This window comes from Streptomyces sp. NBC_01089, assembly GCF_045162975.1.
Lineage (GTDB): Bacteria > Actinomycetota > Actinomycetes > Streptomycetales > Streptomycetaceae > Streptomyces.
In genome coordinates this window covers 8,227,572-8,277,755 of the sequence record NZ_CP108660.1, presented here as the reverse complement: position 1 = coordinate 8,277,755, position 50,184 = coordinate 8,227,572, and the positions used below count along the sequence as shown (strand labels likewise).

Sequence of the window (50,184 nt, the reverse complement as noted above, 5' to 3'; positions counted from 1 at the left end):
TACGCGAAGACGACGCGCCGACGCTACGCGTCGGATGAAAGCCCGCTCCGCGGGCTGCCGGCCACTCCGTGGCCGGAGTGCTTCCACTCCGTGGAGTACGTGGCGGGTCGGTGGGCAGCCGATCGCTCCGCGATCTGTCCCCACCTCGGCTCTGTATCCATCTGCAACTTGGCTAATAGTTAAGGTGGTTGAGTAGGCGTCCGCTCCGCGTCCGCCTACAAGCTGGCTAGTGTCACGGGGCAGTGGCGGGCCGTGCGGCTCCCCCTCTGGGCACGAGTCATTCGCGGTTGCTCCAGTATACCGGTGCACGAGGATGCTGCCGCTGTTAAGGAAGCAGAAAAACTATGGGATCTCCGAGAGATCAGTGTCTCCTTCTTTGGTCGTCGTTGCGGGCCAGTCCTCGAGGAGGATGTCGCGCATCAACTGGCTGTATTTCTCGGGTAGTTGACCAGCGTTCTGCTTGGTGCGTGTCTTACAGAGCCATGGGCCGATCATGATGCGTTGGCCGTCGACCTCGATCCACTCCCGGGCACCGGGTACACGGCCGTGCCGTTCCATGAAGGCGCGCAGCAATGTCGTCGTCTGTTCGAAGGTACGGCGTGTTCTCCCGCTGGGTCGGGGCTCGTCGGATGTCATCTTGTGTACCGGCAGCTGGATTTGATCGGGGGTCAGGCCGAGGCGGGTGAAGCTGTCGCGTTGGCCGTCAGAGAGTTTGTTCCAGGTGGTGAGGTGTCGGTGCAGCCAGCTGCCGGCCTTCACGCCGTCGACCACAGTGTCGCGGCGCAGCGTGGCGGGGTGATGTCCGGCTTCGATGTGTCGGCGCAGCAGGTGGTATTTGCGGTGCCAGTCGGGTCCGTGAGGGAGCGTCCAGTCGGCGTCGAGGCTGGTGAGTTGGGCTTCGCGGTCCGGGTGCAGGCGGTGTTTGCGGGCCAGAGCGCGCTGGTCAACGAGGAATTGGCCGCCGGGTTCAGTGGCGGGGATGGCGAGGTGGCCGTAGGTGGTGTGGAACGCCTCGACGGTCGCCATGTGGCCTGCCCAGGCGGCCTCGTGGGCGTCCCAGATCATGCCCAGATCCTCAAGCTCGCTTACCCAGTCAGCCGTAAGGGTGCCTTGGTCGTGGGCGGTGCGCTGGCCGTCGATGAAGGAGCCGAGGCGGTAGCCGTAGGTGTCGGTGTAGTCGACCGGGACCTTCAGGTGGCCGTGTTCGGCGTGGTAGCGGATGGCCGCTGCCAGGCCGGCACGGCGAGGCGCGGAGAGCACCGCGCCGGCCGATGGCCAGGCCAGCAGGTCCATGGCGCGGACGATCGTGCCAGGGTCGAGGGTGAAGTCGAAACGGAACCGACGGTCGAGGAGGCGGTGGGTGGTGTCGTCCAGACGGTGCGCGGTGGTCTTGCGCGGGGCGCGGGCGGCAATGGTCTGGTCGTGGTGGCGCAGTGCGGCGGTGATCAGCCAGAGGGCCTCAAAGGGGGTGTCCAGGAGGTCGGTGGGGTCGGAGTCGGGTGGGATGTAGGCGGGGATGACCAGGCTCGCGGTCTTCACGTCGACCGTGGGGGGCTTGCGCAGAGCGCGACCCAGGGCTTGAACGATCCGGCGCACGCTTTCGGTGCGAGAGGCGAAGACGATGGCGTCGACGGCCGGCAGGTCGATGCCCTCGGACAGGACCTGGGCGTTGGTGATCACAGCGCGATCGGCGCTCGCGAAGCGGTCGAGGAGTTTCGTGCGCTGGTCGGGGGTGTGGTTGCCGTTGATCGACGAGAGGGACAGAGTGCCAGCCCAGGAAGGGCGCTGCTCGGGCGGGAGGGTGCGCAGGGTGTGGGGGAACTGGCGGGCGAAGCCCGCGGCGTCGGCGACCTGCTGGAAGTACACGATCACATGCTTGAGGTCGTGCTCGGTCATCGCTTTGAGGACCGCCAGGTGCAGGGCGGTGGTCCGGCGTGCGGTCGGGGCGAAACCGGTGTGCGCGTGGTCGGGGTCGGTCAGGACCGTGCGCAGGTCGGTGCCGGTGATGGTGGGGATGAGGATCTGGTAGTCAGCAAGGACGCCGTCCTCGATCGCCTGGGCGTGGGTGTAGGTGTGCAGGCGGGGGCCGAACACCTTCGGGTCATCCATGGAGGCGATCAGGGATGGGGACTCCCAGGCCGGGACGGTCGACGCGGTCCGCTTGGGGCGCGGGCGGGCATCCGGGGCCTCGGCCAGGCGCGGTGCCTCCCACTCATAGGGCGTGGCGGTCAGGTACAGGCGGCGATCGGTGCGGATCCGGGACTGGTCGTGGACCATGGTCCATTCCTTGTCCCAGGAGCCCGCGGTGCGGTGCGCCTCATCCACGATCGCAAGATCGAAGACCGGAGCTGGGAAGACGGAGTGCTGGATCTCCTCGATCCGCCGAAGCGAGTCGAGGGTCACGAACACGGTCGCCGGCTCGCTCTTCTTGGCCCGCTGGGCCAGCCAGTACGCCAGGTACTCCCCCGAACCCGTGGACACCACTTCTGCCTCGGCCAGCACGGGGTGCTTGTTCGCATTCAGCGACGACACCGCCACCAACGCCTCGGTGCGGCCGTCCGCGCGGGCCGCCGCCGCCCACTGGCCGATCAGATCCCGGCTGGGTACCACCACCAGCAGAAACCGGGTCTCGAGAGCTTCCGCTGTCCGCAGAGCGATCAGCGTCTTGCCCGTTCCGCACGCCGACACCATGTGCCCGCGGCTCCCGGGCTTCCTCAGGCCGCGTACCCCACGGTCCACCGCCGCCCGCTGATCCGGGCGCAGCGCACGGCGGACGGGACAGGCGGGAGCAGAGCTGTCGGCCCGAGGCAGGGGGCTGTCCAGTACAGCGGGGCGGGGGTCGATGGCCATCAGGTGGTTCCTCGGGAGCATCTGCTGAAGGTTCGCAAGGGGCGGGGGTGGACGGGGGTCACTGGTAGAGGAAGTCCGCTCCCCACACCTGGAGTCCGTCGGCCAGAGCAACAGCGTTGTCCGCCGCTTCCCGGAGCTGTGCGGCTGTGCACGCGTCGTATATGGCGTTGGTCGCCCTTTGAGTTGCGGTACTCCGCGGCGAGCCGACGGAAGGTGACCGAGGGACAGAAAACGGAATCCGCCGCCGCGCGCTCATCCACGAGCTCAGCAGGAAGCCCGCAGTACGTCTCCGACGTGATGTAGCACGCCCAGTCGACCAGTTTGCGCGTCGACCACACATCGGCCGCGACGCGGTCGAGGAGCAGCGGACGGCAGCGGGGGGCAGGGCATTCGTCCACCGTCGCGTAGAATAGCTGGTCCAACAGAGCGGTGTCGGCCCTGGTCTTGAGGTCCGGGTGCAGTTCGGACAGCGGCACGAACTCCCGTTGCCGACGACGGACCGTGGCCGCAGTGTGTACATGGTCCACGCCGCTCACGGTCTTTCCCACAGTCCCCTCCGGAAGGCTCATTCCCCGGCATTACGGTTCCATCGTCGCGCGCCCTGGGTGCACAGCGGCCGCAAAACGGCGAACACGCGGCACAGCGGTAGATCTTCTAGTAGGGCAGGGACAAGGCCCGTTGGTCCACCACACCGAGAGCCCGGAGACCGGTTCGGCCGTGCAGGTTGGTTTTCGGGCGTGGTGCAGCGCGTGGGGTTCAGGCGGCGAAGCCGACGTTGGTGACGTACTCGTACTGGCCCCACTGCGAGCCGAGGTCGACGATCTGCTCGATCCAGGCCTCGTCCATGGCCCTGTCATCGCCAGTGGACCAGGCGTCGATGATGGCCTCCCAGTGGCGGACGTTGAGAATGCGGAATTCCACGACCCGCTGCTGGGAAGGACGCACGCCGGACTGATTGAGCGGGTGGATCTCGACGCGGGTACCGCGGCCGGTGCGGTTGAGGCGGGCCAGGAGATAGCGGGCGACATTGTGACGGCGGACCGTGCGGTAGGCGGCTTCGATCCGGGCGAGGTTCTGCGGGGTGGGATTGCGGGTGCCGGCCAGCCATGCCTTCAGGGTGCGGTCGGTGACGGTCAGGCCCGCGTCGTAGGCGGCAGCGCGGGCGCGGGGGGTGCGGGTGAGGTAGTGCAGACGGGCCATAAGGCCGCGCCGGGTGGTGGCGGGCGAAGCGATGAAGTCGGCGAGGGCGTCGAGCTGGCGGGCGACGGCCTCGTAGCCCTTGATGCCTTGGGCGCCGTACTTGCCGAAATCGATGGTGCGCTCGGGCACTTGAGGTCCCCTCCCTCTGTCAGTTCTCGTCGGTGTGTCCGGCCGCGGCCGGGTCTGTGGGTGATGTGCCGACGGCGTACACGTCCTTGACCTTCACCTCGGAAACTCCACGGCCTTCCGGGAAGACACGCCGCCAGTCACCGACGACGTGGAGTTCGTCGGTGCCCATCACACGGACGACCGCCAGGCCGGCGTCGTGCGCCTTAAGGGCTTTGGCCCAGAGATTGGCGAAGGCCTGCGAGCGGATCAGGTGCATCCAGTCCGGACGGTACAGCTCCCGGTTGTAATTCGACTCCCCCATCGTGGACACGAACTTCGAGTACATCGCCTTCACATACTCCAGCATCACCTCATCGTCGGCGGCGATCGCGGTGTCGCGGGCGTCCTTGAGCGTGATGCGGAACCTCTCCAGCAGGCTCTCCGTCGCACCCGAGGTGAACGACTCGTGGATCTGAGGCACTTCGCACAGGGCGTACTTGGGGCCGGACAGACGCAGCAGCAGCCGGAGGGTGGGCTCGGTGACCCAGAGCGGGCCGGGCTCGTCGCGGTTGCCGATCGGGTTGGGCAGATACGCGCCATGCTCCCATGCGGGCGGGGTGATCAGGTGAACGCCGGCGCGGCGGCGGTCGTGCACATTGCCTGTGGTGTGCTCCAGCTGGCCGAGCGGCAGGTGTGTCTTGAGCGCGGACAGATAGGCGCCGTTGATGTCCAAGGCCGTCACCTCGTGCCGGCCTGCGGGCAGTTCGGGGCGGGCCCACTTGGGACGGGCCTCCCAGACCTGGTCGGCACCGCGCCCGGACTGCTTGCGCAGGATGTCCGGGATCCACGGGTGAGCAACGATCGCGTAGCGGCCGCCCCTGCGGCAGTCGTCCAGCAGAGCCATCGCATCCGGGATCGCCCGCTTGACCAGGACTGCGGTCGCCGCCTCCACATCGCCCTCGTGCGCCTCGAGCGCCTCGACCACGGCCGCCGCGATCGGGGCGGACGACGGGTCGGTGTCGGACGCGGCCCGCACACGCCGGCCGGCGGGCGCGGCCTGTACGGGTTTCGTCGTGCGGCTCTGCGGCCGCTGGGCGGGTGGGAACTCTGGGGTGGCGCACTGGGTGGGGTCGAGGTGCTGAGGGAAACCGGCGACCTGGTGACGAGCAGGCTGCCCGCACAGGACACACGGCTCGGGCGCGGCCAGAGCTTCGACGTCGTCCGTGTCGTCCCCTGCGGTCGAGGCATCGCCGGGTGCCAGGGACGTTGCGCTCTCGTCCAGTGCGGGCTGGGGCGCAATGGCTTCCTCTGCGGGCGGTGGGGCGGGGGGTGCGAGTTTCGTGGCCAGGCCGTCCAAGAGGTAGGCGTACTTCGCCCTGAGCTCCCCCGAAGGGTCACGGCCGGTCTCCCACCCCGTGACCGTGGACGGGCTCACGCCGAGAGTCCGGGCCACCTGGGCCTTCGACAGGCCGGCCCGCTCACGCAGGTCACGGCGTACCTGCGCCTCGGGCAGCGCGGGTTGAGGAGTGAGGGAAGCGAGCAGCGAGTCGATCGCGTCGAAGTCGCTCATCGATGCGCCGCTCTCAGATGTAGGTGACGGGGTTACGGGACAGGTGCGGGCTCGGAGTGGGGCGGCCCACCCGCGCATCGTCGCGCAGCAGGTCGCCCTCGAGGGCGTAGCGGTCACCGTGCTTGGAGATCCCGGTGATCCTCGCGACGGCAAGCACCGTGCCGCCGGTGCTGATGATCTGCACCTCGTCCTGGGACAGGGCCCGGTCGGCGTTGAACTTCCAGATACCGCGCCCAGCCAGCCAGGCCTCATCTTCAGACATCCCGGGACGCCAACCGATCATGGTGCGTCCCAGACCGTCGTCCGTGTCGGCGGGCCGTTCGGCTCCCAGCTGGATCTGCAGCACCCCCGTTCACCCTCCCGCAAAAGAAACACTTCAACTTGTTGCGAAGTTACCAGCAACGGGGATAACTTTGCAACAAGTTAAAGAGTTATCCGCAACTGCCGGCCTGGCCTCTCGTGTCGCCGCGCGGGAGCCTTCTGCGCGATCGGGTCCGTGTGCCAGAAGCCTCATAGCCGGTGGCCCCCTAGGTTCTGTCGTCAAATGTCACGCCCACATCAAGAGTGAGGCGAGGGTGACGGCTGCTTCGTAAGACTCAGTGGTCTTGTCGTACCTGGTGGCGATCCCGCGCCACTGCTTCAACCGGTTGAAGCACCGTTCCACGACGTTGCGGTGTTTGTATGCCTCGCGGTCGAAGGCCGGCGGGCGGCCTCCCCGGCTGCCCCGCCGGGCTCGGTTGCGGATCTGGTCGGCCCGTTCGGGAATCGTGTGCGGGATGCGGCGGCGGCGGAGCCAGGTGCGGATCGCCTTCGAGCTGTAGCCCTTGTCGCCCAGGACGTGATCGGGCCGGACGCGAGGCCGACCCGACCCGATCCGGGGCACCCTGATCGCTTCCATCACGGCGGTGAACCGGGTGCAGTCGTTGGTGTTGCGGCCCGTCACCACGAAGGCGAGGGGACGGCCCCGGCCGTCGCAGGCGAGGTGAATCTTGCTGGTCAGACCGCCTCTGGACCGGCCGAGAGCTGGGTTCCGGAGCCCCCTTTTCGAGCCCCGGCCGCGTGCTGGTGGGCACGGACGACGGTCGAGTCGACCGAGACGAGCCACTCGACGTCAGCAGCCGCATCGGCTTTCGCCTGGGCGGCTCGGAGCATCCGGTCGAACGTTCCGTCCACCGCCCACCTGCGGAAACGGGTATGCAGCGTGGCCCACGGCCCGTAACGCTCGGGCACATCCCGCCAGGCGACACCGGTGCGGAACTTCCACACGATCCCGTTCAGGACCCTGCGGTCATCCAGCCGCTTCCGCCCCCGCAACGACTCGGGCAGCAACGGCCGGACGAACTCCCACTCGACATCAGACAGTTCATGACGACGTATCACGCCACCATGATCCACCAGGCAAGATCATTTGAAGACACTGCCTAGCGCCCTGGAAGTCCGAGTGCTTCGACCCATATGGCACGACCACAGCACCGGCCACCATTTTCGCCCCCTACGTCGCCGTTCCTCCCTCGCCTTGTAGGGGCGTTGCTGGCGTGGCTCTGGCGGGAAGGGCCTCGCCGCATACGAGATCGCCGAGTTCGGTGTCCAATGGTTCGGCGCCTCCTGGGCGTTGGGAGACGGTCTGCGGAGTGCTGCCGCGGACGGCGACCGCGATCCCTGCCACGGCCATGGGAAACGCCACGAACACCGCGGCGGTGCGCATGCCTGCGTGTGCCGAGAGAATCATGGCGATCAGGGGTGGCCCGAAGGCTCCGCCTGACTTGCCGACCGCCGCTGTCCATCCGCCGGCGGTGCCGCGGATGGGCAGCGGGTAGATCTCGGCCGTGTAGGGACCGACAAGTGCGATGACGCCGGCAGTTCCGGCGAACAGCAGCATCACGGTGGTGAGGAGAACCGGTCGGCTGCCGTCCATGCCTACGGCGGCAAGCACCAGCAAGGCCGTGCAGGTGAGGGCCGCGTAGACGACCATGGTGCCCCTGGCCGACCAGCGCACGTAGAGCCATGCCGCGACCGCGCAGGTGGGGACGGCCAGCAAGGAGGAGATGAACAGCAGGGTGGTGGCGGACATGCCGTCGGTGCCGGAGGACGCGAGCTGGCTGGGCAGGAAGGTGATGAAGCCCCAGTAGACGAGGCCCCAGGCGAGGGCGTAGGCACTGACGACCAGGGTCTTGACTGTCTGGGGGTGCTTGAACAGGGCGGAGGCGGGAACGCGTTCGGGCCGTGACTGCCGGTCGGTGAAGGCAGCGGATTCCGGGATCCACCGGTTGAACGCGATCAGGACCAGGACCAGCGGAAGCTGGGCGAACCACAGCACGCGCCAGCCGGCCAGCGGAATGAGGATCGCCGCCAGCCCGGAGGCGGCCATATAGCCGCCGGTGGTGGTGAGTCCGGCCTGCAGCACCATGATCCCCGCGCGCCGGCCCGGCGGCAGGCTCTCCGTCATCAATGCGTAGACGACGGGCAGCATGCCTCCAGCCGCCATGCCCATCAGGGCACACATGACGAGGTTGCCGCAGAAGCTCGGCATGGCGCCGCACACCGTCGTACCGAGGAAGAGCAGCGACGCGATGAGGATGGTGGCCCTTCGGCCGATACGGTCCGCCGCGCGCCCCCACACGAGTGACCCGAGCACGGTGCCGGTCAGGGCCACCGTGGGCAACCACGAGATCCCGGTGGTGCTGAGGTGGTACTCGGCGCGCATGCCGGGCGAGATGAACGCCAATGTCGCGGGCTTCATCTGATCCACCAGCAGAGCGAAGGTGAGGCTGGCGATGAGGCGGTGACGGCTCACCGTGGGTGTCTGAGGTGGGCCGGACACGACCGCGGGACGGGTTCCGCCTGGCTGCACCACCGCGCAGGCCGAGATGGCCACGCCCACGACGATGACGATCATCGCCGCCCACATCGCTGGCGACATCCGCATCATCGACATGTCGAAGCCCGTAGAGGCGGAGTCGGCATACATCCACAGATGCTCGATGACACCGGCGCAGGTCAGGAGCACGCCGGTCCAGAACAGCACAGGACGGGGTATCAGGGCGTCTGCTCGTGCGTGCATGGTCAGCTCCTGGTCGGCCTGCGGAGGTGCCGCCGTGGCCCGGCGGGCCTGGTCTCGTGGCGCGGGCGTGGCGTTCAGGGCGGGCTCGGGGGCCGCCCTGAACGCCACGCCCGCGCCTACCCGGCCTTCCCGGCCGCCGTCCTGTGCTTCTGCTCGTAACGTTTCGCATCGTCGTCACGTGGGGCGGCGTGTCACCTGCGAGCGACGCGCGCGCCTTCGATCGTGCCGGTGAGGAAGGCTTCGAGCGGCTTGATGTGGACATCCGATCGTCGCCATTCGTTCTCCAGGTCGTCCGGGAGGTGGAGCGTCTCGGCGAGCTCGCCGTGGCGGTAGTGCCGGATCACCGGGTGGAGGAAGGCGTCGATGTAACCGTCTCCCAGCACCGAGGCCGAGAGACCTGGCTTGAACGGATCCATGAGTTCGTGGTCCGGCCCGTACTCCAGGCTGACGGAGAAGGTGTTCTCCGCCTCGCCGAACGCGGAGTCGTGAAGGTGTCCGACGGGCACTTCCTGGTAGTGCCTGACCGGCCCCTCGCTCGGCACCACCAGCAGATCGGCCAGCACACCGAACTGCTGGAACAGCCCGGACGACCGGTTGATCCGCTCAATCAGGGCGGCCGTCAACTCACCTGGTTCCGGCGGCAGTTCGTCGTGCGGCCAGACCCCGTTGTGGTACCGCTGCTCCAGGATGCGACACAGCGCGCGTGCGCCGTAGCGGAATCCGTGGATGAAGCCGTTGGTTCCCTTCTTGAAGTCCATCTGCTGGGTGAGGGTCCCTGCGAAATACAGACCCGGCACATTGGTCGACTCATAGGCCTCAGTGAGTTCGGGAAAACGGTCGTTGACGGCGAGCCGCGGACGGCACCCCTCCTCGAAGACGGAGGTGTCGAAGCGAAATCCCGTGCACACGATCACCCGGTCGTAGCGATGCTCCATCGTCGCCCGGGTGAACTTGAACCGGACGCGGTATCCGCCTTCTTCTTCCTTCTCGATTCCGATGACCCGCGCGTCCACGATGGCATTCTGGATCTTCAGCTGAGCAGTGTCGATGAAATTGCTGTTGACCGCCCGGAGATGTCCCACGAAATGACTCTGCCAAGCCAGATGCAGCGGGTTGGGACCGGCCACGTGGACGACGGCGGCCGTCTCTAGCAGATTGTCGGCGGTCTCCAGTGCCGAGTTCGCCTTGCCTATGATCAGCACCCGCTGATTGATGAAATCCTTGGGGTCGACAGAAACTGTCGCGTACGGCTCTGCCGCTTCGACACCGGGGATGTCTGGAACGTTGGGCCGACTCACGCCGGTGGCGATGACGACTCGGCGCGCTTGATACGTGTCCCCGCTGCTGTCCGAGGCCTCGAATCCGCTCGCCGTGCGGGCGATCCTGGTGATGCGTCGATTGAAACGGACACGCAAGCCGTGCGCCTCCGCGAAATCGCCGAGGTAGCGGACCATGTCGTCGGCGAGGGGAAAATAGCGCTCAGTGTACCGGGCGAGCCGTAGTTCGGGCCTGTCCGAGAGAAGCGAATTCCAGTCCGAGCGCAGGTTGAACTCCGGATCACTGCTTCCTGTGTAGCGCTTGTTCACCGAGATCATCTGACGGTGTCGCGGATACGTGGCGAAGAAGGACCCCGGCCTGCTGGATTCCTCCACGACCTCGTACGTGTGCCCTCCAGCCTCCAGGAGCTGCGCCACCTGAAGCCCGGCCGGCCCTGCACCCACCACCAAATAGTCCAGATCAGCGTCTGCCACAACGACCTCCGTCCGTCCGGTTGTTCACACCCAGCATGGAATCGCGCCCAGCTTCCGCGGCCGATGGCACCGGCCGTCCCTCGCCCGTTGTCAGGCCTTTCCCGACCGTGCCTGGTCCTCGGCGTCGTGCGGCGCGATGCCGCTCAACAGTTCCTTCGCCGCCGTGTCCTGCTTCAGATAGCTGGCCAAGTTGCCCAGAAGGCGCCCGAATTCAGCTTCGGCGCTCACCCGAGGTCCGCCCGTTCCCGTGATCCCATAGGCGTATTCGCGCCAGCGGACATCCTCCATGAGGCGATCCGACAGTGCCTCCGTGAGGACGGAGAGCCAGGTGGGCCCGATCATGGCGAAGTTGACCTGGAGGCACTCCCCGTACGCCTTGGTGGCGTGCCACCATCCTCGCGGCATGAACATCATTCCGCCGCTTGTCACTTCGGCGGACATCGCGTCACCGGGCATCGCCGTTGGGAACGGCAGTTTGTCGGCGAACCTGAAGTGCGACTTGCTCACCTGCTGGTCCCCTCGCAGAACCGTGGTCGTCTGATTCCGCACGTGTTCGTTGGCTGCCCATTGCCACACCTTGCGCCCCGTGAGTAGGAGCGCGAGATTCACCTCGGCATCGCTGTGCATAGTGAGCCCACTGGCGTCCTCGTAGGCCGAGGCATTCTGTCCGGTTGACGCGAAGATGTCGCAATGGAAGACAGATCCGGGCATGCCGAGTTCCCCGGAGATCTGGTCGATGGCCCGTTGCAGTCCCGGGATGAATCGCTCGGCGCTGCGCAGGAGCACGGTGAACTCGGCATTGTAGAACGGCAGTGCCGACTTCCCGTCGGCCACGTTGGCGAAGAATCCGTCGGGCCGGATGATCGAGACCCGGTCCCCGAAAACCTCCAGGGCGCTGGTGGCGGAGGCGAGTTCTGGAATCGACTCCACCAGTGGAGCGAGGCGCGCAGGGTCTCCTGCGAAGCAGCCCGGTACATTCGGCCAGTGATCTCGAATGAATTCGTCGGCAGTGAGAGGTGCTACGAGCATGTCCAGATCCATCACGGAAACCTCTTCCGTCATACTGGGTGCGCGAGAGTGGAACGAGCCGGAGGCGGATTCTTTCCGGGGCCGGGACTCTTCGGAATTCACCGCGCTTCGAGGCGGCTTTGAGGTGACACTTATTGCACGGAGCGAGATTTGTCTCCGTCACACGGACACCCGCCCGCATCTCTGCGAATATCGGCGGGATCTTTTTGATCCTGTCATGCGGATGAGGGTGGACACAAGGGAGTTGGTCGTCGGAGCTTGGGGACCGCCCGTCCCGCGCATGGTGCCGGACGTCTCTCATGTCGTCTCGTAGACCAGATCACGCAGGAGCTCACTCGCCCCGCCGGCGATCGGCCCGGCCATGGCATCCCGGTACAGCCGGGCTGCCACGGCGTCGGCGGCGTAGCCCCGCGCACCGTGGAACTGCAGGCACGTCTGTGCCGCCGTGACGGCCAGTTCGGTCGCGCGGAGTTTCAGGACGGACGCGGTACGGGTGTCGAGGCGCCCGTTGGCCTGCAGCCAGGCCGCCCGGTAACCGTAGAATCGGACCAGCTCATACGAGCTCTCCAGCTCCGCGATGCGGTGCCGCACCGCCTGGTGGGCCCCCAACGGCACGCCTTTGACGTGGTGTTCGCGTACGAACGCGTGCAGGAGGGCCAGGCAGTGGCCGACCCCTCCCACGGCAAGCAGTCCGGCCACCAGGCGCTCGAAGTCCAGCGCCTGGACGAGATGCAGGATCGCCCGGTCGGGCCGGCCGACGAACTGGCCGGCGCCGATGTCCACGTCCGTGAGGCGCACCCTGCACACATCCGCGCTGTGCCAGCCGAGCATGGGCTCCGGATGCCGGCTCACGCCGGCCGCGTCCCCGTCGACCACCAGCAGACTCGCCGCGCCCAGGCCGCTGCAGCCCCGCGGCGGGCGGCTCGCGGCCAGGGTGATGAGGAAGTCGGCCTGGGAGCCGTTCGCCACGTAGAGCTTTTCGCCCTGGACGCGGTACCCACTCTCCGTGGCATACACCCGGGTGGCCAGATCCCTCAGATCCGAACCCGCCGTCGACTCGGTGAGGGCGAGCGCGGCGATCAACCGGCCCTGCCGAGCGCCGGGCAGGTACCGCTGCCGCTGCTCCTCGGTGCCGAACATATGGAGATAGGACGTCGCCATGTAGGCGTGCACGGCCACGGAGGCGCGAATGCCGCCGAACCCGAGCCCCCCGAGCTCCTCCAGGAAGATCGCGCTGTGCAGGAAGCCGGGACCGGCATGGTCCAACGACAGCAGCCCGGCCTCGCCCAGGCTCCGCCAGCCGCTGCGGGATATCCGTCGCTCGCTCTCCCAGTCCTCTGCGTTCGCGGATACCAGGCTGTCCAGCAGAGCACGTACGCGGGTGCGGAATCCGTCGTGGTCTGCCGCGAGGAAGTCGGCGTGGCCGGGGCCGCCCGGGTCGTCGCGCCTCACGTCACCGAGAGGACGGTGTGCGCGGGCAGAATGTCGGTGATCTTCATCGGGATCCTGAAGACGGCCCGCGGATTGCCGGCCGCGGCCCATGTCTCGGCGAAGGCCAGAAGGTCCTCGTCGACGAAGACCGTCAGGTCCTCCTTGTGTCCCAGCGGCGGGACCCCGCCGATGCTGTAACCAGTGACGGTCTTGACGAAGTCCGCGTCAGCCTTGGCGATGTCGCCGCCCACGGCGGCCGCGACGGTCTTCTCGTTGACCTGGTTGGGGCCACTGGCCAGGACGAGCACCGCCTCCCCTGTGGCGACGCCACGGAACACCAGCGATTTGACGATCTGTGCCTTCTCGCACCCGAGGGCCCGGGCCGCGTCATCGGCTGTGTGCGTCGACTCCGGGAGTTCGACGACGGTCAGGTCGAGGCCGCGCTGGTCGAGGAGGTCCTGGAATTGGCGGGCACGCTTGCTGAGGCTCATGACGATGACGCTCCGAAAGGGTGCTGAACGGTGAGGAGGGCGCGACGGTCGACCTTGCCGGTGGCTGTGAGAGGCAGCGCGCCGCACAGGTGCACCGCCGACGGAACCATGTAGTCGGGCAGTTGCGCGCCGAGTCTTTCACGCACCGCTGTGGGGGTGCAATCCGCCACAGCGGGCACCACGAAGGCCATCAGCACCTTCCCGCCGGCCAAGGTCTCGGTCACCGTGACATAGCTCTGCTTCACCGTCGGATCCTGGTCGAGGTGGTGGGAGACCTCTCCGATCTCCACCCGGAAACCGTTCACCTTGACCTGATGGTCGAGCCGCCCCTGGAACACCACATTGCCGTCCTCCAGGAGGTAGCCCCGATCACCTGTCCGGTAGATCCTCTCGGGGCGGCCGTCGATATCGCACACGGCGAACGGGGCCTCCCTATGGTCGAGTTGACCGAGGTAGCCGGGAGAGAGGCCGGGGCCGGCGAGCCATACCTCGCCGATCTCACCGGCCGCGCACAGCCGTTGTCTGTCAACCACGTACATCCGCGTGTTCTGTATGGGCCGTCCGATGGGCAGTGCCGTGCCGGCCGGGGGAAGACGGCGGACCGGGTAGTAGGTGGCGAACGTCGTGCACTCGGTCGGGCCGTACACACTGACGAGCCGGTCCGGGCCGTAATGGGCCAGTGCCTTGCCCATGTGGGAGATCGAGTGCGCCTCGCCCCCGGTCAGGATGGTCCGTACGCCGGACAGGACGTCCGGGGCCTCGTCGACCACGGTGTTGAACAGCGCCGTGGTCAGGAAGACCAGCGTGACGCCCTGGTCGACCAGCACCCGTCGGAGTTCGGAGAGCCGGATGAACGACGCCGTGTAGAGGACGCATGTGCCTCCGTGGAGCAGCGGCCCCCAGATCTCGAAGGTCGCCGCGTCGAACAGGACCGGAGAGGCATGCAGCACCACACTGTCCTCACCCATACGGGCGTAGCGTGCGCCGAAGACCAGGCGGGCCACGCTGCGATGACGGATCGGCACTCCCTTGGGGTGTCCCGTCGACCCCGAGGTGAAGTTGATGTAGGCGATGTCGTCCGGGCCAACGCGCGTACGGGGATTTCCGTGCCGCGGAGCCGTCTCCGCTCCCGCCTGTCCGGAGCGTACAGAGCGTACGGGGAGAGTCCGCTGATCCGGCAGGCGTTCTGCCAGCGCCGTGGCCTGATCGCCGAGGACCAGACGGCTTCCCGCGGCGCGAAGCACGGTACGCAGATGGGCGTCGGGCCAGGAGGCATCGACCGGCAGATAGGCGGCTCCGCACTTCAGCACCGCCAGGAGAGCCGCGATCATTTCCGGGGAGCGCTCGACGCACACCCCGACGGTGTCGCCCGCCCGCACGCCCACTTCGAGCAGCCGGGCCGCGATCGCGTTGGCGAGATCGTTGAGTGCCCGGTAGGTCAGACGCCGGTCGCGGTGTACGACGGCCACCGCGTCCGCATACCGTGCGGCACACCTTTCGAAGAGTTCCTTGAGACTGTCGTGGCTCGGGTAGGGCTGGGCCGTCTGGTTGATCCTGCGGTGGATCGACACGGCCTTTTCACCACAACTGATCCTGTCCACCAGCCGCTCCCAGGCGTGAGTTGAGGACGTCGAGCAGGTGAGGGCGATGCGTGAGGGGGAAGAAGTGCCCGCCCGGCATGTCGACCAGTTCGCAGCCGCGACGCCCGAACGATCTCCAGCGGGCCATGTCCGCGCGGCCGTCGACCGCGTCACGGCGTCCGAACATCGCGGTGATCGGCGCCTCCACACCGTCGCCGTCCCGGCTCCCCCACATCTCGGCGAGCCGGATCTCGCTCCGTATCGTCGGCAGCATCAGCCTCATCAGCCTGTCGTCGCCTACGAGTTCCGGTGGCATTCCGCCGAGGCGGTGCAGGGCTTCCCGCAACTGGTGATCGGGCAGGGTGTGCAGGAGGGGACGGCGCTGGGGCATGTCCGGACTGCGGCAGGCGGAGACGAACAGCCTTCGGGTCCGGCCGGGATGAGCGGTCGCTGCGAACCGGGCCAGCTCGTAGGCCAGCCGCCCACCGAAGCTGTGACCGTACAAGGCGTGGGGACGCTCCAAATGGGGTGCCAGCGCGGAGGAGACGTCCTTGAGCAGTAACTCCCAGTCCTCGTAGTGTCGCTCCCTGATCCGTGGCCCCCGGCCGGGGAGCCGGACCGCAAGCAGTTCGATGCCGTCAGCCAGTCCGCCCGCCCACGGCCGGAAGACATCCGGGCTGCCACCGGCCCACGGAAAACAGATCAGCGTGACGTACGGGTCACGGACCGGGCGCCCGCACGTCAGCAGCCACGGGTTGCCACCGGGACGCACGGCGCCAGCTAGGTACCGGCCAGCGGTGCGGGCCGGTACCGGTTGCGTTCGATGGCCGAGGCGAGGGCCCGGACGCTGCTCTGGGCGAACAGGTCGTCGGGCGGCAGCGTGTCCTCGCCGAACGTCTCCTCGACCCGCGCGATCAGTTTCATCGCGCTCAGCGAGGTGCCGCCGGCCTCGAAGAAGTCGTCCTCGGCCGCGGCGACGTCGAGGCCCAGTGCCTGACACACGCTGATCAGCCACACTTCGACATGTTGCTCGTCCACTGTGTCGGACATGACCCCTCCTACTGACGCACCGGGAAGCGGTAGCCATTGACGGTCTGATCGATGATGCTGTTGTGGTGGAACCGGTCCTCACCGGACACCAGGACGGTGCCGTACCGGTCGAGACTGGCCGCTCCTCCGAATTCCTCCAGGCCTTCGGAGTACGGGTACACCCGTACTTGCGTGGGGACGTAGCGGGAGGCGAAACCCAGCCGCATGCGGCCGGCACCGCTGTGCGGGTGGGAGGCGTGCATCAAGGTCGACCAGAAGATGACGAACTGGCCGGGCCGCATGACCTGTGACACCGCTTTCGACTCGTCGGGAGTCCAGTTCGGGTCCTTCTGCAGCTGTCGGTAGTCATATCCGAAGAAGCCCCGCCTGACGCCGCCTTTCTCCACGTTGTTAATGGATTCCAGGTCGTACGTCATCACCTTCGACTCGTCGTAGTTCATACTCCGGTGCGAACCGGGGACGAATTGCAGGCAGCCATTTTCGACGCTGGCTTCAGTGAAAGCCGTCCAGACGGTGATCGTGCCGCCGAATTCGGAATCCTCCGGCCAGACGATCTGCGGATGCTTCGAGCCCGCCACGTTCGAGAAATTGTCCGCCTGGTGCCAGTCGGTTCCCTCGTCGCCGGGGTACTTGGGAAAGAATTCGGTGCGCCAGCAGAGCACGTCGGGTCCGAGCAGGCTCGCCACCCGGTCGACGATCTCCGGTCGGGAGATGTGTTCCGCGAGGAAGTCGACGTCCAGGTGGCGATCATAGTTGGCCAGGTTGGTGGTACCCGAGGCAGCCTGCTTCTGGCTGTAGATGGAAGTCTTGGTGTTGATCAGTTTGGGCCGGGTACGACGCAGGGCCCGCTCCATGTCCTCTTCCGGGTAGAGGTCGAACGGTCCGATGAACCCGTCCCGATGGAACCGATCAATTTCCTGCGAACTCAGCAAAAATTTCTTGTCCTGCTGTTGCATGATAAACCCTCCTTCGCACACATATCACCCACGAGGGGAAATCAAAGGAATGGATGTACCAACGGTACCGTTCCAGGAATTCTGGTCAAGTGAGGCCGGGTGAAAGTTTCCTGAGGCGGCACTACCCGGCTTCACCGTTCACGTACTGATTGGCGGGGCGGGCCGCTCCGTAGTGGTCGCGCAGCGTCGTTCCCGAGTATTCGGTGCGGAAGAGGCCGCGGGCCTGAAGGATCGGCACCACATGGTCGACGAAGCTCTCCAGACCGGAGGGCAGCACCGGCGACATGATATTGAAGCCGTCGGCAGCGTCGTTCTCGAACCACTGCTGCATCGTGTCCGCCACCTGTTCCGGGGTGCCGGCGATGGTGAGATGGCCGCGGCCCGCCCCCAGCCGGCTGATCAGCTGGCGTACCGTCAGGTGCTCTCGCCGGGCAAGACCAACCACCAACGCTTGGCGTCCCTGCGCCCCTTCGACGTGCCGGTCGGTGGTGAGGTGGGCCGGCAGCTCCTCGTCGAGGCGCAGCTCGTCCGCGGACACCTGCAAAACGCCGGCCAGCTGCTTGATGGCGTGCTCGGGCTTGATCAGGCCGGCGAGTTCGGCGTCGGCGGCCTTGGCCTCGGCCTGTGTCGTGCCGATGGTCGGCACGATGCCCGGCAGGATCGTGACGGTCTGCGGATCACGGCCGGAGCGGGCCGCGCGCTTCTTCATGTCGGCGTAGAAGACCTGGGCGTCCTCCAGGGTCTTCTGCACGGTGAAAACGGCGTCCGCGTGGCGGGCCGCGAAGTCCCGTCCGTCCTCGGACGATCCGGCCTGCACGAGGAGCGGATATCCCTGAGGGCTGCGCGCGACGTCCAGCGGTCCGGAGACACTGAAGTACGTTCCCACGTGTGCCGCGGGGTGCAGCCGGCTGTTGTCGCCCCAGTCCCCCGCCTCCTTGTCCGCGATGATCGCGTCGTCCTGCCAGCTGTCCCACAGTTTCCGGGCCAGGCCCACGAATTCATCGGCGCGGGCGTACCGGTCCGCGTGGGGCGGAAGCTTGTCCAGCCCGAAGTTGTACGCCGCGATCAGGGTGGCCGTCGTCACGATGTTCCAGCCGACCCGGCCGCCGCTGACGTGGTCGACGGAGGCAAACCTACGGGCCAGGTTGAAGGGCTCGTTGTAGGTCGTGGAGGCCGTGGCTATCAGGCCGATGCGCTCGGTCACCGCGGCCATCACGGTCAACAGGACCGTCGGCTCCAGCGCAGCGGCCGGCTGACGGCTAATGTCGCCCCACAGCCCCGGATGGTCGGCGAGGAACAGGGAATCGAGCCTGCCGCGCTCCGCCACCCGGGCAAGGTGCTGAAAGTGCCTGACATCGGTATTGGCCAGCGGATCGCTCTCCGGCAGCCGCCAGGCCGACTGATGGTGCCCAACGCCGCTCAAGAACGCGTTGATGTGCATTTTTCGGACCATCGGGTTCCCTTCAGTGCAGGCGGTCGGCTACTGCCGTACGAACAGGCCGCGCAGCGCGGCGAGTTCTGTGCGGTAGTCCTTGCACTCGGCCAGGTCCCAGGACCTCGGGTGCCGAGCGGTGTACTTCTCGTGCACGTCTCGGAGCCTGCCCAGGCCATCCAGCAGGGACAGGGCCGAGCGCTCGATCTCCGCCGCTTTCTGACGCAGCGCGATGGTAAGGGCGACGCAGACGCCTTCGGTCAGCTGCTCCAGGGCCCACGCCGGGTAGAGCATGCTGCTGCGCGAATGCGCGCCGAACCGGAACGCCTCGCGCAGGTACCAGGTGCGTACCGTCGCGATCCGGTGGGCCCGGGAGTCCTCGAACAGCACCGTGTCCTGGGCGAGTTGGTGCCGCACCTTGAGCAAGACGCGGTGCGAGTACGACGTGTCGATCCGCAGCCGGCTGTATGCGGCGGAGGGAATGCCTGGCAGCACGCGTTCCCGCTGCACCGCGGAGTTCAGTTGCCGGCGAAGGGCGGCGGCGGCGCGCTCGTCGGGCGAATACTCTTCCGCCGCCAGCGCGTAGTCGCGCAGGATCCGGCAGAGGTAGTACTCCGGGAACCTTCCGATCTCCCAGCCGTACTCAGGGAGCCAGTGTTCGAGGTCGTCCAGCGAGGTGATCGCTGGATGGCCGGCCGCGTACCGGAAGGTGTTGATGATGTTGGCCTGGAGATCCGACGCGGGTTCGGGCCACTTCGGCTCGCCGGCGAGGAAGTCGTCCGGGCCCTGTTCCCTTGCCTGTTGGAGCACTTCGGCCGCCGCCTGCCGGACGACCGGCCGAGCGACATCGAAGTCGAGGGTGAAGTGGTCGGCCAGGGTGGGCATCACGTCGAAGTAGGCGTCCGGGCTGGGGTGGACGCACACATACCCGGCGTCGCTGTCCTTGGCGCCGCCGGTCGGGGTCAGGCGCGACGCGATGGCTTCGGCGAGGATCACGTGCGCCTCGGCGGTCGGGTGGCAGTAGTCCACGAAGTCAGCCGGGCCGAGCAACTCGGCCAGGTCGACGACCTCGACGTTCGGCCGCGCGGCCATCTCGTCGATCTGCCGCCGGTATGCCCCCTTCATGCGGTACAGGTGGATGTCGGCCTCGACGGCGCGCATCGCGTAGCCGTGCGCTGCGTTTTGATGCTGTCCCTCGTCGAGGATCCGGCTGAGGTTGTACGCGGCGACTGCGCCGGACGCGCCCTCGGTCTCGGCCAGCTCCTTCAGCAGTTCCACGGCTTCCTCGGCTCCATCGTGCTGATGCAGCAGAACGGCCAGGTTGTTCCGTGCGATGGCTGGTGCGTGCCCCTGCCCGTCGGCCAACTGCCGGTACAGTGCGGCTGCCTTCTCCGCGTCGCCCTCCTCATGGCGGCGCACCGCGTCGATCAGTGTGCGGGCCGGGGCGGTGCGGCCGGTGAATGCGTCGGCGAGCCGGGCCGGCAGTCCCACGATCTTGTAGTAGGGGGCACGTGGCCCCATCATGGCCGCCGGAAAACGCGTATTGGCGATCGGGTTGATGAGCAGGACACGGCTGCCACTGCGATCCGCCTCCCGCACGATCGACTCCAGGTTCCGCCGGAAGTCCCGCGGCGTGGTCGCCACGGTGCGGCGCTCGTCCCGTTCGTCGAACTCTCCGGTGTCCTTGCGCCGGATGCGGACGACGGGCCGGTTGCTCGCAGCGCGCGACCGCAACCGGTCCCGGTCGCGCCAGGCGTGGTACACCCCCTTGTAGCGGGACTGGGCACCATCGGAATTGCCGAGGTAGACGATGACCAGATCCCAGCCCCGCCGTGACGCTCTCCGCCGGAAGTACCGTGCCGCGTCGGCGCTCGTGAAACCCGGAACGGCGTGGTTCTCGATCCGGTGGGCGCCGTCGAGCAGCGTGTGCAGGACGGACGGATACACCGCCTGAGGAGCCCCGATACCTGCACTGCACGAATCACCGAGGACAAGAATGCGCACGGGAGACTCCCTCCTGCTCACGAAGGCGGGGGCGGGCATCGGGCGAGGGGCGCACGGCGGACTACTTCCGCGATCGCCGGGGGAACCAGCGCGCGGTCCCTGATCGCGTGCTACGGGAGGACGCGGAGTGTTCCGAGGAGGTTCTCAGGGCGGTGGAGATCACGATGCGCAGGGCGTCGGCGGCGGTGGTACTGGCCATGGACGGGCGCCGCTGCCGGTCGGCGGCCTGTGCCGGAGTGAACGGGATGTGCACGAACCCGCCCTGGACGTGCGGGAATTCGGTGGCGATGAGATGGGCCAGACCGAAGGCGATGTGGTTGCAAAGGAAGGTGCCGGCGGTGTGGGAGACGGACGCGGGTATGCCGGCTTTCAACAGGGATTCGGTGCAGGCCTTGACCGGTATCGAGGAGAAGTACGCCGCAGGCCCGTCGGCGACGATGGGTTCGTCGATGGGCTGATTGCCGTTGTTGTCCGCGCCCTCGGCGTCGTTGAGGTTGATCGCGACGCGCTCGATGGTGATGTCGGGGCGGCTGCCTCCCTGGCCCGTGGAGATGACCAGGTCCGGCTCCAGCCGCAGCATCTGCTTACGGAGTTCGGCTATGGAATCTCCGAATGCGCACGGCAGCAGGACCACCTCCAACTCGATTTCCTGCGGCGGTGATTTGGCCAGGAGTCGGCAGGCCTCCCAGGCGGAGTTCAGATGGTTTCGGCCGAAGGGTTCGACGCCGGTCAGCAGGACGCGAGAAACGGTGGCCTCCGAGGGTGAGGACAGCGAATTCGTCACACGCTGTCGGCCGGCCTGTGGGGAAACGGACAGGAGTGCACTGTGCGGGAGCGGTCGACCGGAGCGGAAATCCGTCCGGATGCTTGTTTCACGTCGCGTGCCGAAGTCCCCGCACAGAAGGAACGGCGAGCGGGCAGAGCGTGAGGGCGATCCACAGGAATCCGCCGATGAGCGCGACTCGGGGAGCCCCGAAGGCACTCGCCAAGGGTGCGGCCGAAAGCTGTCCCGCCGGAATGCCGATAAAGGACCCCAGATTGTCGTACGACGAGATCCGGGACAGCATGTTCTGGGGGATGTTCTCCTGCAGCGTGGTCTCCCAGGCGATGCTGTAAAGACCGAAACTCAGCCCGGCCAGGAACGCTGCGGCTGCCAGCCAGTACGCATTCGCGACGAGTCCCAGGGCGATCAGCGGGAGGCCCACCAGGCTCGCACACAGCTGTGCCACCGGCAGGAGCCGCTTCAAGGTGATGCGGTACATCACAACCGCGATGAGCAGGATGCCGATCGCCCTGACGCTGAGCACCATCCCCCAGGAGGTCTCGCCGATCCGGTCCTTCGCGATCAGCGGTCCCAGGACCGTCCAGATACCCACCTGAATGTAGTTGGCGACGCCGAACGAGGCGACGATCGTCCAGACCCAGGTCCGGGACCGGAATTCCGTCCATCCCTCACGGAGTGCGACGAACGCGCTGGCCTTCCGGGGTGGCGTCTTGCCGGTCATCTTGAGCCGGAACATACAGACCGCGGCGACGAAGTACGTGGCGGCGTCGACAGAGATCGCCCAGCCGCCGTTCGTGGTCGCCACAAGGGTGGCAGCAGCGGTGGGGCCCAGGACCTTCGCCGCGTTCTTGCCCGATCCCAGCACTGAATTCGCGCGCTGGATCTGCGACTTGGGCACGATATCCGGGACGATGCCACGCAGTGCCGGGTTCGTGAATGCCGCCAGGGTCCCATTCAGGGCTTCGAGCAGAACCAGAGCACCGAGATGGTAGTTGCCTGAGATCAGGATATAAGCGACAACAGCCTGCGTAAGACCGGCACCGAGATTCGACAGCAGAAGTACGAGTCGCCGAGAGAACCGGTCTCCGACCACTCCGCCGGCCAGTGTGAAAACGATGAGAGGAATGGTGTTGGCGGTGAGCACCGCCCCCATGTCGCCCGCGCTGCCCGACGCATTGAGAACTGCGAGGGACAGTGCCACCGGGGTCATCGAGCTGCCGAGCAGCGAGACGAGTCGTCCCGTGAAGAACCACCGGAATGCTGGCACATGGAAGGGGCTGGCGACATCTGCCCCCTGGTCTGGATCGTCTGCTGCGACTTCGGTTTTCAGACTCATTTCCAACCTTGCTTTGACACGTAAGGAGCCAGCGAATCGACGTCAGAGACTACAACATCAACGGCTCGTGCCTGCTGTGCAGTTGATAGTCCAGGCCACTCATGAACAAGAGTTTCTTACCTTCTGGCCTTCCCGAAAATTCGTCCGGGCGGCGTTGCACCCACGATGCGTGTTCGAGTTGCCGCCCTCGATTCCCCGGCGTGGACGGGTCCGGCAGCGGCCGGACCCGTCCACCGGCTCATTCTCAGTGGTCGTAGCTCATGGGGGCACCTCCTCCCGGATCGGTGGGCGGACTCATCACGGACACGACGTCCTTCCCGTGGCCCGGCTGGGCCAGGGAAGGCAACGACTCGCAGACGGCGGGGTCTGCGGATCCGCGCCCGTGAAACCTGAGTGGCTTGCCGTCACCGGCGGAAGGTGACGGGCAGGCGGTCAAGGCTTCGCACCGTTGCCGTGCGCCGACGCTCGGGGGGGCCGACGAGCCTCAGCGGCGCATCGGCGTCAAGGAGCCCGAGCACCAACTGCTTGACCGCCAGCTGGCCGAATATCGTTCCCAGGCAGGCGTGCGGCCCCCAGCCGAAGCCCAGATGCGGATTGGGAGAACGGTCCAGGACCAGTTCGTCCGGGCGCGGAAACTGCTCCGGGTCCCGGTTGGCGGCCGCCATCAGGGTCAGCACCGTCTGGCCGGGCTCGATGGCGGTGCCCCGGATCGTGGTCCGCCGGGTCGCCACGCGGCTGGTGCCCTGCGCCGGTCCGTCGAAACGGATCAGTTCGTCCACCCCGGTGTCGAGCAGCCGCTCGTCGCACAACCGGGCCAGCGCTTCGGGGTGCTGGAGAAGGGTGAGTGCCACATTGCCCGCGGTGGCGTACACGGTGCCGAAGCTCGCGTTGAACGTGACGCTGGTGGTGTTGCGGATGTAGTGCTCCGGGACCCGCGCCTTGGCCGCGTTCTTGCGGACGTCGTGCAGGGTCCCCGGCCGGTCGTTGGTCTCGAACCAGGAGTCGACCAACGCGTTGAACTGCTTCCGGGCTTGGTCCCCGGTCTCGACGACACCAGGCAGCAGTCCGTAGTCCATCCGGCGCGCGAGCGCGTCCGATATCTGCACATACGGCCCCAGCTCTGGCTCCTCGACGCCGAGGAGCTCGGCGGTGATCGACAGCGAGACGGGAGCGGCGACCTCGGTCATCCAGTTGAACTCCGCCCGGCTGGACATGCGATCGAAGATGTCCGCGACCTGCCGGCGTGCCCGGCGGCCGATGCCGTCGAGGTCCTGTGCCCGTAAGGAGTTGATGAACAGGCCCCGTAAGGAGGTCTGGTCCGGCGGGTCCAGGGACTGCACGCTCTGCCGGAATTCCGGCACATCCTCGCCCACTCGGCGGCGGTCCCTGGCGAACAGTGCGTGGTCACGCAGGACGTCACGGCAATCGCGGTAGCGGGTGAGCACCCATGACGCCAGCTGTTCGTGCCAGAAGACGGGGGTCTCCTCCCGCAGACGGGCGTACAGGGCATAGGGGGAGGTGAGTGTGCCGGGATCGAGCGGGTCGTAGTGCAGCGAGGAGGTGGCGGAGGCGTCGTGGGAGAGGTTCATGACCGCGCTGCCTCCAGAGGGGCTCCGTCGTGGATCTGTTCCACGGCGGCCACCACCGCATCGATCATGCGCTGGCACTCGTCGACGGATCGTGCTTTCACCGCCGCGCAGCCGACCCCCAGGGTCGAGGCGTCCGCCATGTCCCGCATGGTGCTGCCGCGTTCGAGTCGCATGATCACTTTATCCACTCCCGGAACCTTCATGATTTCTCCGGCTTCGACATGGTTCAGCTTCCCCGGGGCGGTGGGGAGGATGGTCCAGCCGTGGGTCCATTCCGTTTCCCCGGCCCACCGCGGTATGTGATCCCCGGTGATGACGCGCGCACTCGCCTCATAGATGTCCACACCGATTACCCGCTCCGTCATCTCGCCCACGATCCCGCCGCCCGGACGGCAGGCCAATTCACTGGCGACGAATGTTCCCGGTTCACCGAACACTTCGAGATGGAACACCCCGGTGGTGAGTCCCAGTGCCTGCAGCGCGCGCGAGGCGAGGTCGGCGGCCGAATCGTAGACGTCCCGATGCTGTGTCGGCGTCATGGCTATCGAGCGAATGGGCTTGCCGTATTTCGTGCACAACAGCGGTTCACTGTATCGGGAGACCATGAAGGCCGACAGTTTTCCGTCCTGCACGATGCCGTCGAAATGCCACTCCCGGCCTTCGACGAACTGCTCGACCATGGCCCGCCCACCGTCGATGGAATTGGCTGCCAGGACGAACTCGCCCACGGAGCGTGCCACCTTCACCGACTTGCTCGCCCCCTCGGCCAGCGGCTTCACGACGAGCGGGAACCGAAGACCGCTCTCGGCGAGCCAGCGTTCCGCCTCGGCTTCCGACTCAAGGCTGTTGCACAGCACGCGCCACGCGGTCGTGGGCACCCCGGCGGCATTCCATTTCTTCTTCTGCACCCCTTTGTCGCGGCAGGCGAGCGCCTCTGCGGGAGACAGCGATCGGGCCCCGATCAATTGGCCCAGGACCGCCGTGGCGACGACGGCCCACTCGGTCGTCGTGACGACCGCGCCGATCGGGTTCATCGGTTCCAGGTGGTGGACGGCGGACCAGAGTGACTCGACCTTGCGATAGGAGTCCACCGCGCAGACGCGGTCCACCTGGTCGCGCAGGGCGGCCACCCGTCCCCGGTGGCCCGGCTCGTACAGCAGGGTGATCTCGTGTCCGTCGGCACGCAGCCCACGTACGATCTCTGCGCGCGGCCCCACGAGTACGACGTGCATGGTTGTCCTCCGATACACATGCTGGACTCAGTTCCGACTGGTACCGGGAATGTCGACGGCGACGAGCAATTCGTCGCGCAAGCGGATCCATTCGCACTGATCGCTCGCGTACAGCTCTTCCCGGTACCACGCCTCGACCCTTGAGACGTGGCCTTTCGATATCCGGTAGCGCGGCAGGTCTCCCCAGTAATACAGATGACCGCCCGGCGCCTTCAACCAGCGGAATGCTCGGGGCAGCGGGCTTTTGGACTTCCCGCTGTTCACCGCGGCCAGAAGGTTGCGAATGTAGTTGATGTGCCGCTCTGCTCGACGCTCGTCCCACACCTTTGTCCCGAACAGACTCTTGGCCTGCTCGATGTCTTCGTCACATGGCCGCGCCCCGACCAGGACATCGCGTATGTCGGAGTCTTCCACGCCACCGAGCGGAAAAGTCACCACCGGTTCCCGGATCAGTGCATTCCCGGCGGCCCGAGCATACTCACGATCATGTGGGCTCATGAAGTCGTTGTAAAGCCCATACGTCTCACCGCCGTCGGTCCGCACCGTCCACAGGATCTTGGCGGAAAGCGGCGTGTCCCACCAGCCGAGGATATTGGGGCGCCAGGCCCATCCTGCCAGAACCAGCGCCATGAGAACCACGCTGAGAAGCCAGGGCCACACACCGAAATGGATCGGATCACCGCCGTGGGAGACGACGAGGACGGACAAGACGGCCAGCACGACGCCGATGACGATGTTCTCCCAGAACAGCAGGCCGGAGGTCAGCGCGACCACGCAGTTGAACAGGACAGCGCCGAGAACTGCGAGAACGAAGAGCCAGATGTGCGCGAAGGCCAGCAGCCCCGCGAGTTCGATGAGCATCGTCGCGCTGTTGAGCAGCGCGGCGGCTGGACGTAGTCGTCTGACGACCCGTGAGACGGTCCGGGCCGGCACGAATCGCGCCCACCCCCAGGAGTAGGAAGTGGCCACCAGTAGGTCGGTCCGGTTGTCCAGCATCCACGACCAGGGAAAGCGCCCCAGTCTCGCCTTGCTCCAAGCCGCCGTCACATAGTGGCTCAGGTACACACCGCCCAGGAGGACCGCCAGGGTCGTATTGCGCGGGGCCGCCGGTGCCACCCCGAGCGTGTGCGTCACACCGGCGCCGAGCGACAGACAGAAGCCGGCTTTCACCATCCGGATGCAGACGTTCGAGTGGTGCGTCCAGCCGCCAAGCCGCCCGCACAGCAGCACCACGGCGATCAGGGCCAGGCACGGCCAGCGAAGCGCGGCGGCACCGGCGACGAAGACGGTCAGCCTGTCGGCGCGCTGCCAGCCGAGGCCCAGGGCCGCGTCGTAGTCCAGGGTGAGGTACTTCCAGAGGACGAGTGCCAGCGCCACGGTCGGCACCCACGCCAGGCCCGCGCGGGCCGTGTCCCCGCAGACCGCCACGACCGCGCTGAGGACGGCGACGACGGAGCCCGCCGCAACCACCTTCCGCAGCCTGGTCGCCCCCTCCGGATAAGCGCCGTTGAGTGCCGCGGCGGGATAGCGGCCGGTGCCCAGGCGCACGGCGCACCACCCGGTCACCGGCGAGACCACCCAGCGGTACAGGGCCAGGGTCAGCGCGAGTTCGGCGGCGACCCGCGCCGCATCAGACGCCGGCATGCCGGTCCGAGCGTCCGCGGTCGTCGGGGTGCGGTCCGGCGTCCGGTACCCGGCATTCGGTCGTGGGACATGCCATGGTTTTTTTCTCCGCGCTGTCGGTGCATTCGCCGTGGAATGCGGTGGGGAAGGGGGCCACGTGCGCCGGGCAGCGGACGCCGGGCGGTGTCACCGCCGGACCAGGTAGCTGCTCACTCGGGGCCGGATGCCCCGGTGCAGCGGGTCGCGCACCGCGCGGCACAGCAGGCCGACCGGCGTCAGGACCAGGTAGTAGAAGAGGAACAGGGCGGCTCTGCGCATGTGTGCGCCTCCGGGTGCCTGGTGGAGTCAGTCGAGGGGGATGTCGCTGCGCCAGTCGCCGCCCTCGTGCCATGCGGGCTGCTCCTCCTTGCGCAGGATGAAGCCACCGAGGACGAGCATGTCGATGTCGGTCCGCATGAAGCACGTGACGGCGTTGGCCGGCGTGTTCACGATCGGTTCGCCGCGCACGTTGAAGGAGGTATTGACCAGCACCGGGCAGCCGGTGCGTTCCTTGAAGGCGGACAGGAGGCGGTAGTACAGGGGATTGTCCACTTCGGCGACCGTCTGAATTCTCGCCGACCCGTCGACATGGGTGACGGCGGGCAGCAGGGATCGCTGCACCTTCAGCAGGTCCAGGCCGGAGACTCCATCGGGCACGGGCCCTGTCAGCCTCTTGTCGGGCGCGATGTCGGCCACCAACAGCATGTAGGGACTGTCCTGGTTGAGCAGGAAGTAGTCGCGTGCGTCGGGTGCCCGTACGGACGGTGCGAAGGGCCGGAAGGACTCCCTGAACTTGATCTTGAGGTTCATCGTCGACTGCATGGCGGAATCGCGCGGATCACCCAGGATCGACCGGTTGCCCAGCGCGCGCGGCCCGAACTCCATCCGCCCTTGGAACCACCCGACGACCTTTCCGCCGTCGAGCGCCACCACGGTCTCCTGGATCAGCGCGTCCGGTTCTGGCCTTGAGTAGGTCAGCCCGTGCTCGTCGAGGCAGGCCCGGATCGCGTCGTCGTCGTAGGCGGGTCCGAGGAGGGCTCCCGCCATCCCGTCGCGCCCGGTGCCCAGGTGGGCACGCGAGGCACCGCGCTCCAACGCGACGGAGAGGGCCGCGCCCAGGGCGCCGCCCGCGTCCCCCGCGGCCGGCTGTACCCAGATCTCGTCGAAGATCTTGCGGTCGGCGAGCTTTCCGTTGGCGACGCAGTTCAGGGCGACTCCGCCGGCCAGGCACAGCCTTCGCTCCCCGGTGAGCCAGCGCGCTGTCCGGGCCAGCCGGGTGACGACCTCCTCTGTGACCTGCTGCACCGATGCGGCCAAGTCGAACTCTCGCTCGGTGAGCGGGCTTTCGGGACTGCGTCGCGGTCCTCCGAAGAGCGCCTCGAAGCGGCGGCCGGTCATCACGTGATCGTGCAGATAGGCGAAGTAGCGCATGTTCAAGCGGAAGGAGCCGTCCGGCTTGATGTGGATGAGCCTGCGGCGGATCACCTCCGCGAAGCGGGGCCGGCCGTAGGGCGCCAGCCCCATCAACTTGTACTCGCCCGAGTCGACTTTGAAGCCGCAGAAGTACGTGAAGGCCGAGTACAGCAGGCCGAGCGAGTGCGGGAATCTCACTTCGGCCAGCTGCCGGAGGCGCGAGCCGCGACCGTGCCAGAGCGTGGTAGTGGCCCACTCCCCCACACCGTCGATGCACAACACCGCAGCGGACTCGTACGGGCTCGGGAAGAAAGCGGACGCCGCATGGGAGGCGTGATGGCGTCGGCAGACAACGGGGGGAACCTGTCCGAGGCCGAGCCCGGCCAACTCGTCACGCACCGTCTCGCCGGCACGTCGCTTCCACGCGAGCCAGTCGGGCAGCGCCTCCCGGAAGGGAGCGAAACCGTACGGGACGGCCGCGGCGAAAGTCGTCAGGACTCTTCGGAACTTCAGACTCGGATCCTCGTAGTAGACGACAGCCGACACGTCGTCGAGCTTGGCTCCGCTCTCCTGGAGGCAGTACCGAACCGCCTGGGCGGGAAACGAGGGGTCGTGCCGGCGTCGGCTGAACCGCTCCTCCTGCGCAGCCGCGCAGGGGGTGCCGTTCTCGACCAGTGCCGCGGCGCTGTCGTGGTAGTAGGAGGAGATCCCGAGCACCAGGTCAGGCATTTCAACGTCCCCTCGGGTGCGGTGAGACCAAGGCCGGGATCAGTACAGCGGATACATCGTGGAGTCGCCATCTTCGTTCTTCTTCCGGCGGAACGACAGTTTCCTGAAGAGGCCGCCGATGAAAGGTATTTTCCAGAGCACCTTGGACATGACCAACCTTTCCGTGAACCTACGCAGAAACCATTTCAGCGAGGCCGCCAGTTGTGGAATCAGAGGAATTACACCAACCCACGGAGCATAGCCACGAACTGAATTCAGCGGGATTTACGACCACCGAGAACCGGGCCTGATCATTAAGCGGACAAGACGATACTCAGGGCTGTTTCTCGACGTCAAGCTGCGCTTCCGTCCGGAGATACGGAAACTTCTTCCCTGCCGACGACGGTCGTCGGACGCCGGCAAGCCACGATGAAACCGGTTGTACCGCGATTACACCCGAGCACCCGGACGTGCGGCCCGCTCTGCAAAGTCGAGCCATGCCTTCGCGCATTCCCGCGCCAGGTCTGCCACCGAATCAGCCTGATGCGGCGGCACGTTGGCGATCAAACGATCCCATTCCCCCGCACGGGCAATATGGAGCTCCAACAAACGCAGCAGGAAACGACCGGTCTCAGTCATCCGGAAAGAGGGGTCCTGGCAGAGCGCCTGGTACCTCGCCATACGGTCCGCGGCACCGTCCCGGCACGGGACGACCGCCGGGCCGCACCGCAGAGCCTGTCCCGCCGTACGCGGGGCGCGCTGCGGGAGAGGATGGGACGGCGGGCCGGGCCGCGTCACGGCGACCGGTGGGCCGCCGCCCGCCGACACCCGTTCCGCGGGCGCCTCCTGGATGGGGGGGCTCGTCTTCCGCCTCGGCAGATGCCTCGCCTTGCCGTCCCGGCCGACCCGTACCGCCGACTGAGGAATTTCCTCAGTCGACCGCGCCCGTACGGCGCCGACTGTCTTGGGCGACAGACCGGCCAGGCCCGCGATCCTGCGGTCCGACCAGTCGGGGTGGGTACGCACGATGCGTGTGGCGGCCGCCGTTCGGTCAGCGAGGGTCAGGGGCAGTCCGTGTCTGACGTTTGCCTGGACCGCCCGGACGAACGCCTCGTCCTCGTCACCGTCGAAGAACTCGACGGCGATCACCTCACGGCCCGTCAGTTCCGCCGCCCGCAGCCGATGCGCCCCGTCGATCACCCTCATCGTCCAACGGTGCACCAGGATCGGCGGAAGCTTGCCCTCGGATTCGGCCAGCAGACAGGCGTGATGGTTGTCGACTCCCTTCTGCCGCAGCGAATCACCCACGTGAAGTGAGGCTATCGGTAGGGAACGCACCGTTCTCCGGTCGCCGGGTTCCGATTCCACGCGCATCATGCCGTCCGAGGCGTCCATGATCCCCCTTCTCCATCGAGCCGGGCCCGGCCTCCGGAGCGCACACCCTGAGGACGGCCCACGATTGCGTCATGTGTCACGAGTAGCGGCAAAGGCGACTCCGGCTTCTACTGCGGTCCGCCTCGGCGAGGCATCGGGACATCCGGCCAGCGCCAGCAACGGCAGCCCGCAAGACGAGTCCGACCGCACCACCTCGCCGACCACATCCCTGCGCCGGCTGCTCCGAACAGCGAACGCCGACGCGGTCCTCCCGCCGGAGCCGGGCCGCATGAACGCGCCTAAGCCCGCCGACGACACACACGGTCACCCGATGCGCGACGACGGAGGGCAACGGCCCAATCACGCGTGCGAGTTCCCGCACATCCGCTTCGTCCACTCCCGCGATCCGCGGCGGGTCGGTCCACCCCGGCACGTCAAGCAGAAGGAGCGCCGCCAGGGTGTACCCGTCCCGGGTGGCTCGTTCCAGATCCGCGGCCTGCCCTGAGTCGTTCACACCTCGAGCGGAATTCACGCCACAGGACGCTAGGCAGCGGACGGTGGAGCGTCAATCCGTCCGCTGGAGCAGACGGGCCCGTTCCAGCCGCCCCGGTCGAACACCCGTGACCGCCCGGGGCGGCGCATCCGGCCCGTACCTCTCACACCTTGTTTCCAGGTCATCGCTCTCATCGGCCGCTCGCGCACCCGGCGTCGCACCCGTCACAGACGAGCCACGCGCGAGCTCAACTCCCAGAAGGTCGACCGAATTGCACTCACTGCGCGCCCTGAAATGAGCCACACTGATCCGGGGTGGCGCTGTCCACTGGAGCGGACGTACGAAAGGTGGCGTATGGACAGGGGCGAGGCAGATCATCGCGACACAAGTCGGCCGCTGCTGGAGAACCTCGACGAACGGCTCAGCCACCTGGTCTCGACCTACTACCCGGACGAGCGCAAACGCCCGGGATATGCGCGGCTCGCCCAACTGATCCACGAGAGCACCGGCAAAACGATCTCCGGGACCTATCTGTGGGAACTCGCCACCGGCCGGAAGCGCAATGTGACACTGGAACAACTTGCGGTACTCGCCGAGTTCTTCGGCGTTCCGCTCGAGTACTTCGTCAACGACGAGGTGTCGCGCCGGGTCGATGCGCAGCTGAAACTCGCCATCGCGCTCCGCGATACGAAGGTGCGCAGCCTCGCGCTCAGGGCCGAGGGCCTGTCGTCCGCGAGCCTGGACGCCCTCCTGACCATCGTCAACGAAGCCCGGCGCGTGGAGCATCTGGAGCACGTCAGCGAACAGGAGGAGCCCCCGCCGCCCACCCGCACCCATGACGCCCTGCCCTACGACGCACCCCACGCCGACGACCGGCTGGACCGCCCCGGAGCCCGCAGACACTGACCCCGTGCCCGCTCCCTCGGTCCCGGTCCCCCCACCTGAAGAAAGGCCCCGACGCGGACACTCATGTCTTACGGATCCTTCAGGCTGCGACGTCGCTGCCGAGCGGTGATCGACCGGCTGGAACTCCCCTCCACCCTGTCCATCGAGATCCTGTGCCGCCATATCGCCGCGCGGCGCGGGCGGCCGTTGCATCTTCATCCGCTGCCGCGTGAGGCCGCCACCGCCGGTGCCTGCGGCATGTGGCTGGCCACCGATGCCGAAGACCACATCTTCTACGAACAGCGCACCGCGCTCCTCCACCAGGAACACATTGTGCTGCACGAGATCGGGCACATGCTGTTCGACCATGGGGCGTCGGACGAGGACGGCACCGGCTGGGGCTCGTTCCTGCCCGACCTCGACGTGAACGCGGTGCAGCGTCTCCTGCGCCGCACGAACTACGCTACCAGCCAGGAACGGGAGGCGGAGTTGTTCGCCAGTGTTCTCGGGACCCTCGTGTGCAAGACCTCCCGTAGGCACGCCGATGGTGCCCTCGGCCGCCTGGAGGCGGCCCTGGGAGTGAACCCACGGCACGGCACGGCATGACCCACGACGCAGCCACGCTCGGCTCCGAGTTGGAGCTGCCCAGTGTGCTGCTGCTATGGATCGCGGTGCTGCTGCGCGCGCCCTCCGGCCTGCGTTCGGCGGCCCAGCGTGGCGTGCTGCTGGCCGTGGCCACCGCAGCCGCGGCCATGACGCTCGATCAGCCGTCCGTCCTGCACGAGGCCGCCCACCACAGTGAGGCCAACGTCGTGGCGGCGGCCAGGAACGCCATCGGCGTCCTGTCTGCAGGAGCCGTGCTCTCCTTCGTGGCCCAGGTGACCGCGGAGGGCCGTCGCCTCCAGACGGCCATCGTCCTCGCCGCCGGCGCCATAGTAGCCCTCCTGCTCGTCCTGGATCTCGCGGCCGAGCCGCACCTCAAGATCGGCATCCCGACCAGCGGGGCGCCGCACCCCTCCCTCGTCTACTGGCTCGTTCTCATGAGCACGCATCTGGCGGCCAACGCCCTGTGCGTGTCGATGTGCCTGCGCTACGGCGCGACTTCCGCGCACCGGTCGCTGACCCTGAGCCTGCGCCTGTTCGGTCTGGGTACGGCTCTGGTGGAGGTCTACTGGCTGGGGTATCTCCTACGGGTCACCACGGATGCCGACTGGCCCCTGCCCTGGCTTCCCCTGCTCATGAACCTGCACGGTGGGCTGCGCGCCCTGGCCATCCTGGTGCCGACGTACTCCGCCTTCCGGCGCGCCGTCTCCGACATCGCCGCCGCCTGGCGGCTGTGGCCAATGTGGCACGACCTCGTGATGGCGGTCCCGCACGTCGCCCTGACTTCACCGCGCCACCGGATCTGGGACGTTGTGTGGCCCCGTATACCCTATCACATGCTCGCCTACCGCAGGATCATCGAGACCAGGGACGCCATTCTGGCGCTTACGGACCATGGCCTTCCGCCTCAGGCGCCGCCGCGCCGCAGGCGGCCCAGTGCCGAGGCGAGCGGGGACATCGCTGCCCTGGCCGCCGCCGTCAAGAGCGCCCGGGACGCGAAACTGCGGGGGCTCGATCCGGCGCCCTGTACACCGCGCTTCAACTCGACGGGCCGCACAGATCTCGCGGGCGAACGGGCCTTTCTGCTCCACATGGTCAGGGCCTATCGATCCGCGCCCTCGCACGTCGATTCGGAACCATCGCGGGCGGCGGAGAACTGAGCCCGGGCCACGGCCGGAAGCCTTCCGCCCGGTGAGCTCCGTGACGATGAACGAATTGTTGGTGGAGTCGCGGTGCGGCGGACGCAGGCTGGGCGGCGTCGGAAACCTGTCAACGGAAACTGTGATCGGCTCACGACCGCGCTAGACGTTTCCTCGGCAGTCTTCATCCACTGCCCCGTGCAGCCGGACGCCACCCCGCCCCGGACGCGTGTCACGCCAGATCTCCCGGGCGTCGCCATGGCTCCTCGCAGTATGTCAGGGGGCCGCCGCAGCATAGCCGACTTGTAGGCCACCCTGGCAGTGCACCATGAACTCCGACGCTCCTGTCGGTTCTTCACCGCCGATTCGCACCTAGACCATGGGAAACCACACCCAGTCCGCCTCCCCCGCTCTTGAAAGCCGCCGATCCCGGCAGCAGTCTTCACAGCGTCATCCCGCCCTGGCCGAGCCTGCGTGCCGGGTCAGCAGGCCGGGGCATCGGGGTGCTGATCGAGCCAGGCCAGGCCGGCGGGGTCGAGGTGATGGCGGGCGCGGGTGACGGCGACGTAGGCCAGGCGGGCCTCGTCAGGGTCGATGGGGCCGGGCACGGGGCGGCCTTCGGCGTCGAGTTCGTCGGTGTCGGCAGGCGGGGTGAAGTCGGCAGCGATGCGCACCTGGGGCCATTCGCGGCCTTTGGCCTTGTGGGCGGTGGAGACGGTGATCTGGGCGTGGGTTTCGGGGACCAGCCGGTCGACCGCCTGGAGGATGGCGTCGGGGCCGTGGCCGTCGACGAGGCCTACGAAGGGCTGGAGGTCGGCGCCGGCGGGGTCGAGTTCGGCGTAGTCGCGCAGTTCGTTCCAGGTGGTGAACAGCACCAGTTCGGGGTGGTGGGTGCGCCGCCCCTGGATGAGGTCGCGGGCGGCGTGGGCCAGGGCGCGCAGCGCGTCTCCCCCGCCGGCCAGTGCGGTGGGGGTGCCGGCCTGCTGGAGGGCGAGGATTTCGGTGACGGCGCCGATGTTGGTGCGGCACAGCACCGCGCCGGTCCGGTGGGAGTGGGGGCCGATGACGGTGGGGATGTCGGCGCTTCCGCTGAGCCTGATGGGGGCGTCGGCAAGGGTGAGCCAGCGGTTGGCTTCGGCGGCCAGCGCGGCGCCGAAGCGGAAGGAGCGGGTAAGGGTGAGGTGGTGGCCGGTGAAGCCGGTCATGACGTCGCGGGCGCCGCGCCAGCCGTAGATGGCCTGGGCCGAGTCGCCGACCATGACGACCTGGGTGCGTTCCTGCTGGGCGAGGACGATGTGCTCGAGGACGGGGTTGGTGTCCTGGGCTTCGTCCAGGAGCAGGAAGTCGGCGTCGAGGACGGGCTCGGTCAGGGCCCACATCTTGAGGTAGTGGTCGTGCTCGAAGCGGACCGTGCCCGCTGCGGGGTCCTGCAGATCCTGCCAGGCTTTCGCGGCGTACGGCAGGAGCAGGTCGGCGAGTTCGGCGTGGGCGGCCTCGGTTTCGATGCCGCGCAGGTGCGGCACGTGGTGGTGGGCGAGTTCGGTGTCGGCGGACTGGCAGTAGCGGGTCACGGTGCGCAGCACCGTATTGGACAAGGTGGCGGGCAGCAGGTCGCGGCCCAGGATGCGTACGGGGGTGTTCAGGCCGAGGTCCGCTCCGGTCTTCCAGCCGGGCCGGCGGGGGCTGTTCAGGCGGTCGCGGTAGCGGTGGCCGAGGGCGGCGTAGGCCAGGGAGTGGGCCGTTTTGCACTGGACGGTCGAGGGGAAGCGGGCGGCGGCGTCCTGGGCGATGGCGCGGTTGAAGGCGAGGTAGCGGCCGCGGCGGGTGGGGTTTTGCTCAGCGAGGAAGGCGAGCGTGGAGGTCTTTCCGGTGCCGGCGCCGGCCTGGATGACCAGGTGGTGGCCGCTCGTGAACGCCTCGAGTGCGGCGGCCTGTTCTGCCGTGGGGGTGAAGTTCATGGGTGGGGGTCTCCGTAAGGCCGTGGCAGACCGCGGGTGCGGGCATGCGGGACGGACCTGCATCGGCTGATGCAGGTGCCGGAGTGAAAGGTGGCAGCCGGTGAACCGGTCTTCGGGGCGTGTCGCGCCTGACGCCTTCGAGAGGGTGACGGAAAGGGAACGCCAGGGCTGCGCTCGCACGGATGGGCGAGTGCGGGGTCCCGATCGGGTGAGGATTCTCAGCGGGCCCGGGGTTCTCCGTGCGGGGGTTCGTGGCCGGTGCACAGGGGGGCGAGGAGCTCGCCCAGCGGGAGGCCGAAGGCGTGAGCGAGGGCGTGCCAGGTGGCCAGGGTGCCGATGGTGCGGCCCTGCTCGATCTCGATCAGGGTGCGCCTGGACAGGCTGCTGCGAGCGGCGAGTTCGTCGTAGCTCCAGCCGCGCTCGGCGCGCAGCCGGGACAGGTCCTGGCGCAGCGCCGTCGGGTCCGGGTCCGGCGGCGGGAAGATCGTCACCTGCCCATCCGATGGTGCAGTCCCCCGCCCTGACAGTGCAGACCTCTGCCCTATTTGTGGGCCCGGGCAGGGCAGAGCTCTGCACTACGGTGTCCGCTCGTCGCCCCTCCCCCGGCGGCGCCCCGATCCCGCCCTCACTACATGGCCGAAGGGATTCCATGGCCCTGCCCGCACGCGCCTGGAGCGTGACCATCAGCGCGCATGCCGGACGCCCGACCGTCACCTGTAGCGCGTGCCGCTCCTTCGCCGCCCAGCCGGGCATCCCGGTGTCGCGTCAGGCGCGCCACCACCTCGCCGGCCATCTCCTCGACACTCCGCTGCCCGCGCACCTGCGGACCTGCCAGTGCCGTGAGCACGGGTGCGTCTGGCACCGGCCGCCCACTGCCTGCTCCGGACCACTGGCGCTGCTGCTGATCTGCGGCGACAACGGGCGCACCTGGCGCCTGGCCGACGCCTGCCGGGGATGTTCCCGCTCGATCCCCCACGCCGCCGCTGTCCCCGAACCCCCTCGTGCCGCCCCGCTCACCTCCTCACCCCCGCCTGCAGAACTCGCCGCCGACCACGGCGAGTGGGTGGAGGCCCTGTGAGACAGCCCGCACCCGGCCGCCCACCCGCATCCGCGGTCGCGTCACCGTGTCCGCCCGCCTCACGTGGGGTGCGTCCTGCCCACCGGGCACAAGGCGGTGCCCGGCCGGAACCGGTGCGAGCCCGGCGTACGCACGGCGGCCGCGGGCGGTCCCGTGGCAGTGTGCGGGCCGCTCACCGGGAGCAGCCGCCTCCCGGTACCGGGAGGCGGCACGGGACGGTTGGTGCCACGCCGCGCCCGCACCGTGGCTGCGCCGGATCGGGTGGGCAGCCTGCGCGCGTTGCCCACTCGATCCGGTGGGTGCGCGCCCGGCCCCGCTTCCCGTGCCGGGACGGGCCGTTGGAGTACCCGACAGCAGGCGGGCGATCCGAAGGAACCGCGGTGGCAAGGGACTTCTTCTGTGAGCGGCTGGTGCTCACATCGGACGGCGGGGTGCGGGAGATCGATCTGGCCCACGCGGTGGTGTGCGTCGTCGGGCCGATCGACACCGGCAAGACCACGCTGGCCGACTGCATCAAGTACGCGCTCGGGCTGCCCGTCGCCTGGCGGGAGGTGCCCGGGGAGCGTCTGCAGACGGTGACGCTGTTCGTACGGATCGAGGGGATGCGCATCGGGCTGCGACGCTCCCTGGTCCGGGACGTGTCCGACGTCGAGCTCCTGGACAGCAACGGAGGCGGCGCCGAGGAGATCCTCGGTGTGGAGACGCAGCCGGACGGCGGGCGGCGGGTGGTGGGCGAGGTGCTGCTGGACCTGCTCGGCCTGGGCGAGATGTTCGCACCTCCCTCCGCCGTGGCCCTGCTGGGCGCCGGGGCACGGCTGACCTTCGAGCAGCTGTACGCGATGTGCTACCTCACCCAGGACGTGGTGGACGGCACGGAGTCAGTCAGGGGCAAGGCCAACACCGCCCAGTCCTACCGGACCGTGGTCGAACTGCTGCTCGGGCTGACCGACGGACCGATGCGGGTGCTGACGGCCCGCAAGGACGAGTTGACGCGCACCCTGACTGACCTGAGGCGGCGGACGGAGACCATCAGTGCGTTTCTGACCGGCAGCGCCGCCGACCTCGAGACGGAGCTGGCGCGCTCGCACGAGGAGGAGTGCGCGGCGCTGCAGCGTCTGGAGGAGTTCAAGGGCCGGATGCGGGCCGCCACTGCGCACGCCGACCCGCTGCGCCGCCGTGTCCTGGAGGCGGAGCAGGTGCTCGAGCGGTGCCGGCGTGCGGTCGCCGAGGGCGAGCACGCGCTGGGGCGCCAGCAGCAGGTACAGCAGCTGACCGACCAGCGCGCCCACGGCCCCCAGCCGTGCTCACCCTGCCCGGTGTGCCGCGCCGATCTCACCGTGCGGCCGGTTCCCGAAGGGGACTGCCCGTTGTGTCTGAGCGCGCTCGATCCCGCCGTCCTGGCACAGTCCCTGCACGCGGCGCAGGACGCGCTGGCGGCGGCGGAGCGGCAGCTGACCGAACAGGTCAAGGCCCACAGCGAGGCACAGACCGCGTGGGAGCAGGCCCGCATCGAGCTGGATGCCCGCACCCGGGAGGAGATCAGCCCGCTGGCCGCGCAGATCGAAGGGCTGGCCGCGGCCCATGCGACGGCCCGCACCCGGACCACGCTGCTGGAACGGCAGCTGGAGCCGCACCGCCGGCTGGCCGAGCTGCACCGCTCCGTCCAGACGTGCGAGGACGAGCTGAAGGGCGTGCGGGAGGAGATCCGCACCCGCAAGAACCTGCTGGCCCACCGGCGGACCACGCTCGGCGAGTTCGAGGAGCACTTCACCGAACTCGTCGGCTCCGTCGGCCTGCCCGGCGATCCGGGCGCCCGGCTCAACCACACCTCGCTGCTGCCGCAGGTACGCGCCGGGAACCTCACCAAGGTCGGGCACGGGGTCCGCTGCGCGATCAACGTCGTGTACCGGATGGCGTTCCTCAGCTACGCGCTGGTGACCGGGGCGACGGACCTGCCGTCTTTCCTCGTCATCGACTCCCCCCGCAAGAACGTCGGGTACGGGGCCGACGACCAAGAGCTCGTCGGCCGGCTCTACACCCACTTCCTCGATCACATCGCCGGAGTGCGCAGCGGTGGTGCGCTGCGCGCCCGGCCCCACCAGATCATCATCGTGGACAACGATCTGCCCCAGCTGCCCAAGCGGCTGCTCGATCAGATGCACGTCATCGAGCTGAGCCGGGACAACCCGCTCGTCCCCTGAAGACGGCGGGCCAGCCCGGCCTGCTCGCGACCGCTGTGCGGAACCGGTACCGGCTTGAGGTGAATCGGCTCAGGTCGCAGAGTTCCGTCACAGTGGCCCGGCGAGTTCTGGGTGTCAGGTGCCAAAGACCGATTGGTAGGCAGCTTGGCCCTGGACGGCGAGTGCCGTGAGCCCGGCGGTGACGGTGGTGATCCCGTCCAGGCGCGCCCGCACCCGGTCGTAGGCGGCGCGGATGCGGCTTGGGTCCCCGCCGTCCGGGCGGAGGGCGAGCTCATAAGGGAGCGAAGCAGCGGTGGTGCACTCACTGGTCGCGTGTTTTGCGGAACGCCTCGGCGTATGCGGGGTCGTGTGCCTTCAGCGCGGCAAAAACCCGGTCGAGGTGGGGAGACTGGAGCAGCGATTCGGGGTCCTCGCCGTCGGCGTCCGGGTGGATGGGGATAGGGACGACGACGGATGTCTGCCCCACGAGGTGGTGGCGTTGGCGCATCAGCGGCGTCAGGCCGTCGGTGAGCTGTACGGCGGTGCAGGAGGCGTCAGCAAGCACGACGGCGTCGATGTCCTGCGGGCAGGGATCGGTGGGACACTGGCACCAGATGACGGGCTGGCTGTGGGTGTCGGACGTACGGCGCTCGGGCGAGACGATGATCTCCGCGTCGAGCATCTGGGTCGCCAGCTGCAGGGCGAAGTGCTGGGCCTGGTCGCGGGTGCTGTGGATGGACACGATGCGGCGCGGAGAATGGCGTTCGATGGCGTGGGCGGTGCCGATCGCCGCAGCGCGCAGGCGCGGGAAGTGGGCCAGATCGGGCACCGCGAGGACATCGATCCGGTAGGGGGAAAGCAGCCCCTTGCGGACGAGTTCGGTGCGCGACACGGACGGCTGGATGTGCCCGAACAACTGGTTGCCCGGCATGTCGACGCCGCCGTCGTCCACTTCCCCGTCGCGGGCGGTCGGCGTGGGCAGGATCTGAGGTGTGGCGGTCAGGTACAGGCGCGCGAAGGCGGGAATGGCGTCGTCGTAGTGGATCGCCGCATAGGGGTGGTCGGCCGTGACCGGCTCGGCGGCGGTGCGGTGCGCCTCCTCGATCACCATCTGGTCCCACGGCGGGAGTTGGTGATCCAGGTGGCTGCTGGCGATGACCTCGGCGTCGTCGTGGCAGGCCACCAGAATGGCTCCGCCTCCTTGGGCTGCCATCCAGAGGGCGACGTCCCGGGCGGTTGCCAAAGCGGCGGTGCTGCCTTGCCCCACCGTCACTACCTTCAAGGTGGCGATGGGGGTGTCGCAGTGCAGGCGCCAGGTTTTGATGACGTCGCGGAGAGCCGCTGCATCGGGGACCAGGAGCAGGGTCTTCGCCGTGGGCTGTGCCTGGCTGAGGCCGCTCGCCGCCACGGTGGTCTTGCCGCCCCCGGCCGGCATGGCGAAGGTGAGCCGCCGTCCGCCGTCGCGCAGCACCAGCTCGAGTCCGTGCGGCCAGGACCGCCCCGCCAGCCAGACGGTAGGGGTGGGGGCCTCGTGCACGGTGCGGGCGTTGGCGGAGGTGTAGGAGGATCCGGTGCGGTAGGCCCGCCGACGGGCGCTGCTCTTGCGGGCGTGGTCCTTGGGCATGACATGACCTCGAGTCCCGCCGCGCGCTGCCCCATGTCCACGGCGCGGCGTCGAGTGGCATGCGGGCAGTGGTGAAGTCTGCTGCACATGGTGCAGCTCGCGCAGTTGATGCTGCCTCGCCGGAACGTGGTCCGGGCACCTTCGCCGCGAAAACAAGGGGTCGTTCATGGGCCGGCCCCTCGGCGTGGGCCGATGCGCTCGGCCTGCCACAAGGCTACACTCCGCTTCCGGTCCCAAGGACCGGAGCCCGAAAAAATGCCCGCTGCCAGGGCGGCAGGGCGCGATGCGGGTTCGTTTCGTTGGCCGCGCTCCGCCCCTCGCCCGGAACCCGGCCAGTTGAGCGGTCGGCGGCGCTCAGGAGAACGACCTGCGCGGCCACCTGTTCACCGACGCCGACGGCCGCTGCACCTTCACCGCTGACGGGGTCGACGGAGGCGATGCGGCCGAGGGAAGGTGCCGCGGCCTTGCTCACCGCAGTGGGGCGATGGGGTCTGTGGGGTCGTGCGCCCAGAAGGCGGCGGTGACGCGCTGGACGAGGAGGGACTGGTCGCTCGGCGGGTCATCATCGCTGTCCACAGCATGCGGCACGAGGACCCTGGTGCGGGCCACGCGCCGTACGTCTTGTGCCATGAGCGGGCGCAGGACGTTGACGAGTTGTGTTGCGGTGCAGTTGGGGTCCGGCAGCACGATGGCGTCGAGATCGTGGGGCAACGGGTTGTAGCTCCTGCGTACGCAGCGGATGACCGGCTGGTCGTGTGCGTACCGCCCTGCTGGCGGGTCGTCTTCCAGGAGGATCTCCGCGTCGAGCATGTCCACCGCCAGCTGCATGCCGAATTTCTGGGCCTCGCCCTTCGTGGCCAGTACGACCGCGACACGGCGCAGCTGGAGCCGTTCGATGATCTGCGCGGTTGCGTTGGCTTCGGTGGACCATTGCCGCGGACGCCGCGAGGCGGGGTTTCTGCGGACGCGGACCAACTCCAGCTGGCAGGGCGCCAGCAGTTCTTCGTCCTCCAGTGCCTGCCGGCTCGTCGGGACGATGTGACTCCCGAAGATCTTTTGTGCAGGCATGTGGACCGCCCAGTCCACGTCGCGTGCTTTGAGGCCGGGTGCCATCTGGCGGGGGATGCGTGGAGTGGCCGTCAGATAGCTACGCCGCCGGGCCAGGACGCGGTCGTCGTAGTGGACGCTGGCATAGGGGTGTTCCGGCGTGATGATGCCTTCTGCGGTGCGGTGCGCTTCTTCGACGATGAGGTGTCCCCAGGCAGGAAGGTCGTGGCGATGGTGGCCGTCGGCGACCAGTCGGGCATCTGCGTAGCGGGCGAACACCAGCGCTCCGGGCGGCTGCTGTCTGATCCAGTCGGCCAGATCGGCAGCGCTGGTCAGACGGGTACCACCGTGCGGGCTGAAGCCCAGGCCCGCCTGCGGCCTGTCACCCACTTTCCGCCAGGTGGCGGCGGCTTTGCGGAGGTAAAGCACATCCGGGCCGAGGATCAGGCAGGTTTCGGGGGCGAGTTCAAGCACGGCGGACGCGATGGTGGTGGTCTTTCCTGCTCCGGCGGGCATGTTGATCAGCGTCCGGCGGCCGCCCCCTCCGAAGATCATCGGGGCCAGGCCCGGTGGCGGCTCGCTCTCGGCCGTCCAAAACACCGGGTCGTGCGCACCCACCAACGCGGCAATGTCCTGGAGAGCCGGTTCCTCCCCAGCCGCGAAATTGCTCGTGACGGCAGCGGGGGTCTGTGTTGATGGAAGCGGTGCCGGCGGCGTCTGTGCGCGCTGGGAAGCCGGTGTCCACTTCATGGCCAGTGCGTCCAAGGATGCGATCTCCTCGCTGCTGAGGGCACCTTGGCGGGCCTGGGCGCGCAGGTCGGTGATCCAGGGACTCAGCGGGAAACGCCGGTCGCCTTCGCCGACGTGGAAGTCGGGCGGGACCCGCAGGTGGTGGTGCTGGCGGTAGAAGTGCCGGGCGGCGCGCAGGCCGCCCGCGAAGTGGTTGGTGGGGGTGCGATGGAACGCCAGGGCCAGGGGACTGTCTTTGAAGGGCAGTGCCGCCAGTTGCTGGCGCTGTTCCTTGGCCAGGGTGGGGAACGTGTCGAACTGCCGGTCGAGCCAGCGGGTGAGGTGGTCTGCGTCGTCGGGCAGGTGGCCGGGGGTGATGATCGGAGGGGAGGTGCTGTCGCGGACCCGTGTCAGGGTGCGCTGCCATGCGTCGGACCAGTGGGGGTTCCACCAGCGGTCGATGTCGCGCAGGGCGCGCCGGTAGGGGGCGGGCAGGTTGCCCTCGTCGTCCTGGCGGCGCTGCTGCAGGAGCCACTGCGCGAGGGGGCGGCGCTGATAGGTCTCCTGTGCGTCGCGGGGAAGGAGGTGGCCGTGTTCGCGTGCGTAGGCCTGGGCGGTTTCGAGGAAGGCCTCGGTGCTGTCCGGGTCGTGGCGCCAGGTGATGTTGAAGGTGGCCAGTGCGGCGACGCGGACGGCGGGCAGGTGCCCGGCGGCTTTGAGGGCACGCTGGTAGCCGAGCCAGCAGCCGAGATGGAACCCGTCGTCGGTGATGTGGTTGCTGGGGACGTCGAGATGCCCGTGTTCGGTGTGGAAGGCCCGGGCAGCGGCCATCCCGGCGTCCCAGATGTCCGGTTCGGGTTCCATGATGCGCAGCATCAGGTGCGGGGCGATGTCCAGGGCGCGTGCGGGGCGGATTGCGTAGTCGGGGGTGGCGATGAGCAGGCGGCGGCCGCTGATCGGCAGGCGGTAGAAGTAGTGCTCGTCGTAGGCCCGCAACGCGATCATGACTTGGTGCAGCAGGTGGTAGGGCGTGCCGAAGGTTGCTTCTTCGGGGCGCTGCCCGGGTCCGAACAGAACGGGGATGATCAGGGTGGAGACCTTGTTCATGCCGGGGCCGATGCGCAGGGCCCGTCCGATGGCCTGGATGATGTCGATGGTGGACTGCTTGGGGTCGGCGAACAGCACGGAGTCGGCCAGCGGGAAGTCGACGCCTTCGACACACAGGCGGACATTGCACAGGACGCGGAGTTCGGCGAGCGAGCCTTCGGGCCCGGCTGCGGGAGCTTGCCCGAAGTAGCTCATGCGTTCGCGCCGCACCGGCCGGGAGTGCTTGTGGTGGATGCTGGACACCCACAGGCCGTCGGCGTGTTGGCCGGGGATGGCGGCGGCGGTCTGCGGGAGGGTTTCGGCGAGGGCTTCGCACTGCGCGATGCTGCGGCTGAAGGAGACCGCCCGCTGAATGTGGTGGTCCTCGCGGGCTTTGAGCAGGGCCAGCTGGGCGGCGGCGACCCGCGCGGCATCGGCCTGCGGGGTGCGGCCCCGCTTGGTGCGACTGGTGAGGAAGGCGCGCAGCTGCGGGTGGTGGATCTCGGGGGCTGCGATGCGGTAGTCGGCGAGCCTGCCTTCGTGGATGGCCTCGGCCAGGGAGTAGCGGTAGGCGACGGTGCCGTAGAGCGATACATCGTCCATGGAGGCGATTGGTTCGGTGACGACGCCCCGGTTGACGTCCCAGATGCGGGGTGTGGCGGTGAGGTAGAGCCGGTGGCGGGCGGGGATGGCGGCGTCGTCGTGGATGGTGCCCCAGGCCTTGCTGCGGGCCCCGGCGGTGCGGTGGGCTTCATCGACGATGGCGATGTCCCAGCGGGGCAGTTGATGCTCGCGGTGGGCCAGGCGGAGCTTCTTCAGGGCTGCGTAGGTGGCGAAGACGTTGACCGGGCCGTCGGCCTCTCGCACGGCCTGGGCCAGACCTGCCGGGTCGCCTGTCATGGTGAGGATGCCGTCGAGAACGGGCTCGCTGGTCTGCGGATCGGAGCAGAGCCCGAGGTAGCGGCCCGGGCGGCCGGCGGTGTACCAGACGCGGGCGGTCTGGTTCAGCAGCTCCAGGGTGGGCAGCAGGGTCAGGCTGCGGCTGTTGGCGGTGATCTCGTGGGCGACGTGGACGGCAAGGTGGGTCTTGCCTGTACCGCACGGCATGATCACCTGTTGTCGTGTGCGTCCCATCGCGAACGCGTTGAGCACGCAGTCCGCGGCATCACGTTGCCGGGTCCACAGCTTGCTGGACAGGCGTTCGCCGGGAAGGTCAAGCTGCACGGGCCAACTCCGCGGTTCTGGCAGGTCAGTGGGTCTGCCCGAAGATTGCGCAGCAGAACGGCCATGTATTGCCCGCCTGCGGTGTTGCCACACGATCAGGTGAACTGTCGCACAAAACCGGCCCGTTCGGTGTTCGCGCGCGATCTAACTGTTCAGATACAGCACAGGTGGCGGCTGCGCGAGGCCGATCTGTCGGCAGGGCGGAGGGCCGCATGGTGTGGGGCCGGAGTCTGGCACGCGTGTCGGTGCGGCTGGCCGGTCATGAGTCGAACTGCTCGCTGCTGTGGCGCGTGGCGGCGGCTCAGGGCGTGGACATCGCCTTCCTGCTGGACGAGTTGGGCGAGGGAGGGCCGGGGCAGCATGCGGTGCAGCCGCATCTGGCCGAGGTCTTCTTGAGCGCTCCGGCCGCTGAGCGGCTCGCCGCGATGCTGAATGTGGAACTGCCGAGGCTGCAATGGGCACTGCCTCATCTGCGCGCGACCCACCTGCTGCCCGGGAAGCAGGCCCGGTGGGAATGGCCGTGGTATCCGATGGAGCACTATCTGATCCCGGCCTGCAGCCGGTGCGTGGCGCTGCGCGGCGGCGGGTGGGGGCCGATCTGGCTGGTCTGGCCCGAGTCCTGGAAGATCTGCGACCGACATGGCCAGTTCACCCATGTACGTCAGTCCGGCTCCGGCGTGGACCTGGCCCCGCTGGCGCAGGTGATGGTGGCGCACCGGCAGCGCCGGCGGTTCGAACGCCGGCACGGACCCGTCGGGGCGTACCTGGCCGCGGACGCGTTCGCGGTCACCGGCTGGTGGTGGCGCACGACGGTCGTGGAGTGCTGGGCACGGCGGGCGCATCGCGCCGGGCGGCCGGAGGGCGACCTGGAGTCGGCGTGGCTGTGGATGTACCCGGAGGCCGTCGCAGTGGCCCGCGCGCTGCTGGACTACGAGCGGCAGCGCGCGATGCGGCCCGGCGGGCCGTGGGCCGCGGCCGAGGCGCAGCTGCTGGAGCGCCTGGGGCGGCTGGCCGCTGCGCTCGAGCTGCCGTCCGGGACGTGGCGGATCCCGGTGGCACAGTGGCTGCACCAGCATCACCGGTGCATGCCGCCGGTGGCCGGGCCGGGCCGGCCGGTGACGGCGCTCATCCACGCCGACGACGAACAGCAGCGGTCCCTGGCCGAGCGGTGTTGTCTGCCCTGGGACTGGAACGACCCGTCCGTGCCGGTGTGAAGTCGGCGCGGCAGCGCCCGATGCCTCGTCGGCCTCAACTGCGCAGGTTTCGGGCTGGCGTTCGCTATGCCCTTCATTCGGGTGATCGGCTGCTGCAGTGGCTGCGAGCGCCACCCTGCTCGGCGGATCATGGATCGGGTCTGTCTGAGGCGGGCCTGCCTGGCAGCGAGCGGACGGAGGGGGGACGCGCGTGCCGGACACTCCCCTTGGCCAGCAGACGATCACCGTCTGCTATCTCGACCGGTTCGGGCGCCGGCGAGAACTGCCGGTGGAGCAGGCCGCTCAGGTGCCGTTCGAACAACTGGCGCCCCTGCAGATGCCGGTGCCCTATCCGGGCCGGCAGTCCTTCGTCACCAAGGCCTGGGCCTCGGCCACCGGCCAGTCGCTGGCGTGCGGTTCGCTGCGCCAGCAGCGCTGCGGCATGCTGCTGGACCGGGACCCGGCGGTGGCCGCGCGCAGCGCCGGGCCGATGGAGCTGCGCTGGGCGCGGGACGGCACCATACAAAGCGTGCGGCCGCACTTCGTCGCCTTGCGGGCGGGGCGGCGGGAAGTCATCTGTGTGCAGCCGGAGGAACTCACCGACGATTGGCGCGCCGGGCAGGAACTGCTGGCCAGGACCGCCGCTGTGGCCGACTGGCGGGTGCGGGTCATGCGGCCGCCGGACGGTGTGGAACTGGACAACCTGATGCTGCTGTACGCCGCCCGCAGCCCACAGCGGCTCTCCCCGGGCGATGCCGAGGCGCTGGCCCGCCACTTCGGTTCCGCACGCACCATCCGTTCCGGGGTGCGTGCGGCATGCCTGCCCGCGTTTGCGGGCATCGACCTGGCCTATCACCTGATCTGGAAACGGCGGCTGCACACCGACATGACCAGGCCCCTGACGCCGTCATCGACGGCATGGCTTGGGGAGGATGAATGACCGTGCCGGATGACGCGGTCCGGGCAGGCGCCGACACCCTGGCACTCGGCGACACCATCGCCTTCAGCGGGACTCACTGGCTGGTGACCGCCTTTCACGGTCCGCGGATCTTCCTCACCGCGCCCGGTGACACCACAGCCGAGCCTTTGATCATCCTCCAGCCGGTGCTGACGTCCGCGAAGGATTTCGCGGTCCTGAGCCGTGAGGCTCCCCGCACCGTGGTTGCCCACCGCGGGCACGAGCTGAAGGCCCTGCCCGCCGCACTGCGCCGCGAGGTCATCCGGTGGGAGCGCATCGTGAAGGAGGTACTGCACTAGCAGGCCCCGAACGTGCCGGCGCCCACCCGGCCCAAACCCGCCTTCGACCCAGAGCTTCATCCCCTCAAGCAGCGCTACCGCACCAAGGCCGACCAGCTGACCGCGGCCGGCTGGCCGACCTCACCCGCCACCATCGAGCGCAAGTGCCTCGCCTGGCGCAAGGAGGGCCTGCTGGGGCTGATCGACCGGCGTAGCCAGCGCGCCGCATCCGCGCACGGACGCGTCGACCAGCGGGTGATCGACCTGATGTGGGAGACCCTGGACGGCGAACGCGAAGCGGGACTGTCGCCGGGCACCCTGTCACGGCTGATCGGCCGTGTGCAGCAGACGGTTCAGGCCCGCTATGCCAAGGAGCTCACCGACGCCGATACGGCCACCACCGCTGCGCTGCTGCCCAGCCAGGCCACGTACTACCGGCTGCTGCAGCGCCTGGGGATCACGGCACACAATGCGCATGTTGTCGCGGCCCGGCGTGCGGCCGGCCCGCCGCTGTCGGTGGCCCGGCCCGGCAGCCGGCGGGCGACCACGGCACGGTGGCCCGGGGAACTGGTGCAGATCGACACCACCGGGCTGGATGTCCTGGCCATCGGTGACGACGGACAGATCATCTCGGTGGAGCTGACCATTGCGATCGATGTGGCCACCCGCAGCATCGTCGGTGCCCTGATCGTGCCCAAGCGGTTCCGCCGTGGTGCCGGTGCGGGCCGGTGGCTGGGCGGGCGGGCCACCCGCAGCTTCGACACGGTGCAGGTCGTGGCGCAGAGCACCGCGCCGCTGCCGGCACGGCCGGGGTGGGCCCCGGAAACCTTCATGGACGGCTCGGATCTTCCCTTCGCTGAACTGCTGGCCACCGACGAGCGGTTCGCCGGTGCGGCCGCCCGGCCGGTCATCAAACCCGAGACGCTCGTCGTCGACCACGGCTCGCCGTTCGTCTCGGCGGACTTCACCCGCTCCTGCAACTCCCTGGGCATCGAGGTGCGCGAGGCCCGGCTGCGCACCCCCGTCGACAAGGCGATCGTCGAGCGCGCCATGCTGGCGATCAAGATCGGCTTCAGCCAGCACCTGGCCTCCTACACCCACCATCGTCTGGACCTGCGCGGCAAACACGTCCGCAAGCAGCCGCTGTGGACGATCGCCCAGTTGCAGGACCTGTTCGAGCAGTGGGTGGCGCTGCACTGGCAGCAGACCCCGCACGGCGCGCTGCGCAGCCCGTTCACCCCGGGACTGAAGCTCACCCCGAACCAGATGTATGCGGCGCTGATCTCTTTGCGCGGCTATCGGGCCACGGCGCTGACCGAGGGCGAGAACCGCAAGCTGCTACCGACCGTGTGGGTGCGCATCAACCGCAAGGGCTTCCAGATCAACAACCGCACCTACAACCTGGACAAGGGGGCCCTGGATCCCTTCCGCGGCTCGTCCGGGCTCGCGGCCTTTCAGGGGCGCTGGGAGGTGCACTACTCCCCCAACCAGCCCGAGGTCGCCTGGCTGTTCGACCACCGGGTCGACCCGGACGGCGACCCGTGGGTGGAGGTGCCCTTCATCCACCGGCGCCTCCTGCGCGACCGGTGGACCGAAGAGAGCTGGGAGCAAGGGCTGCAGGTCCATCTCGCCGCCGGCGGCCGCCGCCACGACGAGGCCGCCATCGCCCGGGCCACGCAGCGTCTGTTGTCCAAAGCCGCCGACGGGCCCGGGCCCGATGACGTGCCCGCCGCACGTGCCCGCTCCCTGCCCGCGCCCCGCCGTCAAACGGTGGCGCCCAAAGAGCCCTATGCCGCCGGGATGCCGCCGCTGGATCCACAATCGGTGCGGCCTTTCCGCCGCCTCGATCGCCCCGCTGCGCAACTGTTCACCGCCGGCGAGCCCGTAACGGACAGCGGGCAGAGCGTCGATGCCTTCCTCGCCTCGCTGCCCGAACTGAACCCGCCCACCGACGGCGATAACGGCTCAAGTGGCCGGCAAGGAGAGGACCTTTGACAGCCCCGGTGCGTGATCCGCAGTCCCCGCCCGCTCCACCAGCCCCGCCGGCCCCCGACCTCGCCGGTCCGCCGACCACCCTGCTGGGGTGGCGCACCCGCCTGCGGCAACCGCCCTCCCAGCCCCCGCCCCTGGTTCCGCTGCCGCCGCAAGACCCCTCCTGCGCCGACAGCGAGGAGGCAAGGGAGAACGATCCCCGCGTCCGCTACCACGCCGACCTCGGCCTGATCGAAACCACTGACATCGAGCGCGGACTGCACCTGGCACGGCGGATGCTCCGGCGAAACGGCGAGCGCCGCCAGATCGGCCCGCACGTCGCCATCGACAGCGACTATCGCGGCACCGGCAAACGCACGCTGTTGCACCACATCGGCATGGGCCACCAAGGGCGCCGCGAGCAGCTGCACGGCATCGACGACACCCGCATCCCGGTCGTCTGCATCAACGCCCCGCCCACCCCCGGTACCCCGGCCGACTGGTCCGCAGCCCTGGCCACGTTCCTGGGCTGGGACCTCTACCGCCCCGACACCGACAGCCGGCCCGTGCAGCGCATGAAGGACTTCACCGGGCCCGCCGTGCACGTGATGCGCACCCGCCACGTGGAGGTGTGCCTGGTCGACGGGATCGACCGGCTGCGCACCGAGGACCTGCAGCCCACCTTCGACTTCTTCGACTACCTCGCGGACGAACTGAGCCTGACCATCTTCTGGAGCGGCATCGGCTCCAGCGACATCCTCCGTGAAGCACGCACAGCCCGTCTCCCCGCCCTGCGCCGGACAAGCGACGCCGCACCACTGCGCCAGCGGGCCGTACCCACCTTGTGGGTCAACCGGCTGCCGCCCCGCTGCCCCGAACACCCCGACGAGTGGCCCCGAGCCCTCGCCAGCTTCGATGGAAGACTCCACCTGTGCCACCACCGGCCCACCAGCCTCCTAGACCTCGCCGAAGAGCTCTACGAGATCACCGACGGGCTCATGGAGAACCTCACCCCACTGCTCAGCATGGCCGCGCAGATCGCCATCCTCGATGGCACTGAAGCGATCACACCCGAGGTCCTGAACGACGCCGCCCGCTACCTCGATCTGCCGGGCAAGGTTGAAACC

General features: G+C 68.4%; 38 protein-coding genes and 1 pseudogene (1 of these 39 cut by a window edge). 11 read left to right on the top strand and 28 right to left on the bottom strand.

The features are described from left to right. Window positions 1-342 precede the first annotated feature (342 nt). From OG510_RS37200 to OG510_RS37085, 24 genes and pseudogenes are all read right to left on the bottom strand, one after another. The gene (locus OG510_RS37200) at window positions 343-2,850 is read right to left on the bottom strand and encodes a Helicase associated domain protein (RefSeq protein WP_406134510.1); all 2,508 of its coding nucleotides are present in this window, start codon (window positions 2,848-2,850) and stop codon (window positions 343-345) included. 756 nt (window positions 2,851-3,606) lie between these two features. Continuing rightward, the gene (locus OG510_RS37195) at window positions 3,607-4,179 is read right to left on the bottom strand and encodes a transcriptional regulator (RefSeq protein WP_406134511.1); all 573 of its coding nucleotides are present in this window, start codon (window positions 4,177-4,179) and stop codon (window positions 3,607-3,609) included. Window positions 4,180-4,198: 19 nt separating this feature from the next. Next, on the bottom strand, window positions 4,199-5,728 hold the full coding sequence (locus OG510_RS37190; RefSeq protein WP_406134512.1) for a helix-turn-helix transcriptional regulator: 1,530 nt from the start codon (window positions 5,726-5,728) through the stop codon (window positions 4,199-4,201). 13 nt (window positions 5,729-5,741) lie between these two features. After that, window positions 5,742-5,990, bottom strand: a complete 249-nt coding sequence (locus OG510_RS37185; RefSeq protein WP_406134514.1) for a hypothetical protein — start codon at window positions 5,988-5,990, stop codon at window positions 5,742-5,744. 285 nt (window positions 5,991-6,275) lie between these two features. After that, a pseudogene (locus tag OG510_RS37180) lies at window positions 6,276-7,105 on the bottom strand (IS5 family transposase). A gap of 115 nt (window positions 7,106-7,220) precedes the next feature. Continuing rightward, entirely contained in the window at window positions 7,221-8,789 is a 1,569-nt protein-coding gene (locus tag OG510_RS37175; protein ID WP_406134515.1) for an MFS transporter, read from the bottom strand. A 191-nt stretch (window positions 8,790-8,980) separates the two neighbouring features. Then, window positions 8,981-10,540, bottom strand: coding sequence for an NAD(P)-binding domain-containing protein (locus OG510_RS37170; RefSeq protein ID WP_406134516.1), 1,560 nt, complete (start codon window positions 10,538-10,540; stop codon window positions 8,981-8,983). A 90-nt stretch (window positions 10,541-10,630) separates the two neighbouring features. Then, the gene (locus OG510_RS37165) at window positions 10,631-11,581 is read right to left on the bottom strand and encodes a cupin-like domain-containing protein (RefSeq protein WP_406142265.1); all 951 of its coding nucleotides are present in this window, start codon (window positions 11,579-11,581) and stop codon (window positions 10,631-10,633) included. A gap of 285 nt (window positions 11,582-11,866) precedes the next feature. Continuing rightward, window positions 11,867-13,021 carry an acyl-CoA dehydrogenase family protein gene (locus tag OG510_RS37160; protein WP_406134517.1) on the bottom strand — a complete coding sequence of 385 codons (1,155 nt, stop codon included), beginning with the start codon at window positions 13,019-13,021 and terminating at the stop codon, window positions 11,867-11,869. Then, on the bottom strand, window positions 13,018-13,491 hold the full coding sequence (locus OG510_RS37155) for a YbaK/EbsC family protein (protein WP_406134518.1): 474 nt from the start codon (window positions 13,489-13,491) through the stop codon (window positions 13,018-13,020). The genes OG510_RS37160 and OG510_RS37155 overlap by 4 nt, the downstream gene beginning before the upstream one ends. After that, window positions 13,488-15,092: an amino acid adenylation domain-containing protein gene (locus tag OG510_RS37150; protein WP_406134519.1), complete on the bottom strand. Its 1,605-nt coding sequence runs from the start codon at window positions 15,090-15,092 to the stop codon at window positions 13,488-13,490. Before OG510_RS37150 ends, OG510_RS37155 begins: the two co-directional genes overlap by 4 nt. Continuing rightward, entirely contained in the window at window positions 15,070-15,843 is a 774-nt protein-coding gene (locus OG510_RS37145) for a thioesterase II family protein (RefSeq protein ID WP_406134520.1), read from the bottom strand. Before OG510_RS37145 ends, OG510_RS37150 begins: the two co-directional genes overlap by 23 nt. Before the next feature lie 8 nt (window positions 15,844-15,851). Beyond that, complete coding sequence (locus tag OG510_RS37140; protein ID WP_406134521.1) at window positions 15,852-16,121, bottom strand: phosphopantetheine-binding protein; 270 nt, start codon at window positions 16,119-16,121, stop codon at window positions 15,852-15,854. 8 nt (window positions 16,122-16,129) lie between these two features. Then, window positions 16,130-17,077, bottom strand: coding sequence for a chlorinating enzyme (locus OG510_RS37135; RefSeq protein ID WP_406134522.1), 948 nt, complete (start codon window positions 17,075-17,077; stop codon window positions 16,130-16,132). Between the two features lie 121 nt (window positions 17,078-17,198). Then, on the bottom strand, window positions 17,199-18,518 hold the full coding sequence (locus tag OG510_RS37130; protein ID WP_406134523.1) for an LLM class flavin-dependent oxidoreductase: 1,320 nt from the start codon (window positions 18,516-18,518) through the stop codon (window positions 17,199-17,201). A 39-nt stretch (window positions 18,519-18,557) separates the two neighbouring features. Continuing rightward, window positions 18,558-20,513 (bottom strand): hypothetical protein, encoded by a 1,956-nt coding sequence (locus tag OG510_RS37125; protein WP_406134524.1) that lies wholly within the window; start codon window positions 20,511-20,513, stop codon window positions 18,558-18,560. A 61-nt stretch (window positions 20,514-20,574) separates the two neighbouring features. Further along, a complete protein-coding gene (gene pcp / locus OG510_RS37120; protein WP_406134525.1) occupies window positions 20,575-21,297 on the bottom strand; it encodes a pyroglutamyl-peptidase I in 723 nt (240 codons plus the stop codon). 88 nt (window positions 21,298-21,385) lie between these two features. After that, window positions 21,386-22,633, bottom strand: a complete 1,248-nt coding sequence (locus OG510_RS37115; protein WP_406134526.1) for an MFS transporter — start codon at window positions 22,631-22,633, stop codon at window positions 21,386-21,388. Window positions 22,634-23,037: 404 nt separating this feature from the next. Further along, window positions 23,038-24,222 carry a cytochrome P450 gene (locus tag OG510_RS37110; protein WP_406134528.1) on the bottom strand — a complete coding sequence of 395 codons (1,185 nt, stop codon included), beginning with the start codon at window positions 24,220-24,222 and terminating at the stop codon, window positions 23,038-23,040. Further along, on the bottom strand, window positions 24,219-25,454 hold the full coding sequence (locus tag OG510_RS37105; protein WP_406134529.1) for an acetyl-CoA carboxylase biotin carboxylase subunit family protein: 1,236 nt from the start codon (window positions 25,452-25,454) through the stop codon (window positions 24,219-24,221). Before OG510_RS37105 ends, OG510_RS37110 begins: the two co-directional genes overlap by 4 nt. A 27-nt stretch (window positions 25,455-25,481) precedes the next feature. Next, window positions 25,482-27,098: a hypothetical protein gene (locus OG510_RS37100; RefSeq protein ID WP_406134530.1), complete on the bottom strand. Its 1,617-nt coding sequence runs from the start codon at window positions 27,096-27,098 to the stop codon at window positions 25,482-25,484. 165 nt (window positions 27,099-27,263) lie between these two features. Then, window positions 27,264-27,395 carry a hypothetical protein gene (locus OG510_RS37095; protein ID WP_406134531.1) on the bottom strand — a complete coding sequence of 44 codons (132 nt, stop codon included), beginning with the start codon at window positions 27,393-27,395 and terminating at the stop codon, window positions 27,264-27,266. Between the two features lie 27 nt (window positions 27,396-27,422). After that, complete coding sequence (locus OG510_RS37090) at window positions 27,423-29,258, bottom strand: carbamoyltransferase (protein ID WP_406134532.1); 1,836 nt, start codon at window positions 29,256-29,258, stop codon at window positions 27,423-27,425. A gap of 429 nt (window positions 29,259-29,687) precedes the next feature. Then, entirely contained in the window at window positions 29,688-30,632 is a 945-nt protein-coding gene (locus OG510_RS37085) for a ParB N-terminal domain-containing protein (protein WP_406134533.1), read from the bottom strand. Window positions 30,633-30,900: 268 nt separating this feature from the next. Between OG510_RS37085 and OG510_RS37080 the strand changes: the two genes are divergently transcribed. The 4 genes from OG510_RS37080 to OG510_RS37065 all read left to right on the top strand — a co-directional run bounded on the left by OG510_RS37080 (window position 30,901) and on the right by OG510_RS37065 (window position 33,752). Beyond that, the gene (locus OG510_RS37080; protein ID WP_406134534.1) at window positions 30,901-31,116 is read left to right on the top strand and encodes a hypothetical protein; all 216 of its coding nucleotides are present in this window, start codon (window positions 30,901-30,903) and stop codon (window positions 31,114-31,116) included. A 342-nt stretch (window positions 31,117-31,458) separates the two neighbouring features. Next, complete coding sequence (locus tag OG510_RS37075) at window positions 31,459-32,010, top strand: hypothetical protein (protein WP_406134535.1); 552 nt, start codon at window positions 31,459-31,461, stop codon at window positions 32,008-32,010. Window positions 32,011-32,115: 105 nt separating this feature from the next. Further along, entirely contained in the window at window positions 32,116-32,595 is a 480-nt protein-coding gene (locus OG510_RS37070; protein WP_406134536.1) for a hypothetical protein, read from the top strand. Then, the gene (locus OG510_RS37065; protein ID WP_406134537.1) at window positions 32,592-33,752 is read left to right on the top strand and encodes an MAB_1171c family putative transporter; all 1,161 of its coding nucleotides are present in this window, start codon (window positions 32,592-32,594) and stop codon (window positions 33,750-33,752) included. The genes OG510_RS37070 and OG510_RS37065 overlap by 4 nt, the downstream gene beginning before the upstream one ends. A 461-nt stretch (window positions 33,753-34,213) precedes the next feature. Here OG510_RS37065 and OG510_RS37060 read toward each other — a convergent pair whose 3' ends face one another. Next, complete coding sequence (locus OG510_RS37060) at window positions 34,214-35,689, bottom strand: UvrD-helicase domain-containing protein (RefSeq protein ID WP_406134538.1); 1,476 nt, start codon at window positions 35,687-35,689, stop codon at window positions 34,214-34,216. A 218-nt stretch (window positions 35,690-35,907) separates the two neighbouring features. Next, entirely contained in the window at window positions 35,908-36,180 is a 273-nt protein-coding gene (locus tag OG510_RS37055) for a helix-turn-helix transcriptional regulator (RefSeq protein ID WP_384364035.1), read from the bottom strand. Between the two features lie 158 nt (window positions 36,181-36,338). On the opposite strand from OG510_RS37055, the gene OG510_RS37050 reads away from it, so the two are divergent. Beyond that, complete coding sequence (locus tag OG510_RS37050) at window positions 36,339-36,767, top strand: hypothetical protein (RefSeq protein ID WP_406134539.1); 429 nt, start codon at window positions 36,339-36,341, stop codon at window positions 36,765-36,767. Window positions 36,768-37,147: 380 nt separating this feature from the next. Continuing rightward, window positions 37,148-38,968 carry an ATP-binding protein gene (locus OG510_RS37045; RefSeq protein ID WP_406134540.1) on the top strand — a complete coding sequence of 607 codons (1,821 nt, stop codon included), beginning with the start codon at window positions 37,148-37,150 and terminating at the stop codon, window positions 38,966-38,968. A gap of 301 nt (window positions 38,969-39,269) precedes the next feature. Here the strand turns inward: OG510_RS37045 and OG510_RS37040 are convergent, their stop codons facing one another. Continuing rightward, a complete protein-coding gene (locus tag OG510_RS37040; protein ID WP_406134541.1) occupies window positions 39,270-40,571 on the bottom strand; it encodes a DEAD/DEAH box helicase family protein in 1,302 nt (433 codons plus the stop codon). A 468-nt stretch (window positions 40,572-41,039) separates the two neighbouring features. After that, window positions 41,040-44,657 (bottom strand): Helicase associated domain protein, encoded by a 3,618-nt coding sequence (locus OG510_RS37035; protein WP_406134542.1) that lies wholly within the window; start codon window positions 44,655-44,657, stop codon window positions 41,040-41,042. 212 nt (window positions 44,658-44,869) lie between these two features. On the opposite strand from OG510_RS37035, the gene OG510_RS37030 reads away from it, so the two are divergent. The 5 genes from OG510_RS37030 to OG510_RS37010 all read left to right on the top strand — a co-directional run. Further along, window positions 44,870-45,871 (top strand): hypothetical protein, encoded by a 1,002-nt coding sequence (locus OG510_RS37030; protein WP_406134543.1) that lies wholly within the window; start codon window positions 44,870-44,872, stop codon window positions 45,869-45,871. Between the two features lie 190 nt (window positions 45,872-46,061). Next, complete coding sequence (locus OG510_RS37025; protein ID WP_406134544.1) at window positions 46,062-46,790, top strand: hypothetical protein; 729 nt, start codon at window positions 46,062-46,064, stop codon at window positions 46,788-46,790. Beyond that, window positions 46,787-47,107: a hypothetical protein gene (locus OG510_RS37020; RefSeq protein ID WP_406134545.1), complete on the top strand. Its 321-nt coding sequence runs from the start codon at window positions 46,787-46,789 to the stop codon at window positions 47,105-47,107. The genes OG510_RS37025 and OG510_RS37020 overlap by 4 nt, the downstream gene beginning before the upstream one ends. 12 nt (window positions 47,108-47,119) lie before the next feature. Further along, window positions 47,120-49,081 carry an integrase gene (locus OG510_RS37015; protein WP_406134546.1) on the top strand — a complete coding sequence of 654 codons (1,962 nt, stop codon included), beginning with the start codon at window positions 47,120-47,122 and terminating at the stop codon, window positions 49,079-49,081. Next, window positions 49,078-50,184, top strand: the 5' portion of a protein-coding gene (locus tag OG510_RS37010; RefSeq protein WP_406134547.1) for a hypothetical protein. Its footprint extends 15 nt past the window's final position; only the first 1,107 of its 1,122 coding nucleotides appear in the window; the start codon lies at window positions 49,078-49,080; its stop codon lies off the right edge, out of view. The genes OG510_RS37015 and OG510_RS37010 overlap by 4 nt, the downstream gene beginning before the upstream one ends.

What these genes read in the sequence shown, in the direction of transcription:
- OG510_RS37200 (WP_406134510.1), bottom strand. Translation starts at nt 2,850, where the DNA reads ATGGCCATCGACCCCCGCCCCGCTGTACTGGACAGCCCCCTGCCTCGG.
- OG510_RS37190 (WP_406134512.1), bottom strand. Translation starts at nt 5,728, where the DNA reads ATGAGCGACTTCGACGCGATCGACTCGCTGCTCGCTTCCCTCACTCCT.
- OG510_RS37185 (WP_406134514.1), bottom strand. Translation starts at nt 5,990, where the DNA reads ATGTCTGAAGATGAGGCCTGGCTGGCTGGGCGCGGTATCTGGAAGTTC.
- OG510_RS37175 (WP_406134515.1), bottom strand. Translation starts at nt 8,789, where the DNA reads ATGCACGCACGAGCAGACGCCCTGATACCCCGTCCTGTGCTGTTCTGG.
- OG510_RS37165 (WP_406142265.1), bottom strand. Translation starts at nt 11,581, where the DNA reads ATGGATCTGGACATGCTCGTAGCACCTCTCACTGCCGACGAATTCATT.
- OG510_RS37155 (WP_406134518.1), bottom strand. Translation starts at nt 13,491, where the DNA reads ATGAGCCTCAGCAAGCGTGCCCGCCAATTCCAGGACCTCCTCGACCAG.
- OG510_RS37140 (WP_406134521.1), bottom strand. Translation starts at nt 16,121, where the DNA reads ATGTCCGACACAGTGGACGAGCAACATGTCGAAGTGTGGCTGATCAGC.
- OG510_RS37135 (WP_406134522.1), bottom strand. Translation starts at nt 17,077, where the DNA reads ATGCAACAGCAGGACAAGAAATTTTTGCTGAGTTCGCAGGAAATTGAT.
- OG510_RS37130 (WP_406134523.1), bottom strand. Translation starts at nt 18,518, where the DNA reads ATGCACATCAACGCGTTCTTGAGCGGCGTTGGGCACCATCAGTCGGCC.
- OG510_RS37115 (WP_406134526.1), bottom strand. Translation starts at nt 22,633, where the DNA reads ATGAGTCTGAAAACCGAAGTCGCAGCAGACGATCCAGACCAGGGGGCA.
- OG510_RS37110 (WP_406134528.1), bottom strand. Translation starts at nt 24,222, where the DNA reads ATGAACCTCTCCCACGACGCCTCCGCCACCTCCTCGCTGCACTACGAC.
- OG510_RS37105 (WP_406134529.1), bottom strand. Translation starts at nt 25,454, where the DNA reads ATGCACGTCGTACTCGTGGGGCCGCGCGCAGAGATCGTACGTGGGCTG.
- OG510_RS37100 (WP_406134530.1), bottom strand. Translation starts at nt 27,098, where the DNA reads ATGCCGGCGTCTGATGCGGCGCGGGTCGCCGCCGAACTCGCGCTGACC.
- OG510_RS37095 (WP_406134531.1), bottom strand. Translation starts at nt 27,395, where the DNA reads ATGCGCAGAGCCGCCCTGTTCCTCTTCTACTACCTGGTCCTGACGCCG.
- OG510_RS37090 (WP_406134532.1), bottom strand. Translation starts at nt 29,258, where the DNA reads ATGCCTGACCTGGTGCTCGGGATCTCCTCCTACTACCACGACAGCGCC.
- OG510_RS37085 (WP_406134533.1), bottom strand. Translation starts at nt 30,632, where the DNA reads ATGGACGCCTCGGACGGCATGATGCGCGTGGAATCGGAACCCGGCGAC.
- OG510_RS37080 (WP_406134534.1), top strand. Translation starts at nt 30,901, where the DNA reads ATGAACGCGCCTAAGCCCGCCGACGACACACACGGTCACCCGATGCGC.
- OG510_RS37075 (WP_406134535.1), top strand. Translation starts at nt 31,459, where the DNA reads ATGGACAGGGGCGAGGCAGATCATCGCGACACAAGTCGGCCGCTGCTG.
- OG510_RS37065 (WP_406134537.1), top strand. Translation starts at nt 32,592, where the DNA reads ATGACCCACGACGCAGCCACGCTCGGCTCCGAGTTGGAGCTGCCCAGT.
- OG510_RS37060 (WP_406134538.1), bottom strand. Translation starts at nt 35,689, where the DNA reads ATGAACTTCACCCCCACGGCAGAACAGGCCGCCGCACTCGAGGCGTTC.
- OG510_RS37050 (WP_406134539.1), top strand. Translation starts at nt 36,339, where the DNA reads ATGGCCCTGCCCGCACGCGCCTGGAGCGTGACCATCAGCGCGCATGCC.
- OG510_RS37040 (WP_406134541.1), bottom strand. Translation starts at nt 40,571, where the DNA reads ATGCCCAAGGACCACGCCCGCAAGAGCAGCGCCCGTCGGCGGGCCTAC.
- OG510_RS37030 (WP_406134543.1), top strand. Translation starts at nt 44,870, where the DNA reads ATGGTGTGGGGCCGGAGTCTGGCACGCGTGTCGGTGCGGCTGGCCGGT.
- OG510_RS37020 (WP_406134545.1), top strand. Translation starts at nt 46,787, where the DNA reads ATGACCGTGCCGGATGACGCGGTCCGGGCAGGCGCCGACACCCTGGCA.